General features: G+C 54.0%; 54 protein-coding genes (2 of these 54 running past the window's edge). 29 read left to right on the top strand and 25 right to left on the bottom strand.

Annotated features, from left to right (window positions below; all coding sequences use genetic code 11):
* Positions 1 to 1,144, top strand: the 3' portion of a protein-coding gene (gene uxuA, locus WN53_RS25070) for a mannonate dehydratase (protein WP_024484962.1). 47 nt of this gene lie to the left of the window's left edge; the window shows 1,144 of its 1,191 coding nt (coding positions 48-1,191); its start codon lies beyond the left edge, outside the window; its stop codon occupies positions 1,142 to 1,144.
* A gap of 38 nt (positions 1,145 to 1,182) precedes the next feature.
* Here uxuA and yeiP read toward each other — a convergent pair whose 3' ends face one another.
* The 8 genes from yeiP to WN53_RS28080 form a co-directional block, all read right to left on the bottom strand.
* The gene (gene yeiP, locus WN53_RS25065) at positions 1,183 to 1,755 is read right to left on the bottom strand and encodes an elongation factor P-like protein YeiP (protein ID WP_021805861.1); all 573 of its coding nucleotides are present in this window, start codon (positions 1,753 to 1,755) and stop codon (positions 1,183 to 1,185) included.
* 122 nt (positions 1,756 to 1,877) lie between these two features.
* Positions 1,878 to 3,122 carry a tryptophan permease gene (gene mtr, locus WN53_RS25060; protein ID WP_024484963.1) on the bottom strand — a complete coding sequence of 415 codons (1,245 nt, stop codon included), beginning with the start codon at positions 3,120 to 3,122 and terminating at the stop codon, positions 1,878 to 1,880.
* Between the two features lie 452 nt (positions 3,123 to 3,574).
* The gene (locus WN53_RS27785) at positions 3,575 to 3,868 is read right to left on the bottom strand and encodes a DUF1240 domain-containing protein (protein WP_314732832.1); all 294 of its coding nucleotides are present in this window, start codon (positions 3,866 to 3,868) and stop codon (positions 3,575 to 3,577) included.
* A gap of 129 nt (positions 3,869 to 3,997) precedes the next feature.
* A complete protein-coding gene (locus WN53_RS27780) occupies positions 3,998 to 4,291 on the bottom strand; it encodes a DUF1240 domain-containing protein (protein WP_342342522.1) in 294 nt (97 codons plus the stop codon).
* A 166-nt stretch (positions 4,292 to 4,457) separates the two neighbouring features.
* Positions 4,458 to 4,937 (bottom strand): Hcp family type VI secretion system effector, encoded by a 480-nt coding sequence (locus WN53_RS25055; protein ID WP_024484964.1) that lies wholly within the window; start codon positions 4,935 to 4,937, stop codon positions 4,458 to 4,460.
* Between the two features lie 25 nt (positions 4,938 to 4,962).
* On the bottom strand, positions 4,963 to 5,358 hold the full coding sequence (locus WN53_RS27775; RefSeq protein ID WP_071845662.1) for a DUF1240 domain-containing protein: 396 nt from the start codon (positions 5,356 to 5,358) through the stop codon (positions 4,963 to 4,965).
* Positions 5,359 to 5,385: 27 nt separating this feature from the next.
* A complete protein-coding gene (locus tag WN53_RS27770; RefSeq protein ID WP_235166971.1) occupies positions 5,386 to 5,643 on the bottom strand; it encodes a DUF1240 domain-containing protein in 258 nt (85 codons plus the stop codon).
* Between the two features lie 140 nt (positions 5,644 to 5,783).
* On the bottom strand, positions 5,784 to 6,737 hold the full coding sequence (locus WN53_RS28080) for a hypothetical protein (RefSeq protein ID WP_024484965.1): 954 nt from the start codon (positions 6,735 to 6,737) through the stop codon (positions 5,784 to 5,786).
* A gap of 144 nt (positions 6,738 to 6,881) precedes the next feature.
* Here WN53_RS28080 and WN53_RS25045 point away from each other — a divergent pair, with 144 nt between their 5' ends.
* The gene (locus WN53_RS25045) at positions 6,882 to 7,136 is read left to right on the top strand and encodes a YkgJ family cysteine cluster protein (RefSeq protein ID WP_024484966.1); all 255 of its coding nucleotides are present in this window, start codon (positions 6,882 to 6,884) and stop codon (positions 7,134 to 7,136) included.
* Here the strand turns inward: WN53_RS25045 and WN53_RS25040 are convergent.
* From WN53_RS25040 to WN53_RS25025, 4 genes are all read right to left on the bottom strand, one after another.
* Positions 7,100 to 8,311 (bottom strand): sugar efflux transporter, encoded by a 1,212-nt coding sequence (locus WN53_RS25040; protein WP_024484967.1) that lies wholly within the window; start codon positions 8,309 to 8,311, stop codon positions 7,100 to 7,102. The genes WN53_RS25045 and WN53_RS25040 overlap by 37 nt on opposite strands.
* A 161-nt stretch (positions 8,312 to 8,472) precedes the next feature.
* Complete coding sequence (gene torA / locus WN53_RS25035) at positions 8,473 to 10,953, bottom strand: trimethylamine-N-oxide reductase TorA (protein WP_024484968.1); 2,481 nt, start codon at positions 10,951 to 10,953, stop codon at positions 8,473 to 8,475.
* A gap of 12 nt (positions 10,954 to 10,965) precedes the next feature.
* Positions 10,966 to 12,126 (bottom strand): NapC/NirT family cytochrome c, encoded by a 1,161-nt coding sequence (locus WN53_RS25030; RefSeq protein WP_024484969.1) that lies wholly within the window; start codon positions 12,124 to 12,126, stop codon positions 10,966 to 10,968.
* A 227-nt stretch (positions 12,127 to 12,353) separates the two neighbouring features.
* Complete coding sequence (locus tag WN53_RS25025; protein ID WP_024484970.1) at positions 12,354 to 12,815, bottom strand: nucleotide triphosphate diphosphatase NUDT15; 462 nt, start codon at positions 12,813 to 12,815, stop codon at positions 12,354 to 12,356.
* A 209-nt stretch (positions 12,816 to 13,024) separates the two neighbouring features.
* Between WN53_RS25025 and fruB the strand changes: the two genes are divergently transcribed.
* Genes fruB through fruA form a run of 3 tightly spaced genes read left to right on the top strand, consistent with a single transcriptional unit; the run spans position 13,025 to position 16,796 of the window.
* On the top strand, positions 13,025 to 14,158 hold the full coding sequence (gene fruB / locus WN53_RS25020; RefSeq protein ID WP_024484971.1) for a fused PTS fructose transporter subunit IIA/HPr protein: 1,134 nt from the start codon (positions 13,025 to 13,027) through the stop codon (positions 14,156 to 14,158).
* Positions 14,155 to 15,093, top strand: a complete 939-nt coding sequence (gene fruK, locus WN53_RS25015; protein ID WP_021805853.1) for a 1-phosphofructokinase — start codon at positions 14,155 to 14,157, stop codon at positions 15,091 to 15,093. The genes fruB and fruK overlap by 4 nt, the downstream gene beginning before the upstream one ends.
* A gap of 14 nt (positions 15,094 to 15,107) precedes the next feature.
* Positions 15,108 to 16,796, top strand: coding sequence for a PTS fructose transporter subunit IIBC (gene fruA, locus WN53_RS25010; RefSeq protein ID WP_024484972.1), 1,689 nt, complete (start codon positions 15,108 to 15,110; stop codon positions 16,794 to 16,796).
* 63 nt (positions 16,797 to 16,859) lie between these two features.
* Here the strand turns inward: fruA and nfo are convergent, their stop codons facing one another.
* The gene (nfo, locus tag WN53_RS25005) at positions 16,860 to 17,699 is read right to left on the bottom strand and encodes a deoxyribonuclease IV (RefSeq protein ID WP_024484973.1); all 840 of its coding nucleotides are present in this window, start codon (positions 17,697 to 17,699) and stop codon (positions 16,860 to 16,862) included.
* Positions 17,700 to 17,808: 109 nt separating this feature from the next.
* A complete protein-coding gene (locus tag WN53_RS25000) occupies positions 17,809 to 18,888 on the bottom strand; it encodes a YeiH family protein (protein ID WP_024484974.1) in 1,080 nt (359 codons plus the stop codon).
* A 385-nt stretch (positions 18,889 to 19,273) separates the two neighbouring features.
* Here WN53_RS25000 and yieE point away from each other — a divergent pair, with 385 nt between their 5' ends.
* Positions 19,274 to 20,161: a DNA-binding transcriptional regulator YeiE gene (gene yieE, locus WN53_RS24995; RefSeq protein WP_024484975.1), complete on the top strand. Its 888-nt coding sequence runs from the start codon at positions 19,274 to 19,276 to the stop codon at positions 20,159 to 20,161.
* Between the two features lie 134 nt (positions 20,162 to 20,295).
* On the top strand, positions 20,296 to 21,777 hold the full coding sequence (locus tag WN53_RS24990) for an amino acid permease (RefSeq protein WP_024484976.1): 1,482 nt from the start codon (positions 20,296 to 20,298) through the stop codon (positions 21,775 to 21,777).
* Positions 21,778 to 22,113: 336 nt separating this feature from the next.
* Here the strand turns inward: WN53_RS24990 and WN53_RS24985 are convergent, their stop codons facing one another.
* From WN53_RS24985 to puuR, 5 genes are all read right to left on the bottom strand, one after another.
* The gene (locus WN53_RS24985) at positions 22,114 to 24,099 is read right to left on the bottom strand and encodes a ligand-gated channel protein (protein WP_024484977.1); all 1,986 of its coding nucleotides are present in this window, start codon (positions 24,097 to 24,099) and stop codon (positions 22,114 to 22,116) included.
* A 249-nt stretch (positions 24,100 to 24,348) separates the two neighbouring features.
* Complete coding sequence (locus WN53_RS24980; protein WP_024484978.1) at positions 24,349 to 25,344, bottom strand: ABC transporter permease; 996 nt, start codon at positions 25,342 to 25,344, stop codon at positions 24,349 to 24,351.
* Positions 25,341 to 26,852, bottom strand: coding sequence for a sugar ABC transporter ATP-binding protein (locus WN53_RS24975; RefSeq protein WP_024484979.1), 1,512 nt, complete (start codon positions 26,850 to 26,852; stop codon positions 25,341 to 25,343). Before WN53_RS24975 ends, WN53_RS24980 begins: the two co-directional genes overlap by 4 nt.
* Positions 26,853 to 27,211: 359 nt before the next feature.
* Positions 27,212 to 28,492, bottom strand: coding sequence for an NAD(P)/FAD-dependent oxidoreductase (locus tag WN53_RS24970; RefSeq protein ID WP_024484980.1), 1,281 nt, complete (start codon positions 28,490 to 28,492; stop codon positions 27,212 to 27,214).
* Positions 28,493 to 28,512: 20 nt separating this feature from the next.
* A complete protein-coding gene (gene puuR / locus WN53_RS24965; RefSeq protein WP_021805845.1) occupies positions 28,513 to 29,070 on the bottom strand; it encodes an HTH-type transcriptional regulator PuuR in 558 nt (185 codons plus the stop codon).
* A gap of 397 nt (positions 29,071 to 29,467) precedes the next feature.
* On the opposite strand from puuR, the gene WN53_RS24960 reads away from it, so the two are divergent.
* Positions 29,468 to 30,886: a glutamine synthetase family protein gene (locus tag WN53_RS24960; RefSeq protein ID WP_024484981.1), complete on the top strand. Its 1,419-nt coding sequence runs from the start codon at positions 29,468 to 29,470 to the stop codon at positions 30,884 to 30,886.
* 486 nt (positions 30,887 to 31,372) lie between these two features.
* Positions 31,373 to 32,746 (top strand): APC family permease, encoded by a 1,374-nt coding sequence (locus tag WN53_RS24955; protein WP_024484982.1) that lies wholly within the window; start codon positions 31,373 to 31,375, stop codon positions 32,744 to 32,746.
* Between the two features lie 323 nt (positions 32,747 to 33,069).
* Here WN53_RS24955 and sbcB read toward each other — a convergent pair whose 3' ends face one another.
* The 3 genes from sbcB to WN53_RS24940 all read right to left on the bottom strand — a co-directional run bounded on the left by sbcB (position 33,070) and on the right by WN53_RS24940 (position 35,044).
* Entirely contained in the window at positions 33,070 to 34,497 is a 1,428-nt protein-coding gene (gene sbcB, locus WN53_RS24950; protein ID WP_024485907.1) for an exodeoxyribonuclease I, read from the bottom strand.
* A gap of 82 nt (positions 34,498 to 34,579) precedes the next feature.
* A complete protein-coding gene (locus tag WN53_RS24945) occupies positions 34,580 to 34,783 on the bottom strand; it encodes a DNA polymerase III subunit theta (protein ID WP_024485908.1) in 204 nt (67 codons plus the stop codon).
* Between the two features lie 75 nt (positions 34,784 to 34,858).
* On the bottom strand, positions 34,859 to 35,044 hold the full coding sequence (locus WN53_RS24940) for a hypothetical protein (RefSeq protein WP_024485909.1): 186 nt from the start codon (positions 35,042 to 35,044) through the stop codon (positions 34,859 to 34,861).
* 244 nt (positions 35,045 to 35,288) lie between these two features.
* Here WN53_RS24940 and WN53_RS24935 point away from each other — a divergent pair, with 244 nt between their 5' ends.
* The gene (locus WN53_RS24935; RefSeq protein ID WP_024485910.1) at positions 35,289 to 36,398 is read left to right on the top strand and encodes an SDR family oxidoreductase; all 1,110 of its coding nucleotides are present in this window, start codon (positions 35,289 to 35,291) and stop codon (positions 36,396 to 36,398) included.
* Between the two features lie 101 nt (positions 36,399 to 36,499).
* Here the strand turns inward: WN53_RS24935 and WN53_RS24930 are convergent, their stop codons facing one another.
* Complete coding sequence (locus tag WN53_RS24930) at positions 36,500 to 37,246, bottom strand: S24 family peptidase (RefSeq protein WP_024485911.1); 747 nt, start codon at positions 37,244 to 37,246, stop codon at positions 36,500 to 36,502.
* Positions 37,247 to 37,418: 172 nt separating this feature from the next.
* Between WN53_RS24930 and WN53_RS24925 the strand changes: the two genes are divergently transcribed.
* From WN53_RS24925 to WN53_RS24900, 6 genes are all read left to right on the top strand, one after another.
* Complete coding sequence (locus tag WN53_RS24925; protein ID WP_046808368.1) at positions 37,419 to 38,486, top strand: FUSC family protein; 1,068 nt, start codon at positions 37,419 to 37,421, stop codon at positions 38,484 to 38,486.
* A 162-nt stretch (positions 38,487 to 38,648) separates the two neighbouring features.
* The gene (gene tmaR / locus WN53_RS24920) at positions 38,649 to 38,966 is read left to right on the top strand and encodes a PTS system regulator TmaR (protein WP_021805836.1); all 318 of its coding nucleotides are present in this window, start codon (positions 38,649 to 38,651) and stop codon (positions 38,964 to 38,966) included.
* A gap of 216 nt (positions 38,967 to 39,182) precedes the next feature.
* Positions 39,183 to 40,328, top strand: a complete 1,146-nt coding sequence (locus WN53_RS24915; RefSeq protein ID WP_024485912.1) for an MlaE family ABC transporter permease — start codon at positions 39,183 to 39,185, stop codon at positions 40,326 to 40,328.
* Positions 40,325 to 41,122 carry an ABC transporter ATP-binding protein gene (locus WN53_RS24910; protein WP_024485913.1) on the top strand — a complete coding sequence of 266 codons (798 nt, stop codon included), beginning with the start codon at positions 40,325 to 40,327 and terminating at the stop codon, positions 41,120 to 41,122. The genes WN53_RS24915 and WN53_RS24910 overlap by 4 nt, the downstream gene beginning before the upstream one ends.
* Before the next feature lie 3 nt (positions 41,123 to 41,125).
* Complete coding sequence (locus tag WN53_RS24905; RefSeq protein WP_024485914.1) at positions 41,126 to 42,067, top strand: MlaD family protein; 942 nt, start codon at positions 41,126 to 41,128, stop codon at positions 42,065 to 42,067.
* Positions 42,064 to 42,681, top strand: coding sequence for an ABC-type transport auxiliary lipoprotein family protein (locus WN53_RS24900; protein ID WP_024485915.1), 618 nt, complete (start codon positions 42,064 to 42,066; stop codon positions 42,679 to 42,681). The genes WN53_RS24905 and WN53_RS24900 overlap by 4 nt, the downstream gene beginning before the upstream one ends.
* Here the strand turns inward: WN53_RS24900 and dsdC are convergent.
* On the bottom strand, positions 42,678 to 43,619 hold the full coding sequence (gene dsdC / locus WN53_RS24895) for a DNA-binding transcriptional regulator DsdC (RefSeq protein ID WP_024485916.1): 942 nt from the start codon (positions 43,617 to 43,619) through the stop codon (positions 42,678 to 42,680). The genes WN53_RS24900 and dsdC overlap by 4 nt on opposite strands.
* 245 nt (positions 43,620 to 43,864) lie before the next feature.
* On the opposite strand from dsdC, the gene dsdX reads away from it, so the two are divergent.
* The 10 genes from dsdX (at position 43,865) to WN53_RS24845 (ending at position 55,003) form a co-directional block, all read left to right on the top strand.
* Positions 43,865 to 45,202, top strand: coding sequence for a D-serine transporter DsdX (dsdX, locus tag WN53_RS24890; RefSeq protein ID WP_024485917.1), 1,338 nt, complete (start codon positions 43,865 to 43,867; stop codon positions 45,200 to 45,202).
* A 17-nt stretch (positions 45,203 to 45,219) separates the two neighbouring features.
* Complete coding sequence (locus WN53_RS24885) at positions 45,220 to 46,551, top strand: D-serine ammonia-lyase (RefSeq protein ID WP_024485918.1); 1,332 nt, start codon at positions 45,220 to 45,222, stop codon at positions 46,549 to 46,551.
* A 250-nt stretch (positions 46,552 to 46,801) separates the two neighbouring features.
* Positions 46,802 to 48,709: an FTR1 family iron permease gene (locus WN53_RS24880; RefSeq protein WP_024485919.1), complete on the top strand. Its 1,908-nt coding sequence runs from the start codon at positions 46,802 to 46,804 to the stop codon at positions 48,707 to 48,709.
* Between the two features lie 65 nt (positions 48,710 to 48,774).
* Positions 48,775 to 49,302 (top strand): iron transporter, encoded by a 528-nt coding sequence (locus tag WN53_RS24875; protein ID WP_024485920.1) that lies wholly within the window; start codon positions 48,775 to 48,777, stop codon positions 49,300 to 49,302.
* 196 nt (positions 49,303 to 49,498) lie between these two features.
* Entirely contained in the window at positions 49,499 to 50,869 is a 1,371-nt protein-coding gene (locus WN53_RS24870; RefSeq protein ID WP_024485921.1) for a Fe-S-containing protein, read from the top strand.
* A 2-nt stretch (positions 50,870 to 50,871) separates the two neighbouring features.
* Positions 50,872 to 52,152, top strand: coding sequence for an ABC transporter permease (locus tag WN53_RS24865; protein WP_046808367.1), 1,281 nt, complete (start codon positions 50,872 to 50,874; stop codon positions 52,150 to 52,152).
* Positions 52,153 to 52,165: 13 nt separating this feature from the next.
* Positions 52,166 to 53,278 (top strand): ABC transporter permease, encoded by a 1,113-nt coding sequence (locus tag WN53_RS24860; RefSeq protein WP_024486996.1) that lies wholly within the window; start codon positions 52,166 to 52,168, stop codon positions 53,276 to 53,278.
* Positions 53,279 to 53,280: 2 nt separating this feature from the next.
* Positions 53,281 to 54,003, top strand: coding sequence for an ABC transporter ATP-binding protein (locus WN53_RS24855; protein WP_024486995.1), 723 nt, complete (start codon positions 53,281 to 53,283; stop codon positions 54,001 to 54,003).
* A complete protein-coding gene (locus WN53_RS24850) occupies positions 53,993 to 54,496 on the top strand; it encodes a TlpA family protein disulfide reductase (protein ID WP_046808366.1) in 504 nt (167 codons plus the stop codon). Before WN53_RS24855 ends, WN53_RS24850 begins: the two co-directional genes overlap by 11 nt.
* Positions 54,497 to 54,703: 207 nt before the next feature.
* Positions 54,704 to 55,003 (top strand): c-type cytochrome, encoded by a 300-nt coding sequence (locus WN53_RS24845; RefSeq protein WP_024486902.1) that lies wholly within the window; start codon positions 54,704 to 54,706, stop codon positions 55,001 to 55,003.
* A gap of 28 nt (positions 55,004 to 55,031) precedes the next feature.
* Here WN53_RS24845 and WN53_RS24840 read toward each other — a convergent pair whose 3' ends face one another.
* Positions 55,032 to 55,811, bottom strand: a complete 780-nt coding sequence (locus WN53_RS24840) for a TIM barrel protein (RefSeq protein WP_024486901.1) — start codon at positions 55,809 to 55,811, stop codon at positions 55,032 to 55,034.
* A gap of 225 nt (positions 55,812 to 56,036) precedes the next feature.
* On the opposite strand from WN53_RS24840, the gene WN53_RS24835 reads away from it, so the two are divergent.
* From WN53_RS24835 to WN53_RS24830, 3 genes are all read left to right on the top strand, one after another.
* Positions 56,037 to 56,513, top strand: coding sequence for a sorbitol dehydrogenase family protein (locus WN53_RS24835; RefSeq protein WP_235167089.1), 477 nt, complete (start codon positions 56,037 to 56,039; stop codon positions 56,511 to 56,513).
* A gap of 26 nt (positions 56,514 to 56,539) precedes the next feature.
* On the top strand, positions 56,540 to 56,983 hold the full coding sequence (locus WN53_RS29015; protein ID WP_244887733.1) for an NAD(P)-binding protein: 444 nt from the start codon (positions 56,540 to 56,542) through the stop codon (positions 56,981 to 56,983).
* Between the two features lie 112 nt (positions 56,984 to 57,095).
* Positions 57,096 to 57,671, top strand: partial view of a GMC oxidoreductase gene (locus WN53_RS24830; RefSeq protein WP_244887732.1) — the 5' portion only. The gene runs 459 nt beyond the window's last position; the window shows 576 of its 1,035 coding nt (coding positions 1-576); its start codon is at positions 57,096 to 57,098; its stop codon lies off the right edge, out of view.

Genomic DNA, 57,671 nt, shown 5'->3' with positions numbered 1-57,671 from the left:
GGATGATGTGCGTCAGGCAGGTGCGACCGGCGTAGTGACCGCGTTACACCATATCCCAAATGGCGAAGTGTGGCCGGTTGAACAGATCAAGGCGCGTCAGGCTCTGTTGGCGGAAAAAGGGCTGGTGTGGTCGGTGGTGGAAAGTATCCCGGTGCACGAGGAAATTAAAACCCACAGCGGCAACTACCAACGTCATATCGCCAACTATCAACAATCGCTGCGCAATCTGGCGGAATGTGGCATTGATACCGTGTGCTACAACTTTATGCCGATCCTCGACTGGACGCGTACCGATCTGGAATACCAACTGCCGGATGGGTCCAAGGCCTTACGCTTTGATCAGATCGCCTTTGCGGCCTTCGATCTGCATATCTTGTGCCGTAGCGGGGCGGAAAAAGATTACACCGACGAAGAGCAAGCCCAGGCACAACGCTATTTCAAGGCGATGAGTACGGCAGATATTGCCAAGCTGACCGGTAACATCATTGCCGGGTTACCTGGGGCGGAAGAGGGATACACGCTCGATCAGTTCCGTGCCCGGCTGGCGGAGTACGATCATATCAATAAGGCGCAATTGCGTGAAAATATGGCCGTCTTCCTGCGCGCTATCGTGCCGGTAGCGGAAGAGGTGGGGGTCAGGTTGGCAGTGCATCCCGATGATCCACCGCGCCCCATCCTTGGCTTGCCACGTATTGTTTCCACCATCGAAGATATGCAGTGGCTGAAAGAGACGGTAGATAGCATCTATAACGGCTTCACCATGTGTACCGGTTCTTACGGCGTGCGCGCGGATAACGATCTGGTGCGGATGATTGAAACCTTTGGCGATCGCATTCACTTTACCCACCTGCGCGCCACTTGCCGCGAGCAAAATCCTAAAACCTTCCATGAAGGGGCGCACTTGCAAGGGGATGTGGATATGGTAGCGGTGGTTGAAGCTATTCTGACTGAAGAACAGCGCCGCCATAAAGCGGGCGATCTGCGGCCTATCCCAATGCGACCAGACCATGGTCACCAGATGCTGGACGATCTGAAGAAGAAAACCAATCCGGGCTATTCGGCCATCGGTCGGTTGAAAGGTTTGGCGGAGGTTCGGGGGGTCGAGTTGGCGTTGAAGCGGCGGTTTTTCCCGGAATTACTCTAGCAAAGCAGGGCGCACTCAGGTTGCGCCCCCACCGTTGACTAGTCTGCGCGGCTCATATAGCGGCGTTCTGCAATATGAATGCGGATTTTATCACCGCTGCTCAGGTACTCCGGTACCAGAATGGTCAGGCCGGTCGCCATGGTGGCCGGTTTGTTACGCGCACTGGCAGAAGCCCCTTTGATGCCTGGAGCGGTTTCAACAATTTCCATATCCACGGTCTGCGGCAGTTCCAACGCCAGCACCTGGCCATCCAGCGTCAGTACCTGCATACCCGGCAAGCCCGCTTCAGGGATGAACAGCAGCTCATCTTCGATCTGATCTTTCTTGAAGATATAAGGGGTGTAGTCTTCATCGTCCATGAACACATACTCTTCGCCGTCAATATAAGAGAAGTTTACCTTGCGGCGGGAGAGGCTGATGGTGTCCAGAATATCATCACCTTTAAAACGCTCTTCTACCTTCAGCCCGGTACGGACGTCGGAGAAGCGCATTTTATACAGCGTGCTGGCACCACGGGCGCTTGGGCTCTGGACATCGATGTCCTTTACCAGCAGCAGTTTGCCGTTGTAATTGATTGCCATACCGCGCTTGATTTCGTTCGCTCTTGCCATTGGAATACCCTGTCGAAATGGATTTTAGGAAGTTGCGACAAGTTACTCGCGCCGTGCTTTTCAGGCAAGAGCCGCGCGCAAAAAGAGTGGGGAAAAAGGGCGGCCTTAGCCGCCCTTGAGGCTTATTTAAACACCGGCAGCAGATCTAATAGCGTTAGCACGTGAGCCACGGCGTTAATCACCCCAAACAGGATGATGAACAGGATCATGCCTTGGCCGCCGGGAGCGCGGTAGCTGGCCTGTGGGAAACGGCGGCGGCTGGCGCGCGCCATCATCGCAGGGACGATCACCGCCCAAATGGTGGCGGCCAGCCCAGCAAAGCCGATGGCGTACAGGAAACCGTTCGGGAACAGTAATGCGGCCAGGGTTGGCGGCACGAAGGTCACCAGTGCCGATTTGGTGCGGCCTGCCTGGTTATCCTTGAACTTGAAGAAGTCGGCGAGGAAATCAAACAGCCCCAGCGACACCCCCAGGAACGAACTGGCCAGCGCCATATAAGAGAAGGCATTGAGCAGTTGGCCTACCGCATAGCTACTGGAAACGTTACCCATCTGCTTGAGCAGGCTGCCGATGTTGCCCCCTTCGGCGATCACCTGCTTGAAGGCATCACGGGCGATATTGCCCTGGATCACATACTGCCACAGGATATAGATCGCCAGCGCCAGTAAGGTACCGTATACCAGGCTGCGCACCACGGCACCGCTGTCTTTCTGATAATACTTCACCAGGCCGGGCACGTTGCCGTGGTAGCCGAACGAGGTCAGCAGGTAAGGCAATGCCGCCAGCGCATAGGGCAGGTAGTTGGCGTCGCTGCCACCCTGGTTGAACAACACGGCAGGCTGCACGTGGGTGAACATATCACCGACGGACAACACAAAGGTGATCACCATACCGCCGATCAGAATGGTGCTCAGGCGATCCACGGCACGGGTGGATAACCAGACGATAAAGGCCACGACGATGGCAAACACCAATCCTGACAGGGTTTGGTTGGACCCAAAGACGCCTTCCAGCGTATGGGCGATGATCGAGCCGCCCGCCGAGATATAGGCATAGGTCAGAATATAGAGTACGAAGGTGATCGACAGGCCGTTAAGGGTATTCCAGCCTTTACCGAGCAGATCTTTGACCACGGTGTGGAAGCTGGCGCCCGCCGGATAATTCATGGTGGCTTCCAGGATCATCAGCCCGGAGATCAGCATACAGAACCAGGTATAAATCAGCAGCGCCACGGAGCCGCTGAACCACACGCCAGAAGTTACGATAGGAATAGAGAACATACCTGCACCTACGGCGGTGCCGGCAATGATCATCGCGCCACCGAGTACGGAAGGGCGGGAAAGCTTCTGGATGGTGTCCGCAGACATTATTGCTCCTGGTTGGCCGTTGGCCTTGAGTTCTTTTGTACTAGCTCAATGGTACGTGCGCGATGTGTGCATGTAAAGCGGATATTTGGGGGGATTGGTGCAATCTTCAGCGGTTAGGAGCGCTATTTTGGTGGTTTTGCCCTTTATCCCAGCCCTCTCCCACAGGGAGAAGGGGCTACAATGGCGTTGTGGTCAGGTGCAGAAGTCTGTCTGTGGCATGCTTGGCGGCTCTCCCAAAGGGTAATAATGGCGCTGTAGTCAGGTACTGAAGTTTATCCGTGGTTTGTCCTAAGCGAGATGGAGTTATTGCGGTGCCGAGGCCAGTTACTGACGTTAAGTTGTAGCACATTCAGTCCCCTCTCCCTGCGGGAGAGGGTTAGGGTGAGGGGCGTCACTTTACATATTGTGATGTATTTCTTTGTCTAATTAGCGGGTATAGCGGGAAATGCCACTCATCTACAAAGTGATAAATCTTTCACATAAGTCGTTGGTGACATCCAAGAGATTTTATCGCATGTGAAATAGCCATCATGTATGAGTTTGTAGTTTACATACAAGGAAGCCGGTAAACTAAAAAGGATTGATGCCAGTGTTAGCTTAGTCAAATAATTGATCGTTATCTTATTATGCTTAGGTAATCTATCAAAAACAAAAAAATAAACAGAACCAGATAAAACATAGATTAACAAAGGTGAAGAAAAGAAAACAATAAATACAGATGAGGAGAATTTTATTTCACTTTTCATTAATATTAACGAAATTACGTAACTGTACATCATTAAAGATATGCCCGTAAATATCATTAGCAATACCGTTGTACCTAATATCTTCCAGTATCTGTTTTTCACACGACTATCCTTAGCTTATCGAAAACATCACTGGCAAAGTGATTGGTTGGTGACATAAGTTGTTGGTGACTGCCATGATATCCTGTCACATGTTAAATAACCGGTATGCTTTAGTTTATAATCAACATATAAAGCAATGGGTAAGCTGATAACAAATGAGGTAAACATTAGATAGACCAAATATCGAGTGATTCCTTTGTCGTATTTTGGGCGCTTATTGAAAATAAAAAAATATATACCGCTAAGCATGGCATATATTAGCAGTGGACTGGAAAGGAAAGTTATAAGAACAGATGCGGAAAAGGTTATTTCATCCTCCATGAATACTAACGCTAAAACATACTGCCAGACTAATAATGTTGCAAATGAAAAGAATATTAAGAGCACTGTTGATAGCAATATTTTAAAGTATTTATTATTCATAGTAGTCTTAATGTTGATATGTTAAATAAGTAGCCACCAGAAAATCTGCTGGCTATTCACTAAATCAATAAACTCTCTCATCCCATATACTATAGCCCGATGTGCCTGAAATATTATGCTGCCAATCAATGCTTGTGTAGGATAATGAAATGATCTCGTAGGGCTGACCATCATTTTGTGTAAGTGCATTTGGGCAGTGCTGGGTGATGTCTGAGATATAGGCATCCTTAAGCTTTATAGTATAAAAAACTTCTAAAGTCCCAGCCGGATTGACACGGTACATGTACAATGCAATTTGTAATTTTTCATTATTTGATATTGCCATTCCAAGCAAGGGCGATGATTTGTCAATCGGCTTGGTTATTCTGACTGGCTGGTGGGATACATTTTGCATTCTGGATATATTGTGATCGAAAGCAAGAATGTAAACTTGATCCTCATGTCCTTTTTGACATCTATTGCCAATGGAGTCAAGAGTCGAGCAACCAGCGGATATCAAACCTTGCTTAATACCGTTGATACTTGCATAAATCAAATTAGCCATAAATCCCTCTATGTTATAGTAAACATCATTTGCAAAGTGATAAATCTTTTACATAAGTCGTCGGTGACATCCAAGATATTTTATCGCACGTCAAATAACCATCATGGTTAAGTTTGTAGTTTACATACAAGGAAACCGGCAAACTAAAAAGGATTGATGCCACTGCCAATCTCGTTAAATGCTTAACAGCTATCATATTATGTCTTGGCAATCTATCGAAAATAAAGAAAAAAACAGAACCAGATAGGGCATAGAGTATCAGAGGTGATCCAAAGAAGCACATAAATATAGAGGCTGAAAAAGTTATTTCATCCTTCATTAATATCAATGAAGTAGCGTAACTGTAAATCATTAAAGTTCCACCAATGAATATAATTAGCAGTACTGTTGCCCCTAATATTTTCCAGTGTCTGTTTTTCACATGACAATCCTTAAATTATAGAAAGTATCATTGGCAAAGTGATAGGTTCGTGACATAAGTTGTAGGTGACTGCCATGATATTTTATCACACGTTGAATAACCTGCATTTTTCAGCTTGTAATCAACATAAAAAGAAATAGGTAAACTGATGACAAATGAGGTGAACATTAGATAAGCCAAATATCGCGTAACGCCTTTGTCGTATTTTGGGCGTTTATTGGAAATAAAGAAATACATACTACCAAGCATTGCATATAATAGTAGTGGACTGGAAAGAAAAACCATAAGAACAGGCGCGGAAAATGTTATCTCATCTTCCATGAATACTAATGATGCAACATACTGGTAGGTTATTAATGCAGCGAATGAACATAGTACAAAGAGTACTGCGGCCAGAAATATTTTAAAGTATTTATTATTCATATCTATCTGCCTAGGCCATTGAGGATAAAATGAAAATTTGCCTCAGGTGTTTTTGGTTTTACCCGGTTCTTTTCTTTCAGTAATGCGATTAACCTTTCACTTATTCCATATTTCTTATCGATCACATCTAAAAGAATGACGGTGGCGAACCCAATAATAAAAATTATTCCTGCACTAATAATAATACTACCCGCAACAAGAGTAGTCGCTGTCAATACAACTCCTGCTACAAAGGATGCTGCCGCAGCAATCGCTGTCTTGGCCATATCCATAGTTATGTTCCCGATAAAGTCTGCCAGGGTGTAATCATCTTTAAATATACTTTCTATAATTCGATAGCCAACAGAGAAAAGAATACAAAATCTTACACCCCTGACTATTCCAGCATTAATGCCTTGCTGTCCTATTCCCATCGCTAACATTTGTGGATGGTTAGCAGCATATCGCGTTCCAGTTATAGTTCTTCTAAGCCCAGCATAGCCGGATATGTGAATAAGATTCACTCCATTTGCCCCTGTGAACACCGTGGCCGTTATTCCTAATCTCTTGAATTCAATGATGATGTCATATAGCCCGCGCATGTCATTTATATTGCCTGCATAAGTAGAAACAGGATCTGTCACTTTAAATACAGAGGAGACGACATTTTTGGGTTCAATACCTCTGGCGAACGCGTCGCCACGACTGGTACTGTGTTGCTCAAAGCCCCGAGCGAACGCTTCACCACGGCCCAGACCTGGGTTTCCAGGGCGGCGAGAGTTGATGTCATCAATAATACCTTTTGCCTCAGCGATCGTGAGAACGACGTGATATTGCGTATTATCGCTTAATGCTTTCTCTAAGCCGATAGTATCAAGGAACTCATGTTGGGGTTTTAGCTGGTTGATCCCGACATTACCCTTCAGGAAGTCCCCCATGTAGCCTTCCCAACTTGGGTTGAAATTTTTATCTGACATGATCTCACTCCATTGATAGTTCTAAGCTTTCCACTCCATGAAAAACAAACTCTAGCACTATTGGTAAGCATTGTGAATGAGTATAACTTAATGCGGCGTTCTGCTATTGTCTCAACCACATAATCAGCCCCCATAGGATCGCAGATGGACTGCCGTGCCGACTGTGGTGCCTGCTGTATCGCACCTTCGATTTCCAGCCCGATCCCTGGTATGCCCAACGGCAAACCGGCCAATACCCGTTGCATCCATCTGGACCAGCAACTGCGCTGTGGAATATTTCATTCGCCGCTGCGGCCCAAAGTCTGCGGTAGTCTGCAGGCCAGCCGTGAAATGTGCCACGACCGCCGTGATGAGGCGCTGATCTATCTTGCCAAGTTGGAGGCGGATACTGCCCCTTGAGTGTCCTTCAGCCGCCACATACATAGCACTGCACCCAGCACCATCGCCAACGCAAAGTAAAATACCGCGTGATAACTCCACATTTCAGCCACGACTCCGGCGATCGAACCGGCAATAATCCAACCAACGCGGGTGGTATTGGTAAACAGCGTGGTGGCCGCCCCGGCTTGGCCGGGCATCAAATCCTGGAAATAGAGCATACCAATTCCCGCCAGCACCCCGATAAACAGCGCGTTCAGTAGTTGCAGGGCGATCAGTTGCCAAGTACCTGTTATAAACAGTAGCCCGGCATAAAACAGCACCCCGGCAATCACCGCGCAGCGCATCAGGAAACGCTTGCCAAAGCGTTGGGCCACCATGCCAGCGAGTAACATGGTCGGGATTTCCAGCCCGGCAGCGGTGCCCATCAATATTCCCGCCAATTTTTCCGGTAATTGTAATTCTTGCACCATATACAGCGGCATATTGATCAAATACATGCTGTTGGCCGTCCACATTAGCGTGCAGGCCATAAACAGCAATAACGTATCACGGCGGTTCTGCCGTGGTGCTTCCAGCGTAGCTCCGCCGGTGCTCTGCACTTTTGGCATGGAGGGCAACATCTTCCATACCAACGCTCCACAGAGAATAAAGGCAGCGGCGGCGGCCAGATACATCACCTTAAAACCAAACCCCAAGGCCAGCGCAAAGGCGATCGGCGGGCCAATCACCCAGGCCAGCGAAACCTGAGCACGCAGGATAGAACTGAACATCACCGTTCCCCGGCCGGTGTGCTCGGCATGTTCCCGTGCCAGGGCAAACATTTGTGGGTTGGCGGTCGAGCCAAAGCTGCTCAGCAGCACGCCGACGAACAGCAGCAGGTAGTAGTTACGGTTCCAGGCGAACAGCGCACAAGCCAAGGCACCTAACATACAGCAGAGAAAGATCAGTGATTTGCGATCGCCCCTCTTGTCTGAGCGGCTGGCCAGAAACTGGCTGACCAAAATGCCGATCACCGCGCTGCCGGTAAAGAACAGCCCGACCATCGTTGGCCGTACGTTCACTTCGGTGGAGAGGAACAGACTCAGCGTGGGCGTCTGTAGGGCACCAGCAATCCCGGTGAGAAAGGCCACGACCAGAAATGCCAACGAAGTTAAATCGGGCAAACGTCGTGTCGCCGCAGTTGAAGTACGCATAAGCTGAATGACTAGCCAAAGAGAAGGGAGACGCGCGCATAATACGCTCGTTTAAAAAAAACAAAAACCTGTTTCAATCAAGGAATGGGTAAATAGAGTGTATTTGTCGGCAGGAAAAGAGCAGGGCGATGTCACCATCACCCTGCGCTGGTGGCTAGCGGTTATGCGCCAGCAGGAACGTCGTGCGCGGTATTCTTCAGCACTTCGCCCTGATATTTCTCAATTTCCAACTGTGCCATCTGGCCACAGTTGCCCTGTGCCAGGTTGGATGAGCCAATATCGAAAGTCAGGCAGTTGACGTTGCCGTTCTTACAGATTGACCCCGGCGTTGACGGATCGGCCGGATCGTACCAGGCACCTTCGCTGATCCGCACCGCACCTGGGCGCACATCTTCGCTGACAATAGCGCCAACCAGGATCTGCCCACGGTCGTTAAACGCCCGCACCAGGTCGCCGTTGGTGATATTGCGCGATTTGGCATCCTCTGGATGGATCAAGATCGCTTCACGGTCGGCCACCGCATACTTCTTACGCAGCGGCGTGTTGTCGAGCTGTGAGTGCAGGCGGTTGGTCGGGTGCGCGGTATTCAGTGACAGCGGGTATTTGGCTGCCTCTGGGCCACGGTACCATTCATGCGGCGGCATCCAGGTAGGAATGCCTTTGCAATCCAGATACTCCATCTTCGAGATGGCATCGGAATAGATCTCAATCTTGCCGGACGGAGTCCCCAACGGATTCAGCAGCGGGTTTTCACGGTAATCGGCGAAACGTACCCACTGTTTGTTTTCCTGCGGGATCGGGAAACGAATGTAGTTGTTCGACTCCCAGAACATGTCAAACGGCGGCAGGGCAACGCGGGCGGCGCGGGCCTGCAACTTCATGTCGTCGTACATGCCTTTCAGCCACTGGGTTTCGTCTTTGCCTTCGGTAAAGGCATCCAGCACGCCAAGCTTGGCGGCCAGAGCGGCGAAGATATCGAAGTCGTTGCGTGACTCATGCTGCGGCGGTACGCACTGATGCATCGGGAAGACGTACAGCTGTGAGTAGTCACCGCCCATCTCCAGATCGTTACGCTCATAGCTGGTGGTCGCAGGTAGCACGATATCCGCATGCTTGGCGGTAGCCGTCCAATACGGTTCGTTAACCACGATGGTTTCTGGCCGCTGCCAGGCTTTGACCAGATTGTTGGTGTCCTGATGCTGGTGGAAGGTATTACCACCGGCCACGTACACCATCTTCACGTCTGGGTAGGTGACATCGGTCCCATTGAAGTGAATGGTCTTGCCTGGATTGGTCAGGCACTCGGCGATACGAGCTACCGGGATTGGCGTTGGTGAATTCTTCGGTGCATTCCCCGCAGAGATACCGGAGAGGATGCCGCCTTTAGCCGTTGGGCTACCACCGGAAGAGTAGTGATAGCTGAAGCCAAAGCCGCCGCCTGGGAGGCCGATCTGGCCAAGCATGGCCGCCACGGTCACCAGCAACCAGTGCTGCTGCTCACCGTGGTGCTGACGCTGGATCCCCCAGCCGCCCATGATCATGGTGCGCTGTTTCGCCATATCGCGCGCCAACTGGCGCAGCACTTCGGCATCGACGCCGCTGATATCGGCTGCCCACTCGGCAGTTTTCGGCGTACCGTCGGTTTCACCCAGCAGATAGGCCTGGAACTTGTCGAAGCCCACGGTATAGGTTTTCAGGAAGTCCGGGTTATGCAGCTTTTCGGTCAACAGGGTGTGGGCGATACCGATCAGCATCGCGCTGTCGGTGTACGGACGCGGAGCGATCCACTGTGCGCCGACATATTTGGCACTGTCACTGTGCACCGGATCGATGCTGATGATGCGGGTGCCTTTCTTCTTCAGCGCCTCAAAGCCGGTCTGGCCGACATGGTCTGGCACGTTCCAGCTGTTTTTCAGCGTAACCATCGGGTTACAGCCCCACAGGATCACCAGTTGGCTGTTGTCGATGACGTTTGGCCAGGCTGTTTGCTGTTCGTAAACCTCCATTGACCCCATCACGTGCGACATGATCACCTGTGCAGCACCGGTAGAATAGTCACCGGCATAGCCAAGGAAGCCACCGCTCAGGTTCATCAGGCGCTGCAGCAGGGTACGGCTGTTGTGCAGCATACCCACGCTTTTCCAGCCGTAAGAACCGGCATAAATTGACTGCGGGCCGTGATCTTTTTGCAAACGGACGATTTCGTTACCGACCAGATCGATCGCTTTTTCCCAGCTGACGCGCACCCATTCATCGTTGCCGCGCAGTTCGGTACGGCTGCCAGGGCCGCCTTCCAACCAGCTTTTACGTACCATTGGGTACTTGATACGGTTTTCCGCATGGACCTGGTGGGGGGCCATGGTGATCAGATCGTTCGGGTAAGGATCGTCTTTGACCGGCAACACGCCGACCATTTTTCCATCTTGCACGATGGCTTCAAAGGCGCCCCAGTGCGCGCCGGTCAGAATGCCTTTTTGTGCCTGGCGTAAGGCCACGAACTGTGGCAATGCCTGGCTGATGGCTTCCGCCAATGCTGATTTAGGCCACAGACCCGCAAATAGAGGCACGGCGGCCAGGGCGCTGGCACCGGTCAGGAAACGACGGCGGCTCATGGCTAATGGTTGTTGTTGATACTTGCTCATTTCGCTTCTCCCTTAACTTTTGGCCGGTGTGGCAGGTTGCATATCGCTGGCATGTTTCTGAACGTACTGCGTCAGAACGCGCAGTTGTTCTTGTGACAGCGAGGTGCGAGGAGCCATACCTTTAATCACGCCGATCCACTGGTTGGCGTTGAAGCGATCAAGGGCGGTCAGGCCGTGGCAGCCGGTACAGTTGGCGGACATCATATCGGCAGTGTAACGCCAGATTTTCTGCTCATCGTCGATCAGTTGTTTACGTGGCAACCAGACCTGCAGTGAAACCTGATGCCAGACCAGGCCGGTTTCGGCATCGGTCATGGTGCTGCCGGTTTTCAGCAGTTTGCGCGCATCTTCGCCCAGCAGGACGCTGAGGATACGTTTACCTTGCGCGGCGTAGAATACTTCGCTGACGCCATCCTGTTGCCAGCCGCTGACATCTACCAGCACCTTGTCACCTTCCTGTTTCACAACGTGAACTTCGGTTGAAGGCATCAGGTTACCGGCATTATGCGTATCGTCGGCTTTCAGGAAGAACGGTTCGGTGGCGATGGTGAACAGCGTGGTTGCTGTTGGAGAGGTTTCCGCCGCGGCTTTCGCCAGTTCGGCAGCGCCCGCCTGTGCGGCACCGCTCATATCCGGCAGGATATGCGCAACGCCCTTATGGCAATCGATACAGGTTTCGCCTTGCTTGATGGCCACCGGGTGCTGAATACGGGCTTCAGGACGCTGGGCGGTGATATCCATGGCATCGAAGCTATGGCAAGAACGGCAGGTGGCTGAATCGTTTTCTTTCAGCGTCTTCCAGACCGATTGCGCCATGGCCAGCTTATGGGCTTCGTATTTTTCCGGGGTGTCGATTTTGCCGGTCACTTCGCCGTAAATGTCTTTCACCGCGCGGATCTTGGTCCACAGGTAATCGAGCGGCTCATGAGGGACGTGGCAATCGGCACACTCAGCGCGGATCCCCTTGGAGTTCTGGAAGTGGACACTGCCTTGATATTCGGCCAGAGGTTGTTGCATGGTGTGGCAGGAGACGCAGAAGGCGGTATCGCTGGTTTTATGGAAGACCGTTGCGGTCCCTGCCAGCAGTGCGGCACCGAGAATAATCCCGATCACCAAAATCCAAAGCCATCCCCACCGGCGTCGCTTTTCAAAGCCAGCTTGTTTTTTGCTCATATTGAACCCACTTATAGTTATGAAATACCAAGGAAAAACTTGCCAAAAAGGTTTCGACACCAGGTCAGAAACATCTGGATAAGTATAGATATTTTCGCAAAAGAAACCTAATACCTTAGGGGTATTTACAGTGAAAAGTAGAGTGATTGAACAATAAAATAGCGTTATGTGCTAAATTATATAGCGCTTTTCTTTGATAAAAAGAAGAGAAATTGGAGGGAACAACGTCACAATACAGGCAGATATGCCTGTTGGTTCAACCATAGGTGGATCGCCGTTCTGCTCGCTTCAAAATGGGGCTCCGGCAGGTCGTTCGGGGAACACCAGCGCCATTCGGCACATTTTTCCGGCTCTTTCAGCTCGGCTTCTCCTCCTGGATGCTGAACCAGCATACAGATCGACACCGTATGCTTTCCCTCTGCACGCCAGGTTTGCAGATTATTGCTGACGCCAATAAAGGTTGGCGGATCTATCTGCAACCCGGTCTCTTCGGCGATTTCGCGTTGGGCGCACTGTTCAAAGGTTTCCCCCGCGTCCAGATGCCCCCCAGGGATCGACCAAAAAGGGGCATGGGTGCTGCAGCGTTTCCCCAGCAGGATTTGCCCTTGAGCGTTAACGATTATGACCCCGATACCGGTGGCAACCATGTTGTTATCTTCCTTCAGCACTGTTTCAGCACAGTATGCCATTTTCCCCTGTGGATGGGGGCTTTAGCCATAAAAGTGTGCGTAAGGTCAAAAAACTATCACGCCGAGATCGAGAAAACTTGCTTTCGATGATAGCTGCTCACACACTCATTGAAACGTTTCAGCGTCATCGATGGCCTGGTTAGGCGATGGGTAACGCTCCTTTTTCTTAACTTGGCTGAAACGATTCAATTCGGCAGGAGAGGAGAACCATGTTCCAGTTGTCACAGCAAGATATTCACCTGGGAGCTGCCGCTAGCGGCAAACAGGAAGCCATCCGGCAGGTAGCGGCAGCGCTTACCTCCGCCGGATGCGTCAGCGCCGCCTATGTTGACGGCATGCTGCAGCGTGAGCTGCAAACCTCCACTTATCTGGGCAACGGCATCGCCATTCCACATGGCACTACAGATACCCGCGATCTGGTGCTGAACACCGGTGTTCAGGTATTCCAGTTTCCACAGGGTATCGAGTGGGGCGAAGGCCAGACAGCCTATGTAGTGATCGGTATTGCCGCGCGTTCCGATGAACACCTGGCGCTACTGCGTCAGCTCACACACGTGCTCAGTGATGACAGCGTCGCCGAACAGTTGGCAAAAACGACTTCAGCCGAAGAACTGCGCAGTTTGCTGATGGGCGAGAAACTGGCGGCTGAATTTAAGTTTGATGCCTCATTGATTGCTCTTGATGTGGCCGCTGATTCGCTGATGACGCTGCAAGCGTTGAACGCGGGCCGTCTGCAAAAAATCGGTGCGGTTAACGCCCAGTTTGTCAGCGATGTGATCACCCGCAAGCCGCTGAATCTGGGGCAGGGGATCTGGTTGAGCGACAGCACCGAAGGCAACCTGACCAGCGCAGCCACCGTCAGCCGCCCGGCACAGGCGTTTGATGAGGAAGGTGAAAAGGTCGCACTGTTGCTGACCGTCGCTGTCGCCGATCAACAACCGCTGACGGTGCTGAACTACTTAAGCGATCTGTTAGTGAGCCAAAAAGCTGAACGCTTGCTGAACGCCGATGCGGTAGGGGTGCTGGCGTTACTGACCAGCGAAGTTGCTGAAGAGAGCGCGGTTCTGAGTGCGGAATACGTGGTGCGCAACGAGCATGGCCTGCATGCCCGCCCAGGCACTGCGCTAGTCAACGTAATCAAACAGTTCTCGAGTGAAATTACCGTCACCAATCTCGACGGCAGCGGTAAACCGGCTAACGGCCGCAGCCTGATGAAGGTTGTGGCACTGGGAGTGAAAAAAGGTCATCACCTGCGCTTTACCGCCAGTGGTGACGATGCTGAAGCGGCGCTGAAAGCCATCGGCGAAGCCATCAGTGAAGGTCTTGGCGAGGGTGCAGCATGAGCAGAAGAGTAGCAACCATAACCCTGAATCCGGCTTACGATCTGGTGGGCTTTTGCCCGGAGATCGAACGGGGTGAGGTTAACCTGGTAAGAACTGCCGGTCTCCATGCGGCAGGTAAAGGGATCAACGTTGCCAAGGTACTGAAAGATTTAGGTATCGACGTCACCGTTGGCGGTTTCCTTGGTAAAGACAACCAGGATGGTTTCCAACTGCTGTTCAGCGATTTGGGGATTGCCAACCGCTTTCAGGTGGTCCCTGGGCGTACACGTATCAACGTTAAGCTGACGGAAAAAGACGGTGAAGTGACCGATTTCAACTTCTCCGGTTTTGAAGTGACGCCGCAGGATTGGGAACGCTTTGTGGTGGATTCCCTGAGCTGGCTGGGCCAGTTCGACATGGTAGCGGTCAGCGGTAGCTTGCCAGCCGGGGTTGCCCCGGAAGCCTTCACCGAGTGGATGACCCGCCTGCGTGCGCAGTGTCCGTGCATCATTTTTGACAGCAGCCGTGAAGCGCTGGTGGCCGGGCTGAAAGCCTCGCCGTGGTTGGTAAAACCTAACCGTCGTGAGCTGGAAATCTGGGCAGGCAAACCCTTGCCGAAGTTGGAAGATGTGGTGGAAGCCGCTCACGCCCTGCGTGAACAGGGCATTGCCCACGTGGTGATCTCACTGGGTGCCGAAGGCGCGCTGTGGGTTAACGCCTCTGGTGCCTGGATCGCCAAACCGCCAGCCTGTGAGGTGGTCAGCACCGTGGGTGCCGGTGATTCCATGGTCGGCGGCCTGATCTACGGCCTGCTGATGCGTGAATCCAGCGAACATACCTTGCGCTTGGCCACTGCCGTGGCTGCCTTGGCAGTGAGCCAGAGCAACGTTGGCATCACCGATCGCCCGCAGTTGGCCGCGATGATGGCGCGCGTCGATCTGAAACCCTTTAATTAATCGCAGGAGTCAGAATGAAAACGCTGCTGATGATAGACAGTTCGCTCGGGCAGGCTCGTAGCCACCTGGCGAAACGCATGCTTGAGGCCGCTGCGGCCAAAACCGGCCTGACGCTGGTTAATACGGCCAACGAGGCCGAACTGGTGGTGGTAGCGGGTGTTGCTGCACCTGCTGACGCTGAGCTGAACGGCAAACAGGTTTATATCGGTGATGTGGAACACGCGGTGCGTGAACCAGAAGCCTTCCTGGCCACGGCACAGGCGCAAGCCAAACCGTATCAGGCGCCGGCCCAGACGGTAGCACTGGTAAAATCTGCCGGTCCGAAACGCATTGTTGCCATTACCGCTTGCCCGACCGGCGTTGCGCATACCTTTATGGCGGCCGAAGCCATCGAGAGCGAAGCCAAGAAACGTGGCTGGTGGGTGAAAGTGGAAACCCGTGGCTCCGTCGGTGCCGGGAATGCGATCACTCCAGAAGAAGTGGCGGCGGCCGATCTGGTCATTGTCGCGGCAGATATCGAAGTGGATCTGGACAAGTTCGCTGGCAAGCCGATGTACCGCACCTCAACCGGTTTGGCGTTGAAGAAAACCGCGCAGGAACTGGATAAGGCACAGGTAGAAGCCGAGATCTTCCAGCCGCAAAAAAGTGGCAGCACCGCGAGCTCAGGCAAGAAGAAAGAGAGCGCAGGGCCTTATCGCCACCTGCTGACCGGCGTGTCTTACATGCTGCCGATGGTGGTGGCGGGTGGTCTGTGTATCGCGCTGTCGTTCGTGTTTGGTATCAAGGCGTTTGAAGTAAAAGGTACGTTGGCTGCGGCGCTGATGCAGATCGGTGGTGGTTCGGCCTTTGCGCTGATGGTGCCGGTTCTGGCGGGTTACATCGCGTTCTCCATTGCGGATCGCCCGGGCCTGACGCCGGGCCTGATCGGCGGTATGTTGGCGGTTAGCACCGGTGCGGGTTTCCTTGGCGGTATCATTGCCGGTTTCCTGGCGGGTTACGTGGCCAAGGCCATCAGCGGTAAGCTGCGTTTGCCACCGAGTATGGAAGCGCTCAAGCCGATCCTGATTATTCCGCTGGTTGCCAGCCTGATCACCGGTTTGATCATGATTTATGTGGTGGGCACGCCTGTCGCCAAGATCATGGTCGGCCTGACCAACTGGCTGCAATCGCTGGGCACCGCTAACGCGGTACTGCTGGGCGCAATCCTCGGTGCGATGATGTGTACCGATATGGGCGGCCCGGTTAACAAGGCGGCCTATGCCTTTGGTGTAGCGCTGTTGAGTTCTTCGGTCTACGCACCTATGGCGGCGATTATGGCTGCAGGTATGGTGCCACCGCTGGCGATGGGGCTGGCTACTATTCTGGCTCGTCGCAAGTTCGAGAAGTCTGAGCAGGAAGGGGGCAAAGCCGCGTTGGTGTTGGGCCTGTGCTTTATCACTGAAGGGGCAATTCCGTTTGCCGCCCGTGACCCGATGCGCGTTCTGCCGTGTTGTATCGCTGGTGGAGCCCTGACCGGTGCGCTGTCGATGGCCTTCGGTGCAAAACTGATGGCACCTCACGGTGGTCTGTTCGTGCTGTTGATCCCTGGTGCTATCTCGCCGGTGCTGCTGTATCTGCTGGCGATTGTGGCGGGTACCCTGCTGGCGGGCGTGGCCTATGCGGTCCTTAAACGCTCTGAAGCGCCGGTAGCCACGGTGGCGTAACGACAACCGCAAAATAAAAAGCCGGCATCTGAAAAATGCCGGCTTTTTTATGTCCGCAGAAAATTACTGCTGCGCCTTCAGCCAGGCAATCTCCTCGGCCCAGATATCCGGGTTCACCGTCTCCAGGATCAGTGGGATGTTATCGAAGCGCTCGTCGCGCATGATATAGCTGAACACGGTCTTACCGATATTACCTTCACCCAGGCTGTGGTGGCGGTCAACGCGGCTGCCAAACTCGCTCTTGGCATCGTTAAGATGCATACCGCGCAGGTAGTTAAAGCCCACTACGTCGCCCAGCTCTTTAAACGTCTTCTGGCAATCCTCTTCGGTACGCAGGTCGTAACCGGCGGCGAAAGCGTGGCAGGTATCAATACAGACACCGACGCGGCTCTTGTCTTCTACACCGTCGATGATCGCCGCCAGATGTTCAAATTTGAACCCCAGATTGCTGCCTTGCCCGGCGGTATTCTCGATCACTGCGGTGACGCCTTGGGTTTTATCCAGCACGATGTTGATCGACTCAGCGATCCTTGCCAGGCATTTATCCTCATCGATCTGCATCAGGTGGCTGCCCGGGTGGAAGTTCAGCAGCGTCAGCCCCAGTTGCTCGCAGCGTTGCACCTCATCAAGAAACGCCTCGCGGGACTTCTCCAGTGCCTCCGTTACCGGATGGCCAAGGTTAATCAGATAGCTGTCGTGCGGCAGGATTTGCCCTGGGCCATAGCCGTACTGTGCGCAGGCACTTTTAAACTTGTCTATCACGTCGGCAGGCAGCGGGGCAGCCTTCCATTGACGCTGATTTTTAGTGAACAGGGCGAATGCGGTCGCCTCTAATTCGTGTGCGCGGATCACGGCCTGATCTACGCCGCCAGAAGCGCTGACGTGTGCACCGACAAACTTCATTTTCATTCTCCTGTGTTATCGGCTCCATTATGGCATTGATAAGCGAAGGATTGAATGGCGGTGAAAAGAAGCGGGCCTGGAAAACTAGGCCCGCAGTATGAAGTGGGGATTAAATCAGGTGCTGCACCAACAGGTTGATTGCACCGCCGCCGATAATCAGCCAGACGAACAGCAGCGTCGCCAGCAAGATGGGTTTCACACCAGCCTGACGTACCGCGCTAATGTGGGTGGTCAAACCTAAAGCGGCCATGGCCATGGCCAGCATCCAGGTGTCGATGGTGATCAGATGCTGTACCAGCGTGGCCGGGATCAGGTTGAACGAGTTCAGCCCGGCAACGGCGATAAACAACACGGCGAACCACGGAATGGTGATGGCCGATTTTTCACTCTTGCTGCCGTTACCGGCCTGGCGGCTGATATAGCCAGACAGCAACAGCAGGAACGGGGCTAACATCATGACGCGGATCATCTTGGAGATCACCGCCGCGTTTTCCGCATCCGGGCCGATGGCATGGCCAGCAGCAACCACCTGAGCCACTTCATGGATTGTCGAACCCGCGTAGATGCCGAAGGTTTCCTGCGTCAACGGCAGCCACTGGAAGTGCTCATTCAGCTGATACAGCCACGGATAGGCAAAGATCGCCAGCGTACCAAACACCACTACGGTAGAGACAGCGACGGCAACCTTGCTGGAGTCTGCCTTCAGCACCGGCTCGGTGGCCATCACGGCTGCGGCACCGCAGATGCTGCTACCGGCACCGATCAGCATGGTGGTTTGGCTGTCGAGGCCGAACACTTTTTTACCCAACCAGCAGGCCAGCAAGAAAGTGCTGCTCAGGGTCAGGGCATCAATAATGATCCCGCTGGCCCCCACGTCGGCAATTTGCTGGAAGGTTAAACGAAAGCCATAAAGAATGATCCCCAGGCGCAGCAGCCGCTGTTTGGCCAGCTGTACGCCGGTATGGCAGCTAGGTTGCAACCAGGGATAAAGAGTGTTGCCGACCAGGATGCCGCACAGGATCGCCAGCGTCAGGGCGCCTAATCCCAACCCGGCAACCCAGGGAACATCGCCCGCCCAGACCGAAAACGCAGTCAGCGCGCCGGTCAGCAGTAAGCCTGGTATCAGCCGTGGTAGTCCAAACAGGGGAAAACGCTGTTCGGGGTAGGGTTGAGTGCTGTGACTCGCCATGATTATTCTGTCCTCTGCTAAATTCCTGAGTGCAATGATAAAAGCAGGTGACCTAAAAGAGAAATTGATTATATATTTATAACTTATCGGAATAAGTGGTTGATCACCTGGACGGGTCGGCTACTCCGCCAAGCCTAATTCTGTAAACGTGATAACCTTATAAGGCAGGGCGGTGAGCTTACCGACGCCGTGTGACTGATTTTTTGGTGTTTTCATTTAAATGGTTTTGTCTTTTACCCTATGGATTTCAAGTTGCAGCTAGGCGACAAGCTTGTTCATCCCCAGGAGCTTACTTTTGTAAGTGACTGGGGTGGACAAGCGCAGGTAACAACGCTGCAGCTTGAAAGACGACGGGTATAACCATTCTTTTTATGTCGAGGCTGTTATGCATATCACTTTGCGCCAACTGGAAGTTTTTACCGAGGTGCTGAAAAGCGGATCCACCACTCAGGCCTCAGTGGTATTGGCTTTATCACAATCGGCGGTCAGCGCGGCGCTGGCCGATTTGGAAGGGCAACTAAAGGTGTTGTTGTTCGATCGCGTGGGTAAACGCCTGGTGATCAACGAACATGGCCGCTTGCTATATCCCAAAGCGCTGGCTCTGCTGGAGCAGGCCGGGGAAATTGAACAACTGTTCCTGCATGATAGTGGCGCGTTACGCATCGCCGCCAGCAGCACCATCGGCAACTATATGCTGCCAGAGATGATCGCCCACTATCGCAAAGATTTTCCTGCGACCCCGTTGGAACTGAACGTGGGCAATAGTCAGGAGGTGATTGTTGCGGTAGCCGATTTTCGTGTCGATTTGGGGTTGATAGAAGGGCCGTGCCACATGCCTGAGTTGGTCACCCAGCCGTGGCTTGAAGATGAGCTGGTGGTGTTTGCCGCGCCGGATAACCCATTGCTACAGCAACCGGTGACCCTGGCAACGCTGGCCAGCGCCCCTTGGATCCTGCGGGAGCGCGGGTCTGGCACGCGGGAAGTGCTGGATCATCTGCTGTTGGCGCATCTGCCAAATTTCCAGTTGGTGATGGAGTTGGGCAACTCGGAAGCGATCAAGCACGCGGTACGCCACGGTATCGGCATTAGTTGCCTGTCACGTCGCGTAGTGGAAGAACAGCTGGCTAGCGGGGTGTTGGTGGAACTGAGTATCCCTCTGCCACCATTGATGCGCACGCTGTATCTGATCCATCACCGGCAAAAACACATTTCCAATGCGCTACAGCGTTTCTTGAGTTATTGCGTTGGGCAAAAACCGATCAAGATCGCATAAAGTCATCATTAGGACCGCTGCTAATAATTGGCCGCGGATTATGAAGCTATCTTATATCAGGGCAATGTTACTAGTTCGCTGGCGGGTATTTGTTACAATCCGGCCCTCATTTTTGACGAGCAGATAGGGTAAGAATGGCTCAGCAGGATATAAAAACAGCGGGGCAGCAAGCACCCGGATTACGCCGCGAGCTGAAAGCGCGGCATTTAACCATGATTGCCATTGGCGGTTCCATCGGTACCGGCCTGTTTGTTGCCTCTGGCGCAACGGTTTCCCAGGCAGGCCCAGGCGGCGCGTTACTCTCCTATGCATTGATTGGTCTGATGGTGTATTTCCTGATGACCAGCCTGGGTGAGCTGGCGGCGTTTATGCCGGTTTCAGGTTCGTTTTCCACCTATGGTGCCAAGTATGTTGAAGAGGGCTTCGGCTTTGCGCTGGGCTGGAACTACTGGTACAACTGGGCGGTGACCATTGCGGTCGACCTGGTGGCGTCACAGTTGGTGATGAACTACTGGTTCCCAGACACGCCGGGCTGGATCTGGAGCGCCCTGTTCCTTGGCCTGATGTTCTTGCTTAACTACATCTCGGTCAAAGGCTTCGGTGAAGCGGAATACTGGTTCTCGCTGATCAAGGTAAGCACGGTAATTATCTTTATCGGCCTTGGCGTTCTGATGATTTTCGGTATTCTCAAGGGCGGTGAAAATGCCGGTTGGCATAACTGGACGATCGGTGATGCGCCGTTTGCCGGTGGCTTCTCGGCCATGATTGGCGTGGCGATGATCGTTGGCTTCTCGTTCCAGGGCACCGAGCTGATCGGCATTGCGGCGGGCGAGTCGGAAGATCCGGGCAAGAACATTCCACGCGCTGTGCGTCAGGTGTTCTGGCGTATTTTGCTGTTCTATATCTTCGCGATCCTGATCATCAGCCTGATCATTCCTTATACCGATCCAAGCCTGTTACGCAATGATGTGAAAGACATCAGCGTCAGCCCGTTCACGCTGGTATTCGAACATGCTGGCCTGCTCTCTGCGGCGGCGGTGATGAACGCGGTTATCCTGACGGCGGTACTCTCTGCGGGTAACTCCGGGATGTATGCCTCAACCCGTATGTTGTTCACGCTGGCTTCGGAAGGTAAGGCACCACGCATTTTCGCCAAGCTGTCAAAGGGCGGTGTGCCGCGTAATGCGCTGTATGCCACCACCGTCGTAGCGGCGCTGTGCTTCCTGAGCTCGATGTTTGGTAATCAGTCCGTTTATCTGTGGCTGCTTAATACCTCGGGCATGACCGGTTTTATCGCCTGGTTGGGGATTGCCATCAGCCACTACCGTTTCCGCCGCGGCTATGTGATGCAAGGGCACAGCCTGAGCGATCTGCCGTATCAATCCGGTTTCTTCCCGTTGGGGCCAATGTTTGCCTTCGTGCTGTGCTTGATCATCACGCTGGGGCAGAACTATCAAGCCTTCCTGGCGGATCGTATCGACTGGTACGGCGTGACGGCAACCTACATCGGTATTCCACTGTTCCTGATTATCTGGTTCGGTTATAAGCTGACGCGCGGCACCAAAGTGGTGAAGTACAGCGAAATGGAATTCCCGAAGTGGAACCCTGATAAGTAAGCGATTAGCTCTAGACGCGGCGGGTTACCGCCGCGTTATCCTCTTTCCTTGAAATCCCCAGTTAAATTCCCAACCAAAATAATGCCTGCACACGATAGCAATCAATAATGATGATTGAGCATCTGGCTGCCCCTCACCCCAACCCTCTCCCATAGGGAGAGGGAGCCGATCGGCGTTGTTATTAGATATGGGAGTACAGCTTTGGCACCTTACGCTGGGCAGGGAGTTGGTACGGAGTTGTGGTGAGGTACAGGGCTGAAGTGGAGGATGTCATTGAGTTGTAGCACGGACAGTCCCCTCTCCCTGTGGGAGAGGGTTAGGGTGAGGGGGTCAGAATCAGAAGTTGTAAGTCATACCCACGGTATAACGACGGCCATCCAGCGTGGTGTTGAAGTGTTCGTAATCCACGGTTTTATCCAGAATGTTGTAAACCCCGCCGCTAAGCTGCAGGTTTTTAAGCGCCTGGTAACTCACCCCGGCATCAACAAAGGTATAGGATGGTGTGCTGACCGCCATTGAGGTACGGCTCAGGTATTCCGAGGTTTCGCTGCGGAAGTTAACGCGTGACCACAGGCCGAGATCCTCAGTAGCTTGCCAATCCAGCACGCCATTGATCATGTGCTTCGGCATCTGGTTCAGCGCCTTGCCCTGGAACTCACCGCTCTTCTGTTCAGACTCGGTAAAGGTGTAGTTGGTGCTCAGCTTCCAGTCTTCGGTGATCTGCCAACCGGCGGTCACTTCGATACCGCGCATATTGGCTTTATCCACGTTGACGCGGTCACTGACGAAATCATAAGTGGTGTCACCGATGGTGCAGGCCGGATCCTCTGAACTGTTACAGCGGCGAACTTCGGTGATTTTGTCTTTGAAATCGGTGTTGTACAGGGTGATGCCAGCGTTCAGTCCCTCTTGGTTATCCCACAGGATGCCGACCTCTTCACTGATGCTTTTCTCTGGCTTCAGATCCGGGTTACCCACGATGATACCGTTGCTCACGCCACCGCCGGTGATCTGGCCCCAGTTGGCAGAGGATTGACGCAGGTCTGGTGAACGGTAGCCCGCAGAAACCCCACCTTTCACGGTCCACTGTTCGGTCAGGTGCCACACGCCGTACATGCGTGGTGTCCAGTGGCTGCCGTAGTTCTGATCCTGATCCATACGGATCCCGGTGGTCAGGCTGAAATCGTTGGTCAGTGCCCATTCGTCTTCGGCGAACAGCGCCCAGCTCCAGCGGGTCAACTGGTCCAGACCGTCGGCGGCCTCAAGTTGGTTGCCACCGTCATGCAATTTCTCGTAGCGGTATTGCCCGCCAAGGTTAAGCATGTGTGAGCCAAGGTCAAACTGGGTCTGGGTATTGAAGATGGTGTTGTACATCTTCATGTTACGCCCAGGGTTATTGGTCTCTTCCCGCTGAATGTAGCTGGTGCTGTTACCAAAGTCGTAATAGCCGTTATGGGTGATCGAGTAGTTATTACGGGTATACAGATTGTCGCTGGAGGAGTTCGGTTTACAGACGCCTTTGCGGCAGTTTTCTAATGCTACGGACTTACCTGGCGTGCTGTTGCGATCCTGTAGCGAACGGCCAATTTCGAAATCAAAGTCGTTCTTTTCATCCGGCGTCAGGCTGAATACCGCCGTGCCGCTGCGCATACGCTGTTCGTTAAAGCCATTGGTGAAGTGATCTTCCCCACGATGGGAGAACAGACCATTCACCCGCAGGCCAAGCAGCCCATCGATCAGCGGGCCAGAGGCGTAGGCGTTGGTCTGGTAGATATCACCGGAATCCCGGTCTTCCTGAATGGTGGCATCGCCTTGCAGGGAGCCAACCCAGTCTTTAGTGGTCGAGGTTTTGCGCGTGATGATGTTGATCACCCCGCCCATGGCGTCGGAGCCATAGAGTGAAGACATTGGCCCGCGTACCACTTCAATGCGTTCAATAGCCTGCAATGGCGGCAACCAACCTTGCTCGATACCGGCGTTATCGCTGTTAGGGCGGGTACCACGCGTATCGACGCGTTTACCGTCGATCAGGATCAGCGTGTACTTGGAGGACATACCACGAATGCTGATATCGCTGCTGCTGGCACCGCCGGTTACCACCACGCCCGGTACGTCTTTCAACGCATCGGTGACGTCGCGGTAGGCGCGGGTTTCCAACTGTTGGCGAGGGATCACCGATATGGTAGCCGGCGAATCTTGAATTCTTTGCTGGAAACCGGAGGCGGTGACCACCATGGTATCTTCAGTTTGTGCCAGAGCGCTGCCGCTGGCGAGTGATGCGAGGATTAACGCGGTTAAAGTGTTATAGCTTGGCTTTTCCATTGGGTTAAATATTCCCGTCCCGAGGTCAACAGGTTTTCCTGTTAGTTGTTTGATTTAAAAGAATATGTTTTCACGCTGCCGCGAGAATTCCCGTTGCGTGAGGAAAACGTCAGGCCATTGTAAGGAAATTGACAGAAATGTAAATGCAAATGATAACTCGTATCATTTGTATATTTGATCAGTAATGCGTTGAAACCAGAGGAAAAGGAGGGGTATAGCCCGGCGCAGCGCAGTGGTGCGCCGGGTGGGTCAGCGTTTCTGGATGTAAGTGATCGCCAGTGCCAATGCCAGCACCAGCCCTTTGATGATATCCATGGCGTAGTAGGGCACAGAGAGCATCACCAGGCCGTTTTGCAATACGCCCAGGATAATCGCGCCAACCAGGGTACCCAGCGCATTAGGCTTGCCGGAGCCCGCCAAGGAGAAGCCGATATAGGCCGCTGCTACGGCATCCATCAGATAACCGCCACCGGCATTAACCTGTGAGGAACCGATACGTGACGCCAGCAAAATACCGCCAAGGCCCGCCAGCAGGGAGGAAAGCACGTATGCGGTAACCCTGTAACGTACCGTACGGATACCGGAAAGCCGGGCGGCCTCCGGGTTACCGCCGATGGCATACATCCGGCGGCCATGCTTGGTCAGCGACAGGAAAAGCTGCATGATCACCGTCACTGCCAGCATAATCAGCACGATCACCGGTACCTGGCCCAACGTGGAAAAGACCTCTGGGATCACGCCTTCGGCCATATCCCCGTTCGGCAGCACCATATTCTGGGTGATAGAGCCGCCGTAGCTGTAGGTCATGGCCACGCCCTGGATAACGAACAGGCTGGCAAGCGTGGCGAGCATATCGGGGATCTTCAGCACCACGATCAAAAAGGCATTGAACAGGCCGACCAGCGTACACAGCAGCAGCGTCAGCACGATGGCACCGGTGGTGCCAAAGCCGTACCAGGCAAACAGCGAGATCACCAACGCATTAGCCAACGACGCCGTTGAGCCGACGGAGAGATCGAAGCCACCCACCGAGAGCGAGATCGACACGCCAATGGCAATCACCGTCACGATGGCGATCGAACGCAGAATGTTGATGATGTTATTGGCATCGAGGAAATTGTCGGAAGCCAGGCCAAACAGCGCGATCAAGGCGACAACGGTGAGCAACATCCCCCATTTATACAAAAACTCAAACAGCTGGTGGCGCCAGGGCAGAACGCTTTTCAGGGATAATTCTTTACTCACGCAGGAGTTCCTCCGGTGGAATACAGTAATAGGGTTTCTTCATCAATATCAGCGGCGTTGAGCTCCGCCACCACGCGGCCATCCCACAGCACGCAGATGCGATCGCACAGGCCTACCAGCTCGGAAAACTCGCCGGAAGCATAGATAATGCCTTTGCCGTCACGTGCCAAACCGTCGATCAGCCGGAACAGATCCTGTTTGGCCTTGATATCTACGCCTTTGGTGGGTTCGTCAAAGATCAGCACCTCGGCGTTGCCACGTAACCATTTGCCGATCGCCACTTTTTGCTGATTGCCACCAGACAGGCGTGCCAGCTTTTGCTGTGGGCCGGAGGCCCGTACGCCAAGCCGTTGCATAATCTCTAAGGCCCAGCGCAGTTCCTGACGGCGGCTGAACAGGCTCCAGCGGGAGAAGCTGTCATCGGCACTGACGCTCAGGTTCATCGGGATGGCTTCGTTGATAAAAATGCCTTCCTTGCGGCGCTCTTCCGGCACCAGCGCCAGGCCTTGTTCTACCGAAAGATGCGGTGAATGCGGTGCCCAAGGTTTGCCGCGCAGCTCTCCCTGCGTCAATTTGCTGGGGGTTGCACCGAATAACGCCTTGCAAAGCTCGGTCTTACCTGCGCCCGCCAGCCCGGCAATGCCTAGGATCTCCCCTTGATGCAGGGTTAAAGAGACGTCACGCAGTTTATGGCGATCGTGCAGCCCTTCTACTCGCAGCAACGGGCGTGAGCCGTGTGGTGGGCGGGGGGCCGGAAAGATATCGTCCAGCGAATGGCCCAGCATTTTTTCGACGATCTGCTCACCACTCAGGCCCTGCATGCTGCCTTCACCGGCATGTCGACCGTCGCGCAGTACCGTCAAATGGTCGCAGACGGTTTTCAATTCGTGGATGCGGTGGGAAATAAACACGATGCCTATGCCTTCGGCGCGCAAGCGGCGCACGATGTGGAACAGGCGTTCGCTCTCCTTGCTGTCTAGCGGGGCCGTCGGCTCATCAAGCACCAGAAAACGACAGCGGTGGGATAGCGCCCGAGCCAGCAGCACCTGCTGTTTCTCCGCCAACGTACAGGCCTCCAGGCGTTGGCGTGGGTTGATATTCAGCCCAAGCTGCTGCAACAGCGCGGCGGCCTGGCGATGCAACTGCCGCCAGTTCAGCAGATGGCCCGGCTGATTGAGCCAGTCCAGCATGATGTTTTCCGCGACCGACAGTGTGGGGATCAGCGCCACATCCACCTCCTGCTGCACCACCTGGATCCCGTGCTGGCGGGCCTGCAGTGGCGAGTGAATATCGACCTTTTGGCCGTCGATAAAAATTTCACCCTGATAATGGTTATGCGCGCCGGAGAGAATGCCCATTAGCGTGGATTTGCCCGCGCCGTTGGCCCCCACCAGCGCATGAGTCGAACCGCCTTGCAGCGTAAAGTCGACGTTTTGCAGTGCGTTGAACCCGGCAAAGGCGATGGAGATATTGCGCATCTCCAGGCGTGAAGCGGTATTGGTCGGCATAGTTTGGCTGAAGACGTTGCGCCCCTCGTGTTTCAAATCGCGGCGTGGTGGCGGCAACGTGAAATTCATTTGGATGTATAGACGGCTAAAGAAACTCTTTTGTAACACGAATTGCCATTTTTGCAACATGCAAAATGGTATAGCTCAGATAAAACCCGGATCACAGCCCTTACTGCTGGTCAGTTAAGCAAGAAATACGCGTTGTGATGCCCTCTCCCAAAGGAAGGGGACTGACCGTGCTATAAGTTGCCTCCTGTGCCCGCTTGCGGCTCCAGACTAGCTCCCTCTCCCGCAAACAAGTGCTTATGAGATCCAGGATTTTATAATGGGAGAGGGCTGGGGTGAGGGGGATTGGTAACCTAGAATCCTAAGCGATCGCGCAGGGCGTAGTAGGCGGCCCCTAGGGCGGTAAATGGCACCTGTAAATGGCGGCCACCGAAGAACGGCAAATGGGGGAGTTGGGCGAAAGCATCAAAGCGTTCCGCGTCGCCGCGCAGCACTTCGGCAATCAGTTTGCCTGCCAGATGCGTCAAGGTCACGCCGTGGCCGCTGTCGCCTTGCAGGTAGTAAACGTTATTTTCCAGCCGGCCAAACTGCGGCATGCGTGACAGGGTCAGCAGGAAATTGCCGGTCCAGCGGTAATCGATGCGCACCTTCTTCAACTGCGGGAAGGTTTTGAGCATCAAGGGCAGGATCCTGGCGTCGATATCCGCCGGATCCTGTGCGCCATAAACCACGCCCCCGCCGTATAACAAACGGTTGTCTGCCGTCAGGCGGAAGTAATCCAGCAGGTAGTTGCAGTCTTCAACGCAGTAATTATCCGGCAGCAGGGAAAGGGCCATATCCGCAGATAAAGGTTCGGTGGTGATGATTTGCGAGCCGCAGGGCATGCTCAAGCGGCTGAGGCGCGGTTCTAGCTTCTCCCCCAGATAGGCATTGCCCGCCAGGATCACCAGGCTGGCGCTGACGGAACCCTGCGCTGTGTGTAGCTTGTTAGGTTGGCCATAATCGATATGGGTGACTGCCGATTGTTCAAACAGCCGCCCACCGTGGCGGCGTACCGCTTCGGCCTCACCCAGCGCCAGATTTAACGGATGCAAATGGCCACCTTGGCGATCCAGCAGCCCGCCAACATAGCGTTCGCTGGCCACGGTGCGGCGCATGGCTTCCCCGTCCAGCAATTCCAGTTGCTGGTGGCCATAACGCTGCCAGTGGTTCATCTTTTGTGTTAATTCGTTGAATTGACGTGAAGTGAGAGCGGCGGCCACCGCGCCGGGGCGATAGTCACAGGCGATGGCGTAGCGATCGATACGCTGGCGAATGATCTCCGCCCCTTCAAACATCATGCTGCCGAGCATTGCCGCGGTCTGCTGGCCGTAGCGAGCCTCAATCACATCGATATCGCGGCTGTAGGAGTTCACCACCTGCCCACCGTTGCGCCCACTGGCTCCCCAACCGATGCGGGCGGCTTCCAGCACCACCACGTCGTAACCGGCCTCGGTCAGATGCAGGGCGCTGGAGAGGCCGCTAAAACCGCCACCGACGATGCAGACATCGCAGCGGATAGCCTCGTTCAACTGGGGATAAGGAGCGTGGGGGTTGGCGCTGGCGGCATAATAGCTGGCAACATGTTCCATCATCACTCCTCCGGCGGATCTTGTCAGAAGGTGGTTGGGGTGTGCGCGCTGACGATCTTGCAAACGCGCGTTGAGGTATTGCTGAAGCTGTGGGGCATGCCGGTGTTGATGGCATAGCTCTGGCCAGCCGTCAGCAGATAGGTCTGGCCGTTGACCGTCAGCATGATCTCCCCTTCCAGCAGCGTGCCGATCTCTTCGCCCTGATGCTTGATCTTCTCACCGGTAGTGGTGCCTGGTTGATAGGTCTCCAGCATCATGGCCAGGCTGCGGGTTGGGCTGCCGTTATGCACCAGCTTCATCGAAACGCCTTGGCTGCCGATCTCAATCAGATCGTCCGGCTCGATCACCACTTTGGGTTCATCTGGCCGTTCAGGTTCAGCAAAAAATTCAGACAGCGATAACCCATAGACCTTCAGCAGTTTCTGCAGCGTACTGATGGCAGGGCTGACTTTGTCCTGCTCAATGGTGCTGATGGCGCTGTGGGTTAATCCGGACAGTTCGGCGACCCTACGCTGTGACAAACCCAAGTGCTGACGGATCTGCGACAGGCGCTTGCCTGGTGCCAAGCTGACTTCGCTCATAGCGGTAGTTCCTTCTGGTAGGAGCGACAGGTTGGGAGCACACCCGGAGCCGGGTACCTGTCTGAGTGATATCGAAACCACATGATATCGGTAGTTGGGCGGCCGTTGTAAAATATATTGCCCATGTTTCCCCCTGGTCTGGCGGAAGAAATTCTGTACCAACAAAGCGCAAACAACGCCTTTTCGGTCAATATTTTATCAATTTAGCAGTCCCTGGCGAATAATCAAACGCCATTGTAACATTTGCAAACCATTTATGTTAAAGCTATGTTTCATGTTATGGGTGTTATTTTGAGCGCCAGCCTGTGGCGCACTCTACAGAGAAATCAAACCATGTGTTAAGTCAATCGGCAAGCGGATGCGAAGGCATTCCCAAGAGCACAACGGCAGGTGATGTATGCAAACCAATAGCGCAGTAGTAGAAGATTTTGCACAGCATAATGAAGAAAGGCGAAGTAGCGCGTTCCAAAGTGAGGTTGCTCACTATTTGGAACGCCATCCTGCCACGCAGTATATCGATATCCTTCTCACCGATCTCAATGGTTCCTTCCGCGGTAAACGCATTCCCGTCTCCGGGTTGAAAAAAGTTGAAAAAGGCTGCTATTTCCCCGCCTCGGTGTTCGCTATGGACATTTTGGGCAACGTGGTCGAAGAGGCCGGATTGGGCCAGGAATTGGGCGAACCGGATCGGATCTGCATGCCCGTGCCCGGTACGCTGACGCCGTCGGCGGCGGATCCGGAACATATCGGTCAGGTGCTACTGACCATGCTGGATGAAGATGGTACTCCCTTTGACGTTGAACCCCGCAATGTACTGAACCGAATATGGCAGGCGTTGCGCCAGCGCGGACTGTTCCCGGTGGTAGCGGTAGAGTTGGAGTTTTATCTCATCGATCGACAGCGAGACTCGGCAGGTTATCTGCAGCCGCCGTGCGCACCGGGTACTCAGGAGCGCAACGTACAGAGCCAGGTCTATTCGCTGGATAACCTCAACCATTTTGCTGGGGTGCTCAACGACATCGACACGCTGGCACAGATGCAAGGGCTACCGGCGGATGGCGCGGTGGCTGAAGCTTCCCCCGGCCAGTTCGAGGTGAACCTGAATCACACCGACAACGTACTGCAAGCCTGCGATCATGCGCTGGCGCTGAAGCGGTTGGTGCGTCAGGTGGCCGAACATCACCATATGCATGCCACCTTTATGGCGAAACCTTATGAGGATTACGCGGGGAGTGGCATGCACGTCCATCTCAGCGTGGTAGACAGTGCGGGGAAAAACCTGTTTGCCGAAGCGGATGGCGAAGACTCGGCGCTGCTTAAGCGGACATTAGCCGGGATGATCGCCTTGATGCCCGCATCGATGGCGGTGCTGGCACCCAACGTCAATGCGTTCCGCCGTTTCCAGCCGGGGATGTATGTGCCGGTCCAGGCGTCCTGGGGGCATAACAACCGTACCGTGGCGTTGCGCATTCCCTGTGGCGATGCGCAGAACCACCGCGTGGAGTACCGCGTTGCCGGTGCCGATGCCAACCCTTATCTGGTGGTGGCGACGATCCTGGCGGGGATGCTGTACGGGCTAGATACCGAATTACCGTTGCCTGAGCCAGTGACCGGCAACGGTTTGGAACAGGAGGGGCTACCGTTCCCGATCCGCCAAAGCGATGCCCTTTACGAATTCGAGCATCAGCACGAACTGACGCACTACCTCGGCGAACGCTTTTCACAGGTTTATCACGCCTGCAAAATGGGTGAACTGATGCAGTTTGAAAGATTGGTGACGGAAACCGAGATCGACTGGATGCTGAAAAATGCCTGATATCAGGTACCCTGATGGCAATGAAGGGGCTTTTTCCTGATATTAAGCAAAAGAATTTGTATTAGAAGGTTTCAGGATCTTGTCTTTCTGTGATCTTATGGCAAAATACGCGAAATGCAGATAGCCGACGTTTTAACGCGTCGGTTATTTTTTTTGCATTAAGTTCTACAAACGTGCGTTTCATACATCAAGCGAGGCCGGACATCGAGCCGGATAGATAAATAGGTTCGTCGCGATCAACCAAAACTTTATGGTCGTGACTCATGAGGATAAGAAAGATGGGGCAATTTTTCACCTTGGCACCGGTGCCCGCCGGTTTCCGTTGCGGTCGCAGCGATTATGGAGCAACACAGGCTTTTGTGCCTAGTTATCCAGCTTCCCTCATCCCCCTTTTAGAATTCAGTCGCACGTTGCGAAGTTTCCCCGCAACCTTGAGTCTTGGCGTGTCTATTATCCGCAAGACTGAAGGTAAGGGGGGGCTTCGCGATGTCCGATAACATCATCACCGCCGCACCAGCTGCCGGCCAGCGCGCCCAACTGCGTAAAACACTGACTTTAGTCCCGGTCGTCATGATGGGTCTGGCCTATTTGCAGCCAATGACCATCTTTGACACCTTCGGCATCGTCTCCGGCCTGACCGACGGTCACGTCGCGACCGCGTACGCCTTTGCTCTGCTGGCGATCCTGTTTACCGCCCTGAGCTACGGCAAACTGGTGAAGAAATTCCCTTCCGCCGGTTCTGCCTATACCTATGCCCAGAAAGCCATCAGCCCGCACGTCGGCTTTATGGTGGGTTGGTCATCACTGCTGGACTACCTGTTCATGCCGATGATCAACATCCTGTTGGCAAAAATTTACCTGGAAGCCATTTTCCCGGGTGTACCTTCGTGGATCTTCGTTGCGGCCCTGGTTGCCTTGATGACGGCGTTCAACCTGCGTGGCATCAAGCTGGTAGCCAACCTGAACTCCATTATCGTGGTGGTACAGGTGGCGATTATGATCGTGTTCCTGGGCCTGGTGATTAACGGTATCTCCCACGGTGAAGGCGCCGGTACGCTGGTGAGCAGCCGTCCGTTCTGGTCTGACAACGCGCACGTAGTGCCGATGATCACCGGTGCGACCATTCTGTGCTTCTCGTTCCTCGGTTTTGACGGCATCAGCTCGTTATCCGAAGAAACCAAAGATGCAGAAAACGTGATCCCGAAAGCCATCTTCCTGACGGCCTTGATCGGCGGCGTGATCTTTATCGTGGTGTCGTACTTCGTGCAGCTGTACTTCCCGGATATCTCGCGCTTCAAAGATCCTGACGCATCACAGCCGGAAATCATGCTGTATGTGGCTGGCAAGTTCTTCCAGTCGGTGATCCTGGTGTTCTCGTGCGTAACCGTACTGGCTTCCGGTATGGCATCTCACGCGGGTGTTTCCCGTCTGATGTACGTCATGGGCCGTGATGGCGTATTCCCGGAGCGTTTCTTCGGTTATGTGCATCCAAAATGGCGTACCCCGGCGCTGAACGTGCTGCTGGTTGGCGCGATTGCGCTGTCTGCCGTTTCGTTCGATCTGGTCACCGCTACGGCACTGATCAACTTTGGTGCATTGATCGCGTTTACCTTCGTTAACCTGTCGGTGATCTCGCAGTTCTACATTCGCGAGAAACGTAACCGTACGCTGAAAGACACCTTCAACTACCTGATCCTGCCGGTGATGGGGGCGTTAACCGTCGGTGCATTGTGGGTCAACCTGGAAGTCAGCTCGATGACGCTGGGCCTGGTCTGGGCGGCAATTGGCCTGCTGTATCTGACGTTTGTCACCCGCAGCTTCAGCCTGCCGGTGCCACAGGCAAGCGAAGACGTGGCTTAATCCACTCGCCTGCCTCGCGATAGCAAAAAGGGTTCCACATGTTGGAACCCTTTTTGTTTGCTTGAAGAAATGTAATGCCGTTCAGTGAGAAGGTGGCTGAGGTACTTGCGGCTCCCCTCACCCCAACCCTCTCCCACAGGGAGAGGGAGCTGGTATGGCGTTGTGGTCAGGTGCGGAAGTTAATCTGTAACCAGGTTGATGCAGAGGATGAGTGGCGTACCTCAGAGTTGATCTGAAACGGGCTGATGTAGAGGACGAATACTGTAGTTAAGTATGTAGCACGTTCAGTCCCCTCTCCCTTTGGGAGAGGGTTAGGGTGAGGGTTACCCCACCAACTGTTTACCATAGTCAAACAGCGCCTTCAGCAACGCCATCTTCTCTTTATCCCCTTCGTGCAGGTTGTACAGCGACTCCAACTGCAAGATATAACTTTGCACCCGCTCGGCACTCAGCACCTCCTGGCGGTGCTGCAACCAGCGGCGCTGCTCGGCATCGTCCAGCGTATTGGGGTAGTTACGGGCCCGGAAGCGGAACAGCAGCTCTTTCATCCGGCCATCGCTGAAGGTCAAATCAAGCGCGGGTAGATTCTGCGGTTTGGTTTGTTGGATGATCCTCATCGCCGCTTTGTCGGCATCGCTGAAGAAACCGTCGTACAGTTTGGCATCCACATCATCGTTCGGGGTGAAAGGAGCGGCTTCGGCAAATATGGCTACCACTTTTTCACGGATCTCTGGGTGCTGGCGCAGCACCTTCAGATTATCCAGACACGCCTGACGATCGATGCCTAGCCTGTCTGCGTTTTCTGGCAGCAGCGTCTTGGCTGGAGCCAGCACCGGGCATTTATTGATATGTACCAGCTTGATCGGCACTGGGGCCTGATCGGCTGCCAATTGATCGCGGCGGGTGTAGAGGCGTTCACGCAGCTCGTCGGCATTCAGCTCCAGCAACGGGGTAATATCCCCTGCCAGATCGCACATAATTACCGCATTTTTATTGTCTGGGTGCCAGGCCAGCGGTGAAACCCAACTGGTGTTACCCCGCGCCGCGCCAAACATGCCGGAAACGTGCATTAACGGCGTCATTTCCGCGACGTCGATCAGCGCATTGAGCTTGTGCTTATTGCGGTGCTGCAACAGGTAGTCAAACAGCCTTGGCTGCGCCTGTTTGACCAGCTTGGCCATGGCAATGGTGGCATGCACATCGGACATCGCATCGTGAGCGTGTTCGTGTTCAACGCCGTTGGCTCGCGTCAGATGTTCCAGACGGAAACTGGGGAAGCCATCTTCGTTTTCTGGCCAGATGATGCCTTCCGGGCGCAGGGCGTAGCAGGCCCGCATCACATCCAGCAGATCCCAGCGGGAATTGCCGTTTTGCCAGCTGTAGGCGTAAGGATCGTAGAAGCTGCGGTAAAAGATGTTGCGGCTGACTTCATCGTCAAAGCGGATATTGTTATAACCCAGAATGCAGGTGCCAGGGACGCTGAACGCTTCGTGGATACGGCGGGCAAACTCGGCCTCGTTAACGCCTTTGGCCAGCGCCTCTTGTGGCGTGATGCCGGTGATCATCACCGCTTCGGGATCGGGCAGGTAGTCATCGGCTGGCGCACAGTAAAACACCTGCGGTTCTTCGATAATGTTGAAATCCATATCGGTACGCACCCCGGCAAACTGCGCCGGGCGGTCCATTGACGGGCTTTTGCCGAAGGTTTCGTAGTCGTGTATGTAGAATGTGGCCGGTGCCTTGCTGCTCAAAGTCGCATCTCTTGTTGGCGTAGGGAATAGCCCTATTGTAACGGCGCGATCACCGATGCCAAGTATTGGTTAATGCTTAACGTTAAATTGAGTGGCGCTGCGCAGTACGATAGAAGTTCAGCCGTTGCTGAAAGTAGCCGCGTAGATGCGTGGGGACGTGCGTTTCGGCGCTTTCCCATTCGGCGGCGTAGCCGTAGCGTTCGCTATAAATAATTCTGAGTGCCAGCAAATCGGTTTGGATCCTTTCACGTTCTTGCTGGGGTAGGCCATCCAGTGGTCGTGGCATGTCTTTCTCCCTATTCGATAGCGCATAATATGTGGCTAAAGAGAATTTGTCGCTACCTCATTCAGGGCAGAACCTTCACAGCGCCTGTGCCAGAGTGGGGTGGTGCTTTACTGGCTTGATGCTCATCGCTTGTTCCTGCTGGCCATGATCGTGCTGATGATCCAGGGATTTAGCATAGGTATAGATACCGCTAATCAGAGCCAGCCAGAATAGCGTGCAAACGGTTAATACAGTCAGCCAGACCTTTTGGTTGTAGCTCATGATAACTCCTAAAAAGCGCATGGGATTAATCTCATTAATTAAATCAGAGATAACATAAATGTTAATTAAACAAACGGAATAAAAGATGCGCTGAGCTGTTACTAATTGCCTGTGAGTGTTTCAGGACATTCCTTAAGATAATATTAAGAAGAGTCGTTACGTAATCAGTTAATTTCTATTTACTTCTGGTTTATAAATATAGGCATACACTCCACCTCATTCAATGCAAATGTAGGTGTGTAAGATGAAAACGTTACTGTTGACTGGGGCGACTGGCTTTCTCGGTGGTGCGGTGCTTGAAAAGTTACTGACGGAAAATCAAAAAGTTAACTATCTATTGTTGGTGCGTGCGGAAACCGAAGAACAGGGCTTGAACCGTATTTTCACTAATATGGAAAAGTTCAATATAGATAAAAACATTCTGAGTAAGCTCACGGTGGAGAATATTTTACTGGGTGACTTAAGCGAGCCGGAATACTTTTTGTCTGACGCCCGCATTAACCAGGTAACTCATGTCGTTAACTGTGCCGCGGTGGCGTCATTTGGTAATAACCCACTTATTTGGAAGGTTAACGTTGAAGGCACGTTGGCATTTGCGCAGCGAATGGCTCAGGTGGTTGGATTAAAACGTTTTCTGCATGTGGGCACGGCAATGTCTTGCGCACCTCAGGTGGGGTCGTTGGTGGCAGAAAGCGCCGAGTTTGAGGAAACGGCCGAACACTTGGTGGAATATACCCGCTCCAAATCGACCATCGAGCAACTGATGCGGCAGACCTGCCCACAGCTGCCGCTGGTGATCGCCCGGCCCTCGATCGTAGTGGGGCATACGCAGTTGGGTTGCAAACCCTCCAGCAGTATTTTCTGGGTATTCAGTATGGCGTTGATGCTGCGTAAGTTTATGTGTTCGCTGCAAGATAGTATCGATGTGATCCCGGTGGATTATTGCGCCGATGCGTTAGTGATGCTGCTCAACCGCGAAAGCTTGGATAACGATGTTTACCATATCTCGGCGGGAGAGGAGAGCAGCGTCAGTTTTGCGGATATCGATTATGCCATCGCCGCCGCACTAGAGGAGCCACCGGTGGGTGATCGCTATGCGCAGGTCAGCTACGAAGCCCTGTTGCAAATGCGTAAACAGTTGAAGGATATCTTCGGGCCGTGCAATGAGCGCCTGATGTTGAAAGCGATGCGCCTGTACGGCTCCTTTGCCATGCTGAACGTGCGCTTTAGCAACGAAAAAATCCTCAAGCTGGGCATGCCTAAGCCGCCACGCTTTACCGATTATATTGGCCGCTGCGTGCAATCGACCCGTGGGTTGTCGATACCGCAGCAAATGGCGGTGGATTTTAAATAGCGGATAACTGCTCGTATGTAGGGGCGCTGCATGCAGCGCCCCTACGATGTTAGCCCAGAGAAGGAACGTCAGTACAAATTCAGCAAAATAATCGGCAACCGCTACCAGGACGAGGAAGACCAGAATACGCGGCCCAGTACCACCAGTTGGTCTTTGCGCTGTGGATAGCTGAGCCGTTCATCCTGGTATTCTTCCCGATTCAGAGAGCGGATGACTACGCCACCGTCGGGTTGCTCAATCAGGATTTTGACCCGTAACAGATTGCCGTGGCGGATGGCATAGGTTTTTCCTTCGCGGATACGGGTATCGACGGTATTGATACCCACCACATCACCATCCTGCAACCGGGGTTCCATGCTGGAACCTGAAATGCGGATAATGCGTGCCGCGTTCACCGGCACCCCCATCTTGTGCAGATAGTAGCGGCGGAAGATCAGCGAGAACTCTTCACTATCGACAATTTCGTAGCAGCCGTCACCGGCGGAGAAATCGATATCCAGCAATGGGATCTCCACAAACTCTTCCTTGTCCTGCTCGGTATCTTCCCATACCACGGGTTTGAGCCGTGCCGGTTGGAAATCCGATTCGGCCGCCACGTTGGCAAACGGCTGTTCCAGCGCCTTTTCATGGAATACATCGAACCAGCCTTTGGGCAAGCCAAGTTTGGCCTCAATGCGTCTGGCGAGATTGTCGCCCAGGTTGCGGGAGGATTTTTCACCGGTGATCTGGCTCAGCGTTGGCGCAGAAGATCCCACCAGGATGGCGAACTCATTCTGGTTGGTGCCTTGCCGGGCGAAACGTGCCATCAGATCGCGCAGGTTGTTGCGCCTGATTTCTTTGGTTTCCATGCGCCGATGGTCTCATTCTTTAGCAAAAAGGTAAATCCTCCGCCGCTAAAATCTTTAGCGCCAACCTAAACCTATTCCTAACCAGGAAACATCTTTCTACAGCTTGTGTTGTACGTCAGCCACATTGTTCCACTAAAATAAGGGTTTTACAGCAGGGTTGGCGGGTACAAGCGTGCGTCTGGATAGAAAAATCTCTTCTTTTGAACACCTGATCTACCGTAATTACCGTATTGTCCACGGAGTACGGATCGGGTTGGCCTTTATCCTGACCTTCCTGCTGATCCGGCTATTGGCGGTCCCGGAAGGTACTTGGCCGTTGATCACGCTGATCGTCGTGATGGGGCCGATCTCTTTTTGGGGTAACGTGCTGCAACGGGCGCTGGAACGTATTGCCGGTACGGTGTTTGGCGCGGCCTCTGGCCTGATTGCGCTATACCTGGAGCTGTATTCGCTGCCGGTGATGCTGGCCTGGTGTGGGGTGGTGATGTTTGCCTGTGGTTATCTGACGCTCGGCAAACGACCCTATATGGCCTTGCTGGTGGGCATTACGCTGGCGGTGGTCATCGGTGCCGGGGCTGGCGATATCTATATCGCACTGTGGCGCAGTGGCGATGTGATTTTTGGTTCGTTGCTGGCGCTGTTGTTTACCAGCATCTACCCACAGCGAGCTTATGTGTTGTGGCGAATGAAAATGGCTGATTGCTTGGAGACGGTAGGGAAGATCTACGGCGCTTACCTTTCACCCAACATGATTGAGCGGCCCCGGTTGGAGCCTCGGCTCAAAAACCTGCTGGGCGATGTGGTGAAGCTACGCGCACTGATCGCCCCCGCCAGCAAAGAGACTCATATCGCCAAACCGGTCTTTGAAGCGGTACAGACCCTGAGCCGCAATCTGGTTTGCACGTTGGAGCTGTTGGCCGATGCTTACTGGGCCTCGCGTGAAACCCACTTTATTATGCTCAATGCCAAAACCTTGCGCAGCTCTCAACTGTTAACGCAGCGCGCGATCGAATCGCTGGCGAATATTATGCGAGATGGCGAGCCCCTGCATGCGCAGGTCATTGCTGGGGAACTGAGCGATATTTCCGCAGAGCTGAAGACATTAATGCAAGAGGCCAGTGCCGCTCAACTCAGCGAAGCACCTATCTATGGCTATGTCTGGCTGAGTATGGAACTGGCACAGCAGTTGGAAGAGTTGGGCGATCTGCTCAAAGTCTGTACGGCCAATGCTCAGGAATAGTGGATCAGATCATGAAGCAGGCGCATCAGGATAGGGTCAATGCGCTAAAGTGGGTAAGATAGGGCAATGACAGTTGTGTCTGACGGCCACAACCCTGTATCTTGGTATCATTGTGGCCGTAAGCCAATAGAATCTGTGTATTACTAAAGCAAGGGTATGAAGATGGATAATGCAAATAAGCCGAGTTTCCAGGACGTTCTGGAGTTTGTGCGTATGTTCCGCCGTAAAAACAAGCTACAGCGTGAAATTGTCGACAACGAAAAGAAAATTCGTGACAACCAGAAGCGTGTGCTGCTGCTCGACAACCTGAGCGAGTACATCAAGCCGGGCATGAGCATTGAAGACATTCAGGGCATCATCGCCAACATGCGCGGTGACTATGAAGATCGCGTTGATGATTACATCATCAAAAATGCCGATCTGTCGAAAGAACGCCGCGAGCTGTCCAAAAAGCTGAAAGCTATGGGCGAAGTGAAGTAATTCGCGTCAAGCAGGGCTGGGGATCTCCCGGCCCTGCGTCTTTTCAGGGGGCTGTGCCCTGAACGACCTTAAACAATAACGATAAGTTACCGTGCTATAGCAAATCTGCTTAAAGCCGCTACGCTAATGTTATAAATAGACTTTGCCCAATCGCTTTCAAGCTGCCGCTTGAAGGTCGACGGGTATAAATTTCTTCGCCAGCAGAGGCTGTCATCGATGGCAGAACAGCAACTCAGCACCTTTCTCAACCTGGACGAGACGCTTCATCCTCCCCGTATCTTGGCATCTGGGGATTGGGTGCTGGCACATTATCGCCTGTTGGAACCCGCCGTTGGGCAACTGCAAGCTCGCCTGCCTGCCAATGTGGTGTTCGATCTCAGCCAACTGGGCAGTCTGGATACGGCAGGTGCTACCTTGCTGGTCAATCTGCTGGGTGACCAACGGATATCCGATCTCAAACAGTTAGCCCCCACGCTCCCTGTGGAACGCCGCGTGCTGCTGGAAACCGTTGGCCGTGCTTTGCAAGGATTTGAGCCACCACCGGCAGAAAAACCGCCCGGTCTGGCAATCGAGCTGCTGGCCAACGTCGGCCGGTCGATGGAAAATTTCTGGCACAACCTGGTAGCCCTGCTGGGGTTTATCGGCCTGACATTGCAAACCCTGTTTGCCAGTCTGCTACGCCCAACGCGCTGGCGGATCACCTCGCTGGTGGCCAATCTCCAGCAAATCGGCCTGAACGCGGTGCCGATCATTATGCTGCTGACCTTCCTGGTGGGGGCAGTCATCGCTTTCCTGGGTTCAACCGTCCTGTCTACCTTCGGTGCCAGCATTTTTACCGTGCAACTGGTGGTGTTTTCCTTCCTGCGAGAGTTTGCAGTGCTGCTGACGGCCATCTTGATGGCGGGCCGTACCGCTAGCGCCTTTACCGCAGAGCTCGGGCTGATGAAGGCCAACGAGGAAATAGACGCTATTCAGGCGATGGGGCTGAACCCGGTTGAACTGCTGGTGCTGCCGCGCGTGTTGGCGTTGCTCCTGGCGTTGCCGATGCTGACCTTCATCGGCATGATTAGCGGCATCTTTGGTGGCATGGTCGTCTGCGCCCTGACGCTGGATATCTCACCAACCATGTTTTTAACCATCACGCAGAGCAGCGGCGGTTTTCAGAACTTCCTGGTGGGCATGAGCAAGGCGCCGGTATTTGCGTTCCTGATCGCCATTATCGGCTGTCTGGAAGGGTTTAAAGTCAGCGGTAGTGCCGAGTCGGTAGGGGCACATACCACCGCCAGCGTCGTGCATTCAATCTTTGTGGTGATCCTGCTGGATGCGGTCGCCGCACTGTTCTTCATGGAGATGGGCGTGTGAGCCAGACGACCCCGGAAGCCATTATCCGCATCCGTAAGTTGCGAAACTGTTTTGGCACCCAATGCGTGCATGTGGACCTCGATCTGGACGTGCACCGAGGAGAAATCCTGGGCGTGGTCGGCGGTTCGGGCACCGGTAAATCCGTGCTGTTGCGCAGCATCGTTGGTCTACGTCGCCCAACCGCTGGCCAGATCCACGTCTTTGGCGAGGATCTGATGGCGCTCTCGGGTACGCGCCGCTCCGTGCTGGAAAGGCGATTTGGCGTGCTGTTTCAGCGCGGAGCCTTGTTCAGCTCGCTGACGGTAACGGAAAACGTGGCGCTGCCGCTGATTGAATACGCAGGCTTACCGCGCCGTGATGCCGAGCAGCTGGCACAGGTGAAGTTGGCGTTAGCGGGGCTGCCTGCCAGTGCTGGCAACAAGTATCCGGCCTCGCTTTCTGGCGGCATGGTAAAGCGTGCCGCGTTGGCCCGATCGCTGGCGTTGGATCCGGAAATCGTATTTCTGGATGAGCCAACGGCCGGGCTGGATCCGATTGGTGCCGCCGCCTTTGACAGCCTGATCCGTACGTTGCGCGATGCCTTGGGGTTAACGGTGTTTCTGGTCACCCACGACCTCGATACGCTTTATACAATCTGCGACCGGGTAGCGGTACTTTCGCAGAAGAAGGTGCTGGTGGTGGATACGCTGGAGGTGGTAGCCGCCACTGACGATGCCTGGATCCAAGAGTATTTCCACGGCCCGCGTGGGCGGGCGGCACAGCAGGCCGTAACGAATATCCCAGAGAGGCAATAACAAATGGAAACCCGTGCGCATCATGTCTTGATTGGTTTATTTACGCTGATTATTTTCACCGCCGTGCTGCTGTTCAGCCTGTGGTTGACCAAGTCTGGCACCGATCGCCAGTTCAAGCAGTACGATATCGTGTTCAATGAAGCCGTTAGCGGCCTGTCACAGGGCAGCACGGTCAATTACAGTGGGATCCGCGTGGGGGAAGTGACTATGCTGCGGTTGGATCCCAACGTGCCTACCAAAGTCTGGGCGCGCATTCGGGTCGCGGCCTCTGCGCCGATCCGTGAGGATACCCAGGCTCGCCTGGCGATAGCGGGCATTACCGGTACGTCCAATATCCAGCTCAGCGGTGGGAGTGAAACCAGCCCGATGCTCACAGGAGAGGATGGGGCAATCCCGGTGATTATCGCCACGCCATCGCCGTTGACCCAGTTGCTCGCCAATGGCGAAGACGTGATGAGCAATGTCAACCAGGTGCTGGTGCGTTTGAATCAGCTAATGACGCCGGACAATCAGCAGCGTTTGGTGAATACGCTGGATAATCTGGAACAGATTACCTCTACCGTAGCCGGGCAACGTGAAGATATCCGCACCATCCTGCAGCAGCTGGCGCTGGTGACCAAGCAAAGCAACGATACGCTGGCGCAAACTAATCGGTTGGTGCGCAATGCCAACGTGCTGTTGGACGGGCAGGGCAAGCAATTGGTCGCCAATGCGGCCAACACCATGGCATCGCTTGAGAAAACCACCGCGCTGCTCAACAAGCTGATTGGTGAAAATCAGCAGTCACTGAATAGCGGCATCCAGGGATTCAACGATCTTGGCCCGGCGGTAGATGAATTACGCAGAACCTTATTGACCCTACGCGGTGCCATGAGCCGCCTGGAAGAGAACCCGTCCGCCTTGCTCAGGGGCCGCGAACGTACCAAGGAGTTTACCCCTAAATGATTAAGCTAAAACTTCGCCAGATGCTACGGTTGTTGGTGCTGGTCGCCGTGATGCCGCTGGCCGCATGCACCATTTTGCCGCCCAGCCCGGTACAACAGGTGTTTCTGTTGCCTGCCTTGCCAACGGCGGTGGACGGGGGCCCTGCGTCAAAACAGACGGTGCGCATTGTTCAGCCCAATTCCAACCAGTTTTTAAACGGTACGCGGATCGCCGTTCAGCCACAGGGTTCGGAGATCACCTCTTTTAGCGGTTCGCGTTGGAGCGATCCGGCCCCGTTATTGCTGCGTAATCGCCTGATCCAGGAGTTCCGCACCAATGGCCATTTCCGTTCGGTGAGCAGCGACGATGACAATCTGCAGGCAGATCTGGAGCTAGGTGGGGATTTGGTGTCGTTCCAAGGGGTTTATAACGGTCAGCAGGGTGAGGTGGTGATCCGTTTTGACGCTCGCTTGGTGCGTACTTCAGATCGTGAAGCGATCGCCAACCGCAGCTTTGTAGTACGCGAGCCGATCCACGGCACATCGATGGACAACGTCGTGCAGGCCTTTGGCCTGGCCAGCGATAAGCTGGCAGCACAAACGCTGGCATGGGCACGCCAGCAGGCGGCTAATTAAGACTCGTCGGCCATGGCCTTTAACCACTGGATAAAGGCGTTGATTTTAGGCCATTGCCGGTCCGAGAGCGTGGAAATGTAGTAGCGCTGTGCGCATTGCATTTCCATGCCGGGGAAGGGCGCGATAAGTTCGTTATTCTCCAGGCGCTTGCTCACCAACTTCTTGCGGCCCATGGCAATTCCCACGTGGTTCATGGCCGCGATCACCGCTAGATCCGAACGATCAAACCCCATACCGCGTTGCCCGTCGGCAAACTCCAGATCAAAGTGTTTGGCCCAGGTATTCCACTCCCCGATATCCGAGTCGTAACTCCATGCCTGGCGATCGTGCAATAACGTGCAGCGCCGCAGGTTGGCGGGGTTACCCACTAGCTCATGGCGCTCGGCGTACTCCGGGCTGCATACGGGCACGATCGACTCATCCATCAAATGCTGGCAATCGAGTTTCTCCGGCGTTTTGTCATCAAAATAGATCGCCAAATCGATCCCCGCCCCGTGGAAGTTCACCATTTCGTTGCCGGTGAGAATATTCAGACTGATGGCCGGATATTGGCGATCAAAGTCCGCCAGCTTGGGCACCAGCCAGCATTGGGCAATCGACGGGCGGGAGTAGATAGTCAGAGTGCCAGACAGCTCCTGGCTTTTAATCTCCAGTATCTCCTGATTGAGATAGCTGAGTGACGATTTCAATACCCAGAATAGCCGCTCGCCCTCGGGGGTCAGTTCGATCCGGCGGTGAAAGCGCTGAAATAGCTTAAAACCCAACTCGGCTTCCAGGTTGTTGATCCGATGGCTGACGGCGCTGGGAGTGATCGCCAACTCTTCGGCGGCCAGCACGAACGAGCCTTGCCGCGCGGCAATCTCAAACGTATGCAGCTTGGCTAGCTGATAGCCATTCAGGTGCCTGTTGCGGGCGAGTTGGTGCTTTTCGTCGTACATGGTTATCGCCTGTTAATCAGTAGGGGTGCCGCATGCTGCGCCGGTTATAAATCATCAAGGAGTATAGCGAAACCCGGGCTTAAAGATGAAGCAATGTGATTCAAAGGCAGGAATAGTGCCAAATGTTGACCTAAATCACCTGATTGATTGAATCTGGCTCATGTGAAGAGGCGTTTTGATCGTTTGTCAGCGCTGGGGCGTTAGTTTCCAATAGGAGTGAAATTTATCCTGGAAGGACGCTGAACATGGACTCGCAGATCTGGGTAGTCGCTACGTTATTAAGCAGCATCATTATCATTATTCTCACTATCGTAAAATTCAAGATCCACCCGTTCCTGGCGTTGTTGCTGGCCAGTTTTTATGTGGGAGCCCTGATGGGCATGAACCCGCTGGAAATGGTCAATGCCATTGAAGGCGGCATCGGCGGGACCTTGGGCTTCCTGGCGGCGGTGATTGGTTTAGGTACCATTCTGGGCAACATGATGGAAGTGTCCGGGGCGGCAGAACGCATAGGCATCACCTTGCAAAAGTGCCGTTGGCTATCGGCTGACGTGATCATGGTGCTGGTGGGGCTGGTCTGCGGCATTACGCTGTTTGTTGAAGTGGGCGTGGTGTTGCTGATCCCGCTGGCGTTCTCGATTGCCAAAAAAACCAATACCTCCTTGCTGAAGCTGGCGATCCCGCTGTGTACCGCATTGATGGCCGTGCACTGTGTGGTTCCTCCACATCCGGCGGCGCTGTTTGTCACCAACAAGTTGGGTGCCGATGTGGGCTCGGTGATTGTGTATGGTTTGATTGTCGGGCTGGCCGCTTCGCTGATTGGTGGGCCGCTGTTCCTCAAGCTGGTCGGTAAGCGTCTGCCGTTCAAACCGGTCCCCGCCGAGTTTTCCTCCGTGCAGGTGCGTAACGAGCAGGACTTGCCTTCGTTGGGTGCCACACTGTTTACCGTGCTATTGCCGATCATTCTGATGTTGGTGAAAACCGCAGCGGAACTCTACATGGCAAAAGACAGCGCGCTGTATACCTTCCTGGAGTTTATCGGCAACCCGATCACCGCCATGTTTATTGCCGCCTTCGTGGCCTACTACGTGCTGGGTATTCGCCGCAATATGGGCATGGGCACCTTGCTGACCAAAACCGAAAACGGCTTCTCTTCCATCGCCAACATCTTGCTGATTATCGGGGCCGGTGGTGCATTCAACGGCATATTAAAAGCCAGTGGGCTGGCAGATACGCTGGCCGTGATCCTGTCGAATATGGATATGCATCCGATCTTGCTGGCCTGGCTGGTGGCTATCTGCCTGCATGCGGCGGTGGGGTCGGCCACCGTGGCGATGATGGGAGCAACGGCCATTGTTGCCCCCGTATTGCCGCATTACCCTGGCGTCAGCCCGGAGATCATCGCGTTGGCCATCGGCTCGGGTGCCATCGGTTGCACCATCGTCACCGACTCGCTGTTCTGGCTGGTTAAACAATACTGCGGCGCGACGCTCAGTGAGATGTTTAAGTATTATACCTCGGCCACCTTTATTGCTTCGCTGATTGCGCTGGGAACCACATTCCTGCTTTCTTATATCATCTAGACCAAAAGAGACTAATTATGAATACGTTAGACATTGAAAACCTGGTAGTGAAATTTCCTTTGGTGCAACGGCTGATGGATTTGGAAGCGGTGACCTGGTTCAACCCCAATACGACCACGCTGGCGGAAGGGTTACCGTACGTCGGGCTGACGCAAAATGATGTCGCCGAAGCCGAAGCGCGCTTGCAACGCTTTGCTCCGTATCTGTGCCTGGCATTCCCCGAAACGCAGCAAACGAACGGCATTATCGAGTCTGAAGTGGTGGCGATCCCGGCGATGCAGAGCGCGTTGGAGCAGCGTTATGAGCAGGCTATCGCGGGCAAGATGTGGTTGAAAAAGGACAGCCATTTGCCGATTTCTGGCTCTATCAAGGCCCGTGGTGGCATCTATGAAGTGCTGACTCATGCGGAAAAGTTGGCCATCGAGGCGGGCATGCTGTCTGTAGACGACGATTACAGCATCCTGTTTAGCGACAAGTTCCGCCAGTTCTTCAGCCAGTACAGCATCGCAGTGGGTTCAACCGGCAACCTGGGGATGTCGATTGGCATCATGAGTGCCAAGCTGGGGTTCAGCGTCAGCGTGCATATGTCTGCCGACGCTCGCGCCTGGAAAAAACGTAAGCTGCGTGAACACGGCGTTAACGTGGTGGAGTACGAGCAGGATTACGGCGTGGCGGTGGCTCAAGGGCGTAAGCAGGCGGAGTCTGACCCGCGCTGTTTCTTTATTGATGATGAGAACTCGCAAACCCTGTTCCTCGGCTATGCGGTGGCCGGTGGTCGCCTGAAAAAGCAGTTTGCGCAGATGAACATCCAGGTTGATCAAGACCATCCGTTATTTGTCTATTTGCCCTGTGGCGTAGGCGGCGGGCCTGGTGGCGTAGCGTTTGGCCTCAAGCTGGCGTTTGGTGACCATGTGCACTGCATCTTTGCCGAGCCGACGCACTCACCTTGCATGCTGCTTGGGATCCACACCGGGCTGCACGATCACATTGCGGTGCAGGATCTGGGGATTGATAACGTCACGGCGGCGGATGGATTGGCCGTCGGCCGGGCTTCCGGGTTTGTCGGGCGTGCCATGGAACGCTTGCTGGACGGTTTCTATACCCTGAGCGATCAGGAGATGTACGACCTGCTTGGTTTGCTCGCTGATATTGAGGGCATTCAGTTGGAGCCTTCTGCATTGGCAGGCATGGCGGGGCCGGCTCGAGTCTGCGCCGACTCACATTATCTGGACCGCCACCAGATCGATGCCCAACGGATCGCTAATGCGACGCATTTGGTGTGGGCAACCGGCGGTGGCATGGTGCCTGAGGAAGAAATGGCCAAGTACCTCGCAGCGGCAAAACGCTAGCGCTATATGCGGTTAAAAGGGTGCAGCATGCTGCGCCCCTACGGTCGAACATGTGCGATCCTCAAACAAGTTACCACCGGCTCACCCTGTAGGGGCGCTGCATGCTGCGCCCGTTTCGCTAGATCCTTCCTCACGTTTCCCTCAACAAGAACAATAAATCGTCGTCATAGTTTGACCTCGATCAGAGTATCGTCTTGATGCGCCCATCATAATGAGAATTACTCCCATTATAAGAATGCCTATCATGACCATGCGTATTATTGGACGGATCCTGTTTTTCTGCGCCGGATGGTTTCTTCTCAGCTCTGTCGCCCTGGCTGCCGCAGATTACCAACAGTTGAGCGATGACATTCAGTCACGCCTGGATAAAACCTCGCAGTTCTACCAGCAACAACAGATTGCTGAAGCCCGCAGTGAAGTACAGATGGCCTATTTTGAGGTGTTCGAAAACCTCGAAGGCCCGATCCGCATCAACATTTCCGCGCAAAAAAGCTATCAGATGGAGGCCGCCTTTGGCGAAATCCGCAAGATGATTGGCGATGGCAAGCCGCAGGCGGAGGTCGATGCCAAAATAGCCTGGCTGAAAAACGAGTTAAACGGCGTGCTGCCGGTATTGAGCGGTGGGCACAAACTCACGGCGGAGCAGCAGCACGGCGCTTATGACAACGAACAAATTGCACCTTATTGGCAGCAGAGCTTTAAAACCATCGATGACCTGTTGGCCGAAGCCGTTGGCCTGTATCAAAGCAACAGCTACGCCGAAGCCAGCAAAAAGGTGCAACAGGCGCAGTATGACGGCTTCAAAAACTCCGAAATGGAAACCTCGCTGCGGCAGAATCGTTCCTCCCAGCAGGCCGGTGACATTAACCGCCAGTTCTCTGAGCTGATCAAACTGAGCGGCGAACCGGACCAGATGAACGAGGTCGGCTACCGTGTTACCACCTTATTGCAGGATCTTGAAGACTTGCTGCCTGGGCTGCCAACCACCCGTGATGACCAAGTCGTTGCGGCCACGCCAGACGTCAATGACGCCGCGCTGGATGCGGACTGGCAGAAAGTAACCAACGATATTGATAAAGCGGTGAATGCCGCTATTGCGCAATACGCCAGCGGTGATGCCAAAGGCGCCATGATGGCGATCCAGGATGCTTACTTCGACCTGTTTGAAGCCAGCGGCATGGAGAACAAGATCGGCTCGCGCGACTCGGCCTTTAAAACCCGTATCGAAGGCTACTTCACGCGCATAGTCAGCCAGATCAAGGCCGGGCAACCGCTTGATACGGTGAAGGAGCAGTCTCAGGCGCTGCAAACCGATTTGGCGGCGGCGGTAGAGATGTTGGGCACTGGCGGCCAGACCAACTGGAGCCTGCTGATTTACAGCCTGTTAATCATCGTGCGCGAAGGCCTGGAAGCCTTGCTGATCGTCGCGGCTATCGTCGCGTATCTGGTGAAAAACAATCATCACGACAAACTGCCGCTCATTCGCCAGTCGGTGTATGTCGCGCTACTGGCCAGCGTGATCACCGCCGTGATTTTCCAGTGGCTGTTCTCTAACTCTGGTGCCAGCCGCGAACTGCTGGAAGGGTTCACCATGCTGATCGCGGTGGTGATGCTGTTCTCCATGAGCTACTGGCTGCTGTCGAAAGTGGAAGCCAAACAGTGGAAAGCCTATCTGGAAGGTAAGCTTTCGCACTCGTTAAGCAGCGGATCGATGGTTGGCCTGTGGCTGACCAGCTTCCTGGCGGTCTACCGCGAAGGGGCGGAAACCGTGCTGTTCTATTTTGCCCTGATGGGGGATTCCAGCTCGATGGAAGGGCACCTGTCCATTCTGGGCGGGTTCCTGATCGGCTGTGTGATCTTGCTGATCGCCTACCTGATCATGCGCTACAGCGTCGTCAAATTACCTCTCAAACCGTTCTTTATGTTTACCGGCAGCTTTATGTACCTGATGGCCTTTGTGTTTGCTGGTAAAGGTGTGCTGGAACTGATCGAAGGCAAACTGTTTGAGCCAACGTTGCTGAGCGGCGTGCCAGAAATTTCCTGGCTGGGTATTTACCCTTATGTCGAAACGCTGATACCGCAGGCGATCCTGCTGATTGCCGCCGTATTTGCCCTGTGGGTCATGAGGCGGGGAACCGTAGCAACAAGTCGGGGGTAACACCCCGCAGTATTTCTGGGATGATTTTTAATCTGAACGATTATTTAGCGAGGATGATAACAACTATGGCTATGAACAAAAAATTAATCAGTGGCGCACTGATCGCCGGGATCTTCACCGCACCAGCGGCGTTCGCCTTCAAAGAGTACCCTGCTGGCGAGCCGGTAAAAATGAACGAGCTGGAGATCGCGGCCGTCTACCTGCAACCGATCGATATGGATCCGCGTGGCATGGGGCTGCCAGCGGCTAAAGCCGACATCCACCTGGAAGCGGATATCCACTCGGTTGAGGGCAACAAGAACGGTTTTGGCGCGGGCGAATGGATGCCTTACCTGACCATCGCCTACACCCTGACCAACACCGATACCGGTGAGAAGCAGGAAGGCACCTTTATGCCAATGGTTGCCAGCGATGGCCCACACTACGGTGCCAACATCAAGATGATGGGCGTGGGCAACTATAAGGTGACCTATCATATCGATCCGCCATCCAAGGCAGGCCTGCATCGCCATACCGATAGTGACACCGGCGTTGGCCGCTGGTGGAAACCTTTCGATGTCAGCTTCGACTTCAAATATGTTGGTCTGAACTGATTTAGCCGTAAAGGTTTCACTATCAACAGGCCGGGCAGGCAGCAATGTTTCCCCGGCCGTTGGCGTTTAAATGCTAACGCCACACGACGTTCTCCGTTGGTTGCCATGATTGGACAAGCTCATCATTAACGGATAACGGTTTATACCCAATTGCCGCTCAGGCTGAGCTTGTCAGTGAGCGGGGTGTACAGTCATCATGAGCTATTTTCTTGTTTCGGTACTGCAATCTTTCCTGCCCGTTGCCCTGCTGCTGGGGCTGAGTTGGACAATACGCCAAACTCCCCTGGTGCGCCCGATGGTGCTGCTGAGCCTGATCGGCTTTTTTGGCGGCACCTTTACCGCGGCTCATCTGCCTGATTCACAGCAATGGGCGCTGTGGTTTACCGGCCTGCAAATCGCTCTGATCCTGTTGTTCCTGCTTAACCAGTTTACCTCTGGTTCGCGTTCGGGCTATGTCTGGCAATTTATCCTGGTGCTGGTGGCTTCGCTGCGTTGGGGGAAAACGCCTAACCTGGGGGCGATCACCGCCACCGACGTCATCAACACCGAGTTACTGCTCAATATTAGTGCGGTGATTGCCAGCATTATTATCGTGGCGTTTGCCGGGGCGCTATTGGCCGCCTGCGTGCGTCAGGTTCGCACTCTGCGCTGGCCGCTGCTGCTATTGCTGGCGTTGTTGCTACTGGCACCGCTCTCCGGCGAACTGATGCTGGCATTAATGAAGCTCCAGGTGCTGGAACTCACCAAATCCTTGCTGAGCTATGTGGCCAAAGTCACCAATGCCAACGGCCTGATTAACTATTTCTGCGGCGGATTGCTGCTGTTGACGGCTCTGGTTTACCTGTTGAAAGTCGTCATACCGCGCCGTCGGACGCAGGTGGAACCGCGGCCCATCGAACACCGTAAGGCCGTTGCCCACTATCAAAATTCCCGGCGCGTGTTGGTCATGACCTTGGTGCTGGCGGTGATTTCTGCCGGTTCCCAACTCTACTGGGACAAAATTGCCTCCCAGCCCCCGCGTTTATCTGAAGCCTTGCCGGTGACGCTGAATGCCGATGGGCTGGTCCATATCCCGATAGAACAGGTCAAGGATGGCAAACTACACCGCTTTGTCTGGGTGGCTGACGACGGTAAAGCCGTGCGCTTCTTCGTGATCAACCGCTACCCAGATAAATTGCGTCTGGGCGTGGTGTTTGATGCCTGCCTGCTGTGCGGCGATCAGGGCTACGTGATGGAAGGCAATCAGGTGATATGCGTGGCCTGCGATGTACGGATATTTATTCCGTCGATCGGTAAGCCAGGTGGCTGCAACCCGGTGCCGATCGAAGAGTGGGATATGACCGCCACGGATTTGGTCATCAGCAAGAAATCGCTGGAGTCCGGCCTTAACTATTTCAGCACCATCATTACGCTGGAAGTCACCGACCCGGTTGACGGCAGCAAGCTGACCAACACCAAAGCGGAACATCGCTACAACTACGCCGGTAAAACCTATTTCTTCTCCAGCGCGGCCAACTATGAAGCCTTCCGCGACACGCCAGAGAAATTCATCAAGGAAGGGGAATAACCATGTTATGGCGCATGCTGCAACAGTCGTGGTATCGCAATATCCGCAAAAAATCGCTGGCGGTGATCACCATTTTTCTGGCGGCGGGCCTGGTTTCTGCCCTGCTGGCCGTGTCGATAGATATCGGCGACAAGATGGCCCGGGAGATGAAATCCTATGGCGCTAACATCCTGATCGAACCGGCCGGGCAGGCGACCTTGCCCTCGCTGTTCGGTGAGAAAAACAACCCGCTGGCCGGTCAGGATTTTCTCGACGAGGCCGAACTACCCAATATCAAAGACATCTTCTGGCGCAATAACATCATCGGCTTTGCCCCGTTGCTGAGCGGTGAAGTCAGCGTACAGCAACGGGTAATACCGGTGTTAGGGACCTTCTTTGAGCAGAAGGTCAACGTACCGGACGAAGAGAACTATCAGACTGGCCAGAAGATTATCAGCCCTTATTGGCAGGTGACCGGCCAGTGGCCTGATGAAAGCGGCACGGCCAATCAGGCACTGGTTGGCCAACAGTTGGCTCAACAGAGCGGCTGGAAGATTGGCGACACCATTACTGTCAAAGGTCCAGCAGCGGCGTTGGAGGTGACGATCAGCGGCATACTGGCCAGCGGCGGCGATGAAGAACAGCAACTGGTGCTGCCCTTGGCGCAGGCTCAGAACTTGCTGGGGCTGAAGGGCAAAGTGCAGGCCATCCGCGTATCCGCGCTGACGGTGCCGGAGAACGAGCTGTCACGTAAGGCCAGGGCCGATCTGGAGTCACTGGACGCAGAAGAATACGACCTGTGGTATTGCACCGCGTATGTCTCGTCCATCGCCCATCAGTTGGAAGAGGCGATATCCGGTTCCGGCGTTCGCCCAATTTGGCAGGTGGCCGCCTCAGAAGGGATTGTGATCGAGAAGATTCAACTGTTGCTGGCGGTGGTGACGCTGGCTGCGCTGTTGGCCTCCGCTATGGGCATTGCCTCGCTGATGACCAGCAATATTATGGAGCGCACCAAAGAGATTGGCCTGATGAAAGCGCTGGGGGCCAGACAGTGGCAGATCATGATGCTGTTCTATCTGGAAGCGGCAATGAGCGGCATTATTGGCGGCCTGTTAGGCTGCATCGCTGGCTGGGGATTGGCTAAGGGGATTGGTTTGATGCTGTTCGGAGCGCCGCTGAGTTTTGCCTGGATTGTGGTGCCTTGCGTGCTGGTACTGTCGGTACTGATTGCGCTGGCTGGGACCTGGTTCCCGGCCCGCCGCATCGCTCATCTCTACCCGGTGGAGGTGTTGTATGGCCGTTAATTCCTCTCAGAGCATGTTCTGGCGCCTGGTGTTCCGCGCGCTGCGCTTACGGATGCAGCGGGTGGTGGTGGTGTTTGCTGCGTTGGCGGTAGGGGCGGCGATCGTCACCGCGATGTCTGCGGTGTATTTTGATATCAACGCCAAAATGAGCCAGGAGCTACGCACCTTCGGCGCCAACTTTTATGTCGGACCGGGGATGGGTAATTCCATGGCGGAGAAGAGTTATCAGCAGATTGTCGACAACGCCCCACCAGGGCTGGTGACGGCCAATAGCCCATATCTATACGGCATGGCGCGTACCGAGCTGGAAAAGGTAGTGGTGATGGGCGTGTGGTTCGAATCGCTCAAGCAGATCGTTCCTTACTGGCAGGTGACGGGTAACTGGATTGGCGTCAGCTTTGACGATCGCAATGCGATGATCGGCTACAAGCTGGCAAACCGCCTCGAACTGAAGGTGGGCGATTCGGTGGTGCTGGTGGAAGGGGAGCAGAAGAAAAAGTTGCAGATCAAAGGCATTGTCGAAGCCGGTGACGCCACGGATAACGTGCTGATTATCAACCTGCCGCTGGCCCAAAGTTGGCTACATCAGCCGGACCTGATCAGCCACGCCTTATTCAGTGTGAACAACGAACGCGGTCAGGTGGAGCAGTTTGCCGAGCAGTTGCAAAAACGCTATCCCGATCTGGAGATCCGCCCGATCCGCAAGGTTTCGGCTTCCGAAGGCCAGGTGCTGGATAAGATCAAAGGGCTGATGGGGTTGGTATCGGTGGTTATTCTGGTGCTATCAACGCTGTGCGTGAATACCACCTTGATGGCGATCGTCAGCGAACGGTCGCGGGAGTTTGCCTTACAAAAAGCGTTAGGCGCCAAAAGCAGCGACATCGTGCGCCAGATTATGGCCGAGACCTTGATCATCGCGCTGTTCGCCGTGGTGGTCGGCATTATTGCTGGCTACATCCTGGCACAGGTTCTAGGGCATACCGTGTTCTCTGCCTCTATCGGGCTGCGGGCGCAGGTTATTCCACTGACGGTCATTCTTTCATTGCTGGTTGCCCTGATTGCAGCCGCACTGCCAACCTATCGCGCCGTGAATATCGAACCGGCCAAAGTGTTAAAAGGAGAGTAACGGTGACTCAACAGCAACCGACCAACGATCAGCAACTCTCACCCTGGGTGATTGAAACCCGTCATCTCTACAAACGCTTCGGCCAGGTGGTGGCACTCGAGGATATTAACCTCAAGATCAAGCGTGGCGAATTTGTGGCCATCATGGGAGCCTCGGGTTCGGGCAAAACGACGCTAATGAACATCCTGACCTGCCTGGATACCGTCAGCGACGGGCAAGTATTGCTGGACGGTGTAGACGCCGCCGGGCTGGATGAAGAAGGGCGCAGAGCCTTCCGTTCCGACAAGATTGGCTTGGTATTCCAACAGTTCCACCTGATCCCGTTCCTGACCGCGTTAGAGAACGTGATGCTGGCCCAGCACTACCATAGCGTGGTGGATGAAGTGGCCGCTCGCAAGGTGTTGGATCAGGTTGGCTTAGGCCACCGTTTTGATCACTTGCCGAGCCAGCTTTCTGGGGGGGAACAGCAGCGCGTCTGTATTGCCAGAGCGCTGGTCAATGAACCCCCGGTGATTTTTGCCGATGAGCCAACCGGCAACCTGGATGAACAAAACGAGCAGATGGTGCTGGGCTTGTTAACCGAACTGCACAAGCTGGGGCGCACCATCGTGATGGTTACCCACAACCCGGAACTGGGCAAGTTTGCCGATCGCATCGTGCGCTTGCAGCACGGCAAGTATCAGGGCGAAGAGCTTAACGAGCATGAGGTGGAGCATGTTAGCTAATGCTAAAAAGTTCGGCGGTATCCTGTTAATCGGGGCCGCGTTACTGCTTAACGGCTGTAAAGAAGAGAAGGCCGAGATCGGCGCTGCGGCCCCTGCGCTGGCGGCCTACGATTTGCAAGGCAACCAGGTTGCGCTGAGCCAGTGGCAAGGCAAGCATGTGTTCCTTAACTTCTGGGCGTCGAACTGCGGTGGTTGCCTGGCCGAAATGCCTGCGCTGGAGAAGCTGAGTAAAGAGTTTGGCGACAGCATCGTGGTGGTGGGCATCAACACGGATAAGGATGAGATGAATATCCAGGCGCTGTTGAATGAACGTCAGGTGTCATACCCCAACGTACGCGACCAACTGGCGATCACCCAGGAGCGTTATCAGGTGATCGGCACGCCAACCGCTTATCTGATCGACCCGCAGGGCAAGCTGATTGGCCAGTATGTTGGCATGCTGAAAGAACCCGATCTCAAGACGATCTTCGAACAGTCCCGGCAGAAAGGCTAGCCGTTAGCCCAAATTTCCCCCTCACCCCGACCCTCTCCCAAAGGGAGAGGGGGTCAGTTCTGTGTCGTGGGCAGGTGCAGGAGTTGATTTGTGGCACATTCTGTCCCCTCTCCTGGGGGAGAGGGTTAGGGTGAGGGGTATGAACTCTTCACCTTAGTAAAGGGTTAGCCTTGAACGACCGGTATGAAACAACAGGGTAAAAGATTGATGAACAAGCAACATGTAGCACTATTAATAACGCTATTGGCCGGTAGCAGCCCGGCATTGGCCCAGAGCCCTGATGTGATCTATAAAAATAGCTGCGCCTCCTGCCATGGCCGCTATGGTGAAAAAAATGCCTTAGGCAAAGCCCGCCCGCTGAAAGATTTAACCCAGCAGGAAATCGCAGAAGGCCTAAGAGCCCGCAAAGCAGGCGAGATCGTGGGCGCTGGCAATAAGGCCAAAGCGCGTTTAAGTGACGAGGATATCGCCGTGCTATCGGAGTATGTGGTGACCTTGAAAAAGTGAGTAGAGCCATTACCCGGCGGGCAAAACATCACAGCGTGAAGTGATCGCGAAACTGTGCCAGTGCTTCGCTACTGTCCCCGGAGGCCCAGCCTTCGAGTGCTATCACACCTTGGTAATTAATCTCCTGCAGCGTTCTGGCAATGGCGCGATAGTTGATTTCCCCGGTCCCAGGCTGCATACGACCAGGCACATCCGCTACCTGGATCTCGCCTATCTGTGTGCCGCAGCGGCGGATCAGTTCAATCAGGTTGCCCTCACCGATTTGTGCGTGATAGAGGTCGAGGTTCATCTTAAGCGCTGGGCTATTGACCGTTTCCACCAACGTCAGTGTGTCAGCTGCGCGGGCAAAAGGCGTGCCGGGATGATCAACCGTCAGGTTCAGGTTCTCCAGGGTAAAGATACGCCCAGCCCGTTCACCGAGTTGTGCTAAACGACGAAGCGTATCGGCAGCCTTCAACCACATGTTACCCGTCACCCTGTCAACCGGTTTCACCGGTAAGCCCTGTGGATCCAGGCCGGTACCGTGCAGGTTCAGGCAGGGGCAGTTCAGCCGCTCGGCTATCGTTAGTGAGGTTTCTGCACTTTGCAGCAACTGCGCGATTTCTTGATCATCCGTTAGATTGCCGCTGAGATAACCGGTCATTGAGGTGAAGCGAGCTCCTGTCGCCACCAGTGCATCGATATCCTTATTGGCCCAGCTCCAGATCTCAGCCCCAAAACCCAGCGCATGAATGCGCTCTACACGTTCGATAAAGGGTAAATCCAAAAACACCATTTCTGCACAAACCGAGAGTTGATAGCTGGCCACTAGCGGTCTCCTAATTTAAGGGGGTTATTTACAATTGGTCATCAATATACATGCTTAATTTATTTTTTAATGTCAAAAAAATATAATTTCAGCTTGGTCATAAATTTAGGGGAAAATTAATCTGTTTACATTGTAGAGTTATTGGAGGACATTCGCTGTACTTATTTAATTAGGCCGTAATTTATGTATTCGAGAAGGCGTTTTCTAACAGCAGGCACTGCCCTGATGGGCTTTGCCGTATTCAAATCTTCCTTGTCCTGGGGGAGAATGCCGAGTGAAAGCAGCGACGCTGCCATTTTTATTAAGCTTTCAGTGCTATTAACCAACGGGAAAAAAATGAGTCCGGTAATAGCACTACGTGCCTTGAATTGTTTGCAGGAAGAGGATCCTTCCTTTCAAGAGGAAATGCAGTTGCTGGCCAATGCACTGAGAGTTGCAAATATTCTCTCGGCCGATGAACTGAATAATCATTTGATTATGACTGGCCCCACTGGCGACACCGCCAAGAAAATCATTTCTGCCTGGTATCTTGGTTATACAGGAACACCCGTATCGCTAAGGGCGTCAGATAACACGCGTTTTGTCAGCTATACCGATGCCTTTGCCTATGCTCCTACTTTGGACGCGACAGTGATCCCCACTTATTCCCGAGGCAAGACAAACTATTGGGTGCAGCCACCTATAACCCTCAACAGCGACTAGTTCCCGTTGAAAATGAGAGCAATATCATGAGTAAACACTATGATGCCGATGTGATTGTCATTGGCTCTGGCGCATTGGGCAGTAATGCCGCAACCTTGCTGGCCCGCAGTGGCAAGGCGGTTATTATTCTTGAAGCTGGCGAGAAAATACCGCGCTGGAAGATCGTCGACAATTTCAGAAACTCATCGAAAAAAGCCAACTATAACTCTCCCTATCCCAACGAGCCTTGGGCCCATCACTCCTATGATGAACAATACATAGAGAATACCGGTTCCTTTGATTTCCGGCCCGGCATGCTGAAACTGGTGGGGGGGACAACCTGGCATTGGGCGGCCGCTTGCTGGCGCTATCTGCCTAGTGATATGAAGCTAAAAACATTGTATGGCGTGGGGCGCGATTGGCCACTGGAATACCACGAGCTGGAGCCTTTCTACCACCAGGCCGAAGTGGCTTTGGGGGGTTTGCGGTAGTAATACCGACGATCAGAGTGGGCAGGGCGGCAGTGCTTTTCCTCCACGTTCGCAGCCGTATCCGATGTTACCTGAAGGTGAAACCTATCTATTCCAGCGGTTGAAAAGCCGAATGGCTCCGGCAGGTTATCATTTTATCCATGAACCCAATGGGCGTGCTACTCGTCCGTATGATGGTCGCCCCGCCTGCAGCGGTAATAATAACTGTATGCCGGTATGCCCGATTGGTGCCATGTACAGCGGTGATCAACATGCCCAACATGCGCAAGATGCCGGGGCACGTTTATTCACGGATTCAACCGTGTGGAAACTGGAAAAAGGCGTTGATGATAAAATTGTCGCAGCTCATGTTCGCAGCTCTAAAGGTGTCGATACGCGGTTAACCGCAAAATACTTTATCGTTGCCGCTCACGGGCTGGAAACGGCAAAACTGTTGTTAATATCGGATATCGCCAACAGTTCCGATCAGGTGGGGCGTAATTTAATGGATCACACCGGCATGGGCCTGCAGTTTCTGGCCGATGAACCTCTTTGGCCGGGGCGAGGCGCCGTACAGCAAGGGGGAATATTCAACTCTCGCGAAGGCGATTTTCGTAAAACAAGAGCGGCAATCAAGCATGCCATTGCTAACAATGTCCCCAATATGGCCGTAGCACAACGTCTGATAGCTCAAGGTGTCATAGGTAGC

This window comes from Serratia fonticola (assembly GCF_001006005.1).
In the GTDB taxonomy this organism is placed as follows: Bacteria; Pseudomonadota; Gammaproteobacteria; order Enterobacterales; family Enterobacteriaceae; genus Chania; species Chania fonticola.
Note: the sequence above shows the minus strand (reverse complement) of the source record. Positions and strands in the feature narration are given on the sequence as shown.

Excerpts from the sequence above, each read along its gene's own strand:
- puuR (WP_021805845.1), bottom strand. The coding sequence starts at position 29,070 with ATGAGCGAAGTCAGCTTGGCACCAGGCAAGCGCCTGTCGCAGATCCGT.
- WN53_RS24850 (WP_046808366.1), top strand. The coding sequence starts at position 53,993 with ATGTTAGCTAATGCTAAAAAGTTCGGCGGTATCCTGTTAATCGGGGCC.
- yeiP (WP_021805861.1), bottom strand. The coding sequence starts at position 1,755 with ATGGCAAGAGCGAACGAAATCAAGCGCGGTATGGCAATCAATTACAAC.
- WN53_RS27770 (WP_235166971.1), bottom strand. The coding sequence starts at position 5,643 with ATGGTTTTTCTTTCCAGTCCACTACTATTATATGCAATGCTTGGTAGT.
- WN53_RS24900 (WP_024485915.1), top strand. The coding sequence starts at position 42,064 with ATGATTAAGCTAAAACTTCGCCAGATGCTACGGTTGTTGGTGCTGGTC.
- WN53_RS24905 (WP_024485914.1), top strand. The coding sequence starts at position 41,126 with ATGGAAACCCGTGCGCATCATGTCTTGATTGGTTTATTTACGCTGATT.
- WN53_RS24935 (WP_024485910.1), top strand. The coding sequence starts at position 35,289 with ATGAAAACGTTACTGTTGACTGGGGCGACTGGCTTTCTCGGTGGTGCG.
- WN53_RS25025 (WP_024484970.1), bottom strand. The coding sequence starts at position 12,815 with ATGGCATACTGTGCTGAAACAGTGCTGAAGGAAGATAACAACATGGTT.
- mtr (WP_024484963.1), bottom strand. The coding sequence starts at position 3,122 with ATGTCTGCGGACACCATCCAGAAGCTTTCCCGCCCTTCCGTACTCGGT.
- WN53_RS25045 (WP_024484966.1), top strand. The coding sequence starts at position 6,882 with ATGGACTGCCGTGCCGACTGTGGTGCCTGCTGTATCGCACCTTCGATT.
- torA (WP_024484968.1), bottom strand. The coding sequence starts at position 10,953 with ATGAGCAAGTATCAACAACAACCATTAGCCATGAGCCGCCGTCGTTTC.
- WN53_RS27785 (WP_314732832.1), bottom strand. The coding sequence starts at position 3,868 with ATGAAAAGTGAAATAAAATTCTCCTCATCTGTATTTATTGTTTTCTTT.
- WN53_RS24880 (WP_024485919.1), top strand. The coding sequence starts at position 46,802 with ATGCGTATTATTGGACGGATCCTGTTTTTCTGCGCCGGATGGTTTCTT.
- WN53_RS24865 (WP_046808367.1), top strand. The coding sequence starts at position 50,872 with ATGTTATGGCGCATGCTGCAACAGTCGTGGTATCGCAATATCCGCAAA.
- WN53_RS24990 (WP_024484976.1), top strand. The coding sequence starts at position 20,296 with ATGGCTCAGCAGGATATAAAAACAGCGGGGCAGCAAGCACCCGGATTA.
- WN53_RS24870 (WP_024485921.1), top strand. The coding sequence starts at position 49,499 with ATGAGCTATTTTCTTGTTTCGGTACTGCAATCTTTCCTGCCCGTTGCC.
- WN53_RS25040 (WP_024484967.1), bottom strand. The coding sequence starts at position 8,311 with ATGCGTACTTCAACTGCGGCGACACGACGTTTGCCCGATTTAACTTCG.
- fruA (WP_024484972.1), top strand. The coding sequence starts at position 15,108 with ATGAAAACGCTGCTGATGATAGACAGTTCGCTCGGGCAGGCTCGTAGC.
- WN53_RS24845 (WP_024486902.1), top strand. The coding sequence starts at position 54,704 with ATGAACAAGCAACATGTAGCACTATTAATAACGCTATTGGCCGGTAGC.
- dsdC (WP_024485916.1), bottom strand. The coding sequence starts at position 43,619 with ATGTACGACGAAAAGCACCAACTCGCCCGCAACAGGCACCTGAATGGC.
- yieE (WP_024484975.1), top strand. The coding sequence starts at position 19,274 with ATGCATATCACTTTGCGCCAACTGGAAGTTTTTACCGAGGTGCTGAAA.
- fruK (WP_021805853.1), top strand. The coding sequence starts at position 14,155 with ATGAGCAGAAGAGTAGCAACCATAACCCTGAATCCGGCTTACGATCTG.
- WN53_RS24915 (WP_024485912.1), top strand. The coding sequence starts at position 39,183 with ATGGCAGAACAGCAACTCAGCACCTTTCTCAACCTGGACGAGACGCTT.
- WN53_RS24875 (WP_024485920.1), top strand. The coding sequence starts at position 48,775 with ATGGCTATGAACAAAAAATTAATCAGTGGCGCACTGATCGCCGGGATC.
- WN53_RS24970 (WP_024484980.1), bottom strand. The coding sequence starts at position 28,492 with ATGATGGAACATGTTGCCAGCTATTATGCCGCCAGCGCCAACCCCCAC.
- WN53_RS29015 (WP_244887733.1), top strand. The coding sequence starts at position 56,540 with ATGAGTAAACACTATGATGCCGATGTGATTGTCATTGGCTCTGGCGCA.
- WN53_RS24885 (WP_024485918.1), top strand. The coding sequence starts at position 45,220 with ATGAATACGTTAGACATTGAAAACCTGGTAGTGAAATTTCCTTTGGTG.
- WN53_RS28080 (WP_024484965.1), bottom strand. The coding sequence starts at position 6,737 with ATGTCAGATAAAAATTTCAACCCAAGTTGGGAAGGCTACATGGGGGAC.
- tmaR (WP_021805836.1), top strand. The coding sequence starts at position 38,649 with ATGGATAATGCAAATAAGCCGAGTTTCCAGGACGTTCTGGAGTTTGTG.
- WN53_RS25030 (WP_024484969.1), bottom strand. The coding sequence starts at position 12,126 with ATGAGCAAAAAACAAGCTGGCTTTGAAAAGCGACGCCGGTGGGGATGG.
- WN53_RS24930 (WP_024485911.1), bottom strand. The coding sequence starts at position 37,246 with ATGGAAACCAAAGAAATCAGGCGCAACAACCTGCGCGATCTGATGGCA.
- WN53_RS24945 (WP_024485908.1), bottom strand. The coding sequence starts at position 34,783 with ATGCCACGACCACTGGATGGCCTACCCCAGCAAGAACGTGAAAGGATC.
- WN53_RS27780 (WP_342342522.1), bottom strand. The coding sequence starts at position 4,291 with ATGGAGGATGAAATAACCTTTTCCGCATCTGTTCTTATAACTTTCCTT.
- WN53_RS24955 (WP_024484982.1), top strand. The coding sequence starts at position 31,373 with ATGTCCGATAACATCATCACCGCCGCACCAGCTGCCGGCCAGCGCGCC.
- WN53_RS24940 (WP_024485909.1), bottom strand. The coding sequence starts at position 35,044 with ATGAGCTACAACCAAAAGGTCTGGCTGACTGTATTAACCGTTTGCACG.
- dsdX (WP_024485917.1), top strand. The coding sequence starts at position 43,865 with ATGGACTCGCAGATCTGGGTAGTCGCTACGTTATTAAGCAGCATCATT.
- WN53_RS24960 (WP_024484981.1), top strand. The coding sequence starts at position 29,468 with ATGCAAACCAATAGCGCAGTAGTAGAAGATTTTGCACAGCATAATGAA.
- WN53_RS24975 (WP_024484979.1), bottom strand. The coding sequence starts at position 26,852 with ATGCCGACCAATACCGCTTCACGCCTGGAGATGCGCAATATCTCCATC.
- WN53_RS25055 (WP_024484964.1), bottom strand. The coding sequence starts at position 4,937 with ATGGCTAATTTGATTTATGCAAGTATCAACGGTATTAAGCAAGGTTTG.
- WN53_RS24985 (WP_024484977.1), bottom strand. The coding sequence starts at position 24,099 with ATGGAAAAGCCAAGCTATAACACTTTAACCGCGTTAATCCTCGCATCA.
- nfo (WP_024484973.1), bottom strand. The coding sequence starts at position 17,699 with ATGAAGTTTGTCGGTGCACACGTCAGCGCTTCTGGCGGCGTAGATCAG.
- WN53_RS24860 (WP_024486996.1), top strand. The coding sequence starts at position 52,166 with ATGTTCTGGCGCCTGGTGTTCCGCGCGCTGCGCTTACGGATGCAGCGG.
- fruB (WP_024484971.1), top strand. The coding sequence starts at position 13,025 with ATGTTCCAGTTGTCACAGCAAGATATTCACCTGGGAGCTGCCGCTAGC.
- WN53_RS25000 (WP_024484974.1), bottom strand. The coding sequence starts at position 18,888 with ATGGCGAGTCACAGCACTCAACCCTACCCCGAACAGCGTTTTCCCCTG.
- WN53_RS24835 (WP_235167089.1), top strand. The coding sequence starts at position 56,037 with ATGGGCTTTGCCGTATTCAAATCTTCCTTGTCCTGGGGGAGAATGCCG.